Genomic DNA, 57671 nt, shown 5'->3' on the forward strand with positions numbered 1-57671 from the left:
GAAGAATACACTAAAGTGAACTTCGAAAAAATGGCAGCCCTCAAGCCTGCTTTTCAGAAAGACGGTACCATTACCGCCGCCAACGCTTCAAAGATCAACGATGGCGCCGCGGCTGTAGTGCTGGTGAGCGGCGAAAAAATGAAGGAACTGGGCCTGAAGCCCGTTGCACGTATCGTGAGCTTCGCGGATGCTTCCCAGGCGCCGGAATGGTTCACCACCACGCCGGTAAAAGCGGTGGGCAAAGCACTGGCGAAAGCCGGGCTTACCATGGCGGATATGGATTATACGGAGATCAACGAAGCATTCAGCTGCGTAGCGCTGGCCAACGAGCGAGACCTCGGCGTGAAACCCGGCACCCTCAACGTTTGGGGCGGGGCCGTAGCCCTGGGGCACCCCATCGGCTGTAGCGGCGCGCGCATCGTAGTAACGCTTTCTTCCATCCTGCAAAGGCTCGGCGGGCGTTATGGCGTGGCCGGGATCTGCAATGGCGGCGGCGGGGCAAGCGCCATGGTGATAGAGAAAATGTAAATGCTTTGCTTTTTGGCAAACAAACGATAAATTTGCCCTGCCTTTTGAAAAAAGGCAGGTATATATTTCAAATAACTTTTATAGAACCAAATGCGTCAGATAGCCTTCAGACAAGCCTTAAGAGAAGCCATGCAGGAAGAAATGCGCCGTGATGAGCGGGTGTTCCTGATGGGAGAGGAAGTGGCAGAATACAACGGAGCGTACAAAGTTAGCCAGGGTATGCTGGATGAATTCGGTCCCCGTCGTGTAATTGATACCCCTATCGCCGAGCTGGGCTTTACGGCCATCGGTGTGGGTGCCGCCCAGAACGGGTTACGCCCCGTACTGGAGTTCATGACCTGGAACTTTGCCGTACTGGCGCTGGACCAGATACTGAATACCGCTTCCAAAATGCTGGCCATGAGCGGCGGGCAGGTAGGTTGCCCCATCGTTTTCCGCGGCCCCAACGGTTCCGCCGGTCAGCTGGGCGCGCAGCACTCCACTGCCTTTGAAAGCTATTATGCCAACATTCCCGGCCTGAAAGTGATCTCCGTTTCCAACCCATACGACGCAAAAGGCCTCCTGAAAGCTGCCATCCGCGACGAGGACCCGGTTGTTTTCATGGAATCTGAACAGATGTACGGCGATATGGGCGAAGTTCCTGAAGAGGAATACATCATCCCCATCGGTAAAGCTGATATCAAACGCGCCGGTAAAGACGTTACCATCGTGTCTTTCAATAAAATGATGAAAGTAGCCCTGGGCGCCGCTGAAGAGCTGGCCAAGGAAGGCATCGAGGCTGAAGTGATCGACCTCCGTACCATCCGCCCGCTGGACTGGTTCACCATCCTGGAATCCGTTAAGAAAACCAACCGCCTGGTGATCGTGGAAGAACAATGGCCGTTCTCCAGCATCTCCTCCGAGATTTCTTACCGCATCCAGAAAGAAGGTTTCGATTACCTGGACGCTCCCATCCGCCGCATCACCGCTGCTGACGCGCCTATGCACTACGCGCCCAACCTGGTGAAGCTGTACCTGCCTGATATTGAGCGGACAGTGAAGCTGGTGAAAGAAGTGATGTATATGAAGAAATAATCTTCTTCCACAATATTCGAAAAAACCCGTTCCGGCTGGAACGGGTTTTTTTATCTTTTTTCCTACGTCCATCCTCTTATCATCCTCCTGTCATCCTCCTACCAAACACCTTCAAACCCTTGCGGCCATTGAACACCGTAGGAGGACGGCAGGAGGGTGGCAGGAAGATATCAGAAGGATTGCCATGAAACCAGCTATGGCTGGCAGTTATAATGAACTGAAGATCAACCGAAAAGATCGGAACTAAGATAGCGGTCGCCACGGTCGCAGATGATGCAAACGATCACGCCGCTGCTCAGCTCGCGCGCCAGGCGCACGGCCGCAGCTACGGCCCCGCCGCTGCTCATGCCGCAGAAGATCGCTTCTTCGCGGGCCAGGCGGTTCGTCATTCTGCGGGCCTCTTCTTCGGAAATATCCATGATGCGGTCTACCCGCTGGCGCTCGAATATCTTCGGCAGGTAAGCCTCCGGCCATTTGCGGATGCCGGGGATCTTTGAGCCTTCCGTAGGCTGGCAGCCCACGATCTGTATGCCGGGATTCACTTCTTTCAGGAAGCGGCTCACGCCCATAATGGTGCCGGTGGTGCCCATCGCGGACACGAAGTGCGTAATGGCCTGCTGCGAATCCCGCCAGATCTCGGGACCGGTAGTGCGGTAATGCATGCCATAGTTGTCCGGGTTGGCGAACTGGTTCAGCATAAGATAACCGCCTTTCTGCACCTGCGCATGCGCGTAATCGATGGCACCTTCCATGCTTTGCTCTTTAGGGGTAAGTATCACCTTCGCGCCGAAGGCTTCCATGGTGAGCACTCTTTCGCGCGTGGCGTCTTCAGGCATCACGATCTCGATCTCCACGTTAAAAAGATTGGCTATCATGGCCAGCGCTATGCCGGTATTGCCGCTGGTGGCCTCTATGAGCTTCACGCCGGGATGGATCTCCCCACGGTCCAGCGCGCCTTTGATCATACCGTATGCCGCCCTGTCTTTCACGCTGCCGCCGGGATTGGTGCCTTCCAGCTTGGCATAGATGGTTACGTTTGGGTTTTCGGGAATGCGTTGCAGGGCCACCATGGGGGTGTTGCCCACTAAATCCAGAACTGATCTCATGTTTAAATCACTTTTATACTGCCGTCTGCTTTATAATAAATCCGGGAATACGGTTCTACTGTTTTGATGAGCCACACATTACCCCCGATGATGCTGTGGTGGCCGATCACCGTGTCGCCGCCCAGTATGGTGGCGCCCGCGTAGATCACCACATGCTCTTCGATGGTGGGGTGGCGCTTTGCGCGCGCCATCTGCTTGTCGATGCTGAGCGCGCCCAGGGTTACACCCTGGTATATTTTGACATGCGGGCCTATCACGGTGGTTTCGCCGATCACGACGCCCGTGCCGTGGTCTATGCAGAACCAGGGCGCGATCTCCGCGGCAGGATGGATGTCTATCCCTGTGCGCGCATGCGCAAATTCGGTGATCACCCGCGGCAGCAGCGGCACTTTCAGCAGGTGCAGGCCATGCGCCACACGGTATGCCGCGATGGCGTAAAAGCCGGGATAGGCGCGGATCACCTCGTACAGGCAGGTGGCGGCGGGGTCGCCCTGCAAAATGGCCTCCGCATCTTTGGTGAGGTCCGCATAAATGCCGGGCACCTGTTCCATAAAATCCCGCGCGATCGCCTCAGGCTTATCTTTCAACTGCGGCGCCATATTGGCCAGCAGCAGCGTGAGCTGTGTTTCCAGTTTCACGGCATTCTGTTCCAGCGCCGCTTCATCCAGCACCTTGCCGTTATGCTCGGGGAAAAGCCAGTTCACCAGGTCGCTGCAAAACGCCCATACTTCTTCTGAAGAAGGATATGCCGATTCTCCTGCGGCTGCATGCCGCGCCTTTAATTGCTCCAGTAATTTTTTCATCATAACGGATAGTTACCTGCTACGGGCTAAAATTACACAAAAACCGACAAGATCAGTAGACTTTTATATATGTAAAGCCGCCATCCATCAAGATTTATTTTTACCACTGCTATGCCGTGAGAGTATTTTGTGGTAGGTTCCGTCTTTTCCTTTATTTTTGGCACTGTTTAAAATAGTAGACAACCTATATGGCCAATATCCTGATAATTGACGACGAGAAAAGCATCCGGAAAACGCTTTCCGAGATACTGACCTACGAGGGGTACAAGATAGAAGAGGCGGCAGACGGGGCGGAAGGTTACAAGATGTTCCAGGCGAAAGCCTACGACGCTGTGCTGTGCGACATCAAGATGCCGAAAATGGACGGCCTCGAATTCCTGGAAAAAGCAAAAGAGATCAATCCTGACGTGCCCATCATCATGGTGAGCGGCCACGGAAATATAGACACCGCCGTGGATGCGGTAAAAAAAGGCGCTTACGATTACATCTCCAAACCGCCCGATCTCAACCGTTTGCTCATCACCCTCCGTAATGCGCTGGACAAAACCACCCTCGTGGCGGAAGCGAAAGTGTTGCGTAAAAAAGTGAGCAAAACGCCCGAAATGATCGGTGAATCGGGGCCTATCGTGAAGATCAAGGACACGATCCATAAAGTGGCGCCTACGGACGCACGCGTGCTGGTAACCGGTGAGAACGGCGCCGGTAAAGAACTGGTGGCCCGCTGGATACATGCCTACAGCAACCGCGCCAATGGCCCGATGGTGGAAGTGAACTGCGCGGCCATTCCCAGCGAGCTGATCGAAAGCGAACTGTTCGGCCACGAAAAAGGTTCCTTCACCTCCGCGATCAAACAACGCATCGGTAAATTCGAACAGGCCAACGGCGGCACGCTGTTCCTGGACGAGATCGGCGATATGAGCCTCAGCGCGCAGGCAAAAGTGCTGCGCGCCCTGCAGGAAGGAAAGATCACCCGGGTGGGCGGCGATAAGGAGATCAGCGTAGACGTGCGCGTGGTGGCGGCTACGAACAAAGACCTGCTCAAGGAAGTGGAAGACAAGAATTTCCGCCTCGACCTTTACCACCGCCTCAGCGTGATCCTCATCCATGTGCCTTCGCTGAACGACAGGCGGGAAGATGTGCCCCTGCTGGTAGATCATTTCCTGGACGCCGTTTGCGCCGAATATGGCACTGCCCGTAAAACGGCGGACAAAGACGCGATGAAAGCCCTGCAGAACCATCACTGGACGGGCAACATCCGTGAGCTGCGCAACGTGGTGGAGAGGCTGGTGATATTGAGCGGCAAAACCATCACGGCAGACGATGTGGAGAACTACGTGGTTCCCAATCACGAGAAAAAAAAAGCCACTACCTGAATGACGAACTGCTGGTGCTGACGCGCCTGCACGATTTCCGGGACGAGGTGGAGAAGATATTTATCGAGTTCATGCTGAACAAGAACGGCCGCAATGTATCCCGCACGGCCCAGGAGCTTGATATCCAGCGAAGCCATCTCTATAACAAAATGGAACGGTACGGCATCCGTAAATCCGCCGAAGATGAGTAAAAAGCACATATACCTGATCAGCGGGCTGGGCGCGGACGAGCGCGTTTTCCACCGGCTCAGTTTCCCGGACAACTGCGAGGTTCATTACCTGCCCTGGATCAATCCGCTGGGGCCGGATGAACCTATCCAGGAATATGCTGCAAGGCTCGCGCGCCGCATTCTTCATCCAAACCCTGTGCTGCTGGGCCTTTCATTCGGCGGTATGATGAGCATCGAGATTGCGAAACAGCTGCCGGTGGAAAAAGTGATCATTGTTTCCAGCGTAAAACATAAACATGAACTGCCGCCGTATTACAACGGCATGGCCCGCATGCTGCTGCGCAACCTGCCAGACAGCGTGCTGTTCGGCAACCGGCAGTACATCGTGAAAATGTTCATGCAAAGCAGGAGCGAGGAAGAAAAAAAGCTGCTGAAAGATTACATGCAGAAAAAAGATTTCCGCTACATGCGCTGGGCGCTGGGAGCCGTGCTAAGCTGGGAGAACGAATGGGTACCGCCCGCCATGGTGCATATCCATGGCAGTGCAGACAGGCCTTTCCCGCGCCGCTACGTAAAACCGACGCATACCATCATAAAAGGCGGGCATTTTATGGTCATGAACCGTGCTTTAGAGATCAGCCGTATTATTGAAAGGGAACTGGCTTAAGGTTTTTCCGGGTTTTTCCGCCGGGCATATTGCAGCACTTCTTCCATACTCACCAGGTACGTGATATTTTCAGGCGCCGTTACGGTGATGCGCGCCACCTGCGGGCCCGAAATAGCCACGGGGATGTTGGGGAACAGCCTGCCGAGATCTTTGACGAATTTATCCAGCGACCTTTGCGGGAAGTTGGTGATCACATGAGTGTAGATGTGGTCCACCGGCTTGCGCTCGGTGTAAAAGTGGAGGTCTTCCAGGGGGACGTTGGCGCCGAAGTTGACCACCATGCAACCGTGTTTTTTAAGCATGTAGTGGATGAAAAGAAGGGGGATCTCATGGAACTCGCCTTCCGGGAGGAAGATCATAAAACGTTCATGGTCCTGGGCAGGCGTATCCAGCCCGTCTATGGCTACCATGAGCTTTTTGCGGATGATGTTGGACGCGAAATGTTCCTGGGCCGGTATCACGCAATCTACCAGCCACAGCAGCCCGATGCGCTCCAGGTAAGGGTAGATCACTTTCAGCATGCACTGCTCAAAGCCCATGCGGAGCAAAATATTGTGGAAGATCTTCTCAAACTTCACCTGGTCGAAGTCGATCATCGCCTCCACCAGCTGGTTGATATACACCTGGTAAAGATGCGCGCCTTTATGGCCGGTTTCCTCCAGCGACAGCTGTTTGATCTCCTCCTCGCTCATATTCGCGATCCTGGAGATCTTGTAACCATGACGGTAGAGGTAGGCGATACGCATGATGTGCTTCAGGTCCCCATTATCGTACACGCGGTGGTTGGTGTCTTTCCGCTTGGGCCGCAGTACATTATAACGTTGCTCCCATATCCTGATGGTATGCGCCTTAATACCTGTAAGGCTTTCGATATCTTTTATGGTAAAACTGTTCAATGTTCCGGATATAGAGTTAAACAAAAATAGAAATAAACTGGCATCCCGCCCCGTCTATTTCCTGAACTTAAGTGGGATTTTTAAGAAAACTTTTGCGGGCTAAAACTGGCATACAATTAACAGAATATTATATTTGTTCTTTACTAACTAAACAACCAAGCATGAATCTGGCATTTTGGAGAAAGAAGGACGGGCAGCCGAAGAAAAAGAAATCCGCGGTCCGCGAGTGGATCGATGCGGCCGTTTTCGCGATCATTGCTGCTACGCTGATCCGCACCTTCATTTTCGAGGCGTATACGATCCCTACTCCTTCTATGGAAAAAACCTTACTGGTGAACGATTTCCTGTTTGTGAGCAAAGTTAGTTACGGCCCCCGCGTACCTATGACACCCCTTGCGGTGCCATTCACCCATCATACCCTTCCCCTTACCAAATACACCAAGGCCTATTCCGAGGCCGTGCAGTGGAAATACCGCCGCATGCCGGGTTTCGGGGATATTCACCGCAACGACGTGGTGGTGTTCAACTTCCCGGAAGGCGATACTGTGGCCCTGGAACGGTCTGACGAAAGTTATTACGACCTGGTGCGCCGCATGGGCAGGGACGAGGTTTGGAGCCAGTACCGCGTTATTTCCCGCCCGGTAGATAAAAGGGAGAATTACATCAAACGTTGTGTGGGTATTGCCGGGGATTCCCTGGAAGTGCGCAACGGCGTCGTGGTGGTGAACGGCGTGCCTGAAACGCCGCCCCCGCACGGCCAGCGCCAGTATAATGTGAACACCAATACCGGCGAACCGCTCAGCCCCATGCGTTTGGAGGAACTGGACATTACCAGTCCCTACGAAGTGCTGGAAGTAGGCAAGCTGTTCTATAACCTCACCCCCTCCGAGGAAAAAGCCGTAAAGGCCATGGATTTCGTGGGCGGCAAGGTATACCCTTATGTCAGCCCGATCGTAGACGGCGTATGGCCGCAGGATACCGCGCACCACAAATGGACGGTGGATAATCTCGGTCCCATATACATCCCAAAAAAGGGCGCCACCGTGCAGCTGGACAGCTCCAACATCGAACTGTACCGCCGCATTATTGCCGTGTACGAGAAAAATACCCTGGAAACCCGGGGCAGCCAGTTCGTGATCAACGGGCAGGTTACCAACAGCTATACTTTCAAAATGAACTACTACTGGATGATGGGCGATAACCGTCACAAATCGCTGGACAGCCGCTACTGGGGCTTTGTTCCGGAAGATCACGTGGTCGGCAAGGCATGGCTCATCTGGATGAGCTACGGCAGCAACGGCATCCGCTGGAGCCGCCTGTTCAGCACCATCAAATAAACCAGCTCACAGCATAACGGGGAGCCGTTCAGCTTGCAAATCCGAAAAGAAGTAACTTCGGAACCGCAACAGGAACGGCTCCTTTTTTTACCCAAAACCTCGCCGAGCAATATGGAAAAGAAGATTCAACAGATTGAATACGAAGAATATAAAGACGCATCCGAACTGACCCCGGAAGACCGGGCGCTGCTGGAAGTGGCCCGCAAAGCGACTGATGATGCTTATGCTCCATATTCCCGCTTCAGGGTGGGGGCGGCACTGCAACTGGCCAACGGGCAGCGTGTGCTGGGCACCAACCAGGAAAACGCATCTTATCCCGTAGGCATCTGCGCGGAAAGAACAGCCCTTTCCACGGCCTCTTCCCTTTATCCCGGCATAGCAGTCCAAACGCTGGCCGTCAGCTACCGCAACGAGCTGGGAAGCAGTGTTAAACCCATTTCTCCCTGCGGCATCTGCCGGCAGACCATCTGCGAATACGAGCAGCGGTTTGGCGCGCCTATCCGCATCATCATGGCAGGCCTTACCGGGCCGGTCTTTATCATCAAAAGCGGTGGCAGCCTGATGCCTTTATCATTTTCTTCGAGCGATATGTTATAAATTAAAAAATTTATGTATATTTGACTCAGGCGCGCATGCGCTTTGAATTATGTTCCTATACCGTATCCTACTGTACCTATGCATCCTGCTGCCGCTATGCCTTGCGCTGCCGGCACATGCGGATAATCCCGGCGCCGGTCACCGTGCGCGGCAGCTGTACGGGCAGGGGCTCCGCCTGAAGCTCAGCGGCCGCCTCCAGGAGGCGGAAGAACGTTTCACCGCCGCCATCAAAGCCAGCCGCAGCTATGCCGCTCCTTACATCGAGCTGGCCAATCTTTACCGCCTTCAGCAACAACCCGAAAATGCCAAGCAGCAGCTGCTTCTTTTACTGGAACAGCATGCCGGCCACAGCGAAGCCCTGGCGGCCCTCGCGGAGATCTTCTTCGAACAGAAGAGTTATGAAGATGCCCTGGCCTATGCCTTCAGGGCGCGTGAGCAGGGTGCGCCGCATATGAACAGCGTCATCGGCCTTAGCTATTCCTTCCTGGACCACCCGGAAGAAGCCGTGAAAGCGCTGGAATTGGCGCTGCTGGAGGAACCGGACCAGCCCGTGCTGCTTTGCCGCATTGCGCGGCTGCATGCGCAGGCGGAGCATTATGAAGTCGCGCTTATTTATTACGAAAAAGCACTGCATGCAGACAGTACTGCCGCAAGTGTATATTACGAATCAGGAATGATGCATTTTAACATGAAAAACTACAAAAACGCTGCCGGAGCTTTTGAACAGGCTGCCAGGATGGGGCACCCCGGCAATGCAGATCTTTATGTAAACCTCGGGCTGGCTCAACTGAAGCAGTCCTCCTATGACGACGCCATCCGCAACCTGCATGCTGCCCTCAGCTTAAGACCGAAAGACATCCAGATCATGCAGAACCTGGCTAACGCCTACTACAAAAAACAAGATTATGCAAAGGCCGTTGTGCAATGGAACAACATCCTGATGCAGCAGCCTATGAACGCTTTTGCGATGTTCATGCTCGGCAAATCGTATATCTGTTCGGGTGAGGTGGCCAAAGGCCAGGGCATCTGCGACCAGGCGCTGCTGCTACAATAGGCGCGCGCATACTTTGTGATCAAACGCTGTAACATAAAAGCCGCCCAGGTCACACACCTGGGCGGCTTTTTATGTTAGCAAAGCTCGTCATTGCGAGGAGCAGCGGGGCCTAAGCGGGTGGGGTGACGAAGCAATCTCTTTCATTGAATTTGATATACTCCAATACATTGAGGAGATTGCTTCGTCGCGTTTTCTGCTGCACAGAATTCCTTGCTGCTCCTCGCAATGACGCTCTTTTTTACATCCTTTCAGGCACCTGTATGCCCAGCAATTTCATGCTTTGTTTGATAGTGTTGGCGGTAAGTANTTTCTGCTGCACAGAATTCCTTGCTGCTCCTCGCAATGACGCTCTTTTTTACATCCTTTCAGGCACCTGTATGCCCAGCAATTTCATGCTTTGTTTGATAGTGTTGGCGGTAAGTATGGCGATTTGCAGGCGCAGCTTGCGTTTGTCGTCATTCTCCGCGTCTCTCACAGAATAGATGTATTTGCCATTTTCTTTTTTAGCGTAAAAGGAGTTGAAGGTTTGGGCCAGCAGGAACGCGTAATTCGCGATCACGGAGGGGCTCCATTCCTTTTGCGCGTCTTCCAGCACGCTGCCGAACTGTTCGTTGATCATGATCAGTTCTTTTTCCATGGGCAGCAGGGGCGCGCTGTGGCGGTAATCTGCCAGGGCGGCCAGGTCTGCCGTAGAGAATTCGCGCAGGATGGACCTGATGCGCGCGTAGCTATACTGGATGAAGGGACCGGTGAAGCCGTGCAGGTCGATGGATTCTTCGGGGTTGAAGATCATCCGCTTTTTCGGGTCTACCTTGAGCAGGAAGAACTTCATGGCGCCCAGGCCGATAGTCTCGTGCAGTTCACGTAGTTCTTCTTCCGAAAAACCTTTCACCTTGCCCAGCTCTTCGGTATGCGTGGCCGCGGTGGCGATCATTTCTTCCACCATGTCGTCTGCATCCACCACAGTGCCTTCACGGCTTTTCATGCGGCCATGCGGCAATTCCACCATGCCGTAGGAAAGATGTTCAATACCATCGGCGGAGGGGTCGCCGAGTTTTTGAAGAATGAGTTTTAGTACCTTGAAGTGATAGTTCTGCTCATCGGCCACCACGTAGAGGCTTTGATCCATATGGAAGTCCGCGTACTTGAGGCGCGCCGTGCCAAGGTCCTGCGTGATGTACACGGAGGTGCCGTCGCCGCGCAGTACCAGCTTTTCATCGAGGCCGTCTGCCGTGAGGTCTATCCACACTGAGTTGTCCGCCTTGCGGAAAAACACGCCTTTCTGCAAACCCGCTTCCACCACGTCTTTCCCCAGCAGGTAGGTATCGCTTTCATAATATACTTTGTCGAAGTCTATGCCCAGGCGTTTGTAGGTCTGCTCAAACCCTTCATACACCCAGCTGTTCATGGTCTGCCACAGCGCCCGCACCTCGGGGTTGCCGGCTTCCCATTGCTGGAGCATGATCTTGGCCTGCTGCATGATCTCGGTCCTGTTGCGGCTCAGCTCTTTGATCTCGTCTTTTATTTTCCCCGCTTTCTCTTCATCGGCCTGTACTTCAGGCTTATGCAGCGCGGTGTGCAGCTTGATGATCCTTTCTTTTTCCGCTCCTTCAAAATCCTTGAAATTACCTTCCAGCACATCGGAGATAATGGGCTCGGACTGTTCGCGGAGGATGGTCTCAAATTTCACGTAATAATCGCCGACGAGGTGATCGCCTTTGATGCCGGTGGTTTGCGGGGTATCGCCATGGGCAAACAGCTGCCAGGCCAGCATGGACTTGCAGATGTGGATGCCGCGGTCGTTCACCAGGTTGGCTTTGATCACTTCAAACCCGTTGGCCTTGAGGATCTCCGAAACGGAAAAGCCCAGGAAATTATTCCTGAGGTGGCCCAGGTGCAGCGGTTTATTGGTATTGGGGGATGAATATTCCACCATTACTTTTTTGCCGTTGGAAGGCTTCCTGCCGGGCTCCGCATGCTGGTGGGCCTGCTGGATGTAGCCGAGCCAGTAGTGCTGGTGCACGCTGAGGTTAAGGAAACCTTTCACCACGTTGAATCCCGCCACCAGGTCAGGATAATGGGCCACGAGATACGTTCCCAGCGCCTGCCCGGTTTCTTCGGGCTTCTGCCGGCTGAATTTGGTGAAGGGGAAAACGACGATGGTATATTCTCCTTCAAATTCGGGTTTGGTGGTATTTACGGCCACGTCCGCCACGGTGAAGGGCTGTTGGTATAATGCCTGTACGGCCTCGGCTGCTGCCTGTTTTATGGAAGAAACTACGCTCATTCAGTTGAAACTTATAGAGGGCAAAGGTAACAGATGTTGGGGGATTGCCCAACATCCCCCGGTTTTGCATGCGCTGGTTGCAGTATAACGGGCCGCAAAATTGCCTTTTTTTTGCCTGTGAATAGCTGGCTATTAACCCCATAGGGTGGTTTTAACACAACGTTCATGCGCGGCGCCGGGTGTAATTCCGTAACTTTACATCACGTTATCCTGTTATCCCGCCCGATTGTTTCACTGAACGCAATGTTATGCATACCACCGCTAACCCGGCTTCTTTCGTAAAAATGGCCATTTTTGACATGGATAATACCCTGCTCCACCGCAGCTTCATCCACACCGCCGCCGCGCAATTCGGCTTCACGCGGGAATTACAGCAGATCATCGGCGAATGCCATCCTGACGTGGTGCGCACGCAGCTGATCGCGCAGCTGCTGAAAGGCAGGACCCAGGAGGAACTGGTCGCCGTCGTACAGTCGATACCGGTAGTGGAAGACGCGGCCGCCGTGGTGGCTACTTTGATTGGAAAAGGGTATGTCTGCGGCATTATCAGCGACAGCTACACCTGTATTACCAATTACGTAAAAGACAAGCTGGGTATGCATTTCTCCTGCGCCAACGTGCTCAGCTTTGAAAACGGCAAAGCCACCGGCGTTGTCAGCATCCCTTCCCACTTCCTGCGGGTAGATGATAGCGGCTGCATGCACGATTACTGCAAATGCAACATGATGCACCACATGCGCTCACATTATGCCATCAGCCTGGAAAACACGCTGGCCATCGGGGATGGGGTGAACGACATCTGCATGATCCGCCAGGCAGGCACAGGCATCGCCTTCAACGCCACGCACGAACGGGTAAATGAAGCGGCGGATCATATCGTGGACGAACGCAGTTTTATGCCTGTACTGGGACTGGCATAAAAAAGGGCAGTGCACCTTCAGATGCACTGCCATGGGTTTTACAGGTAGAGTTATTTAGAATTTCTTTTTGCCGAAAACATAAAATACGCCGATCTGCGCAACACTGTTGGCGCCGGAATCGCGGTTGCCGTCCCAGATATTGGTAAGGCCGAAGTTATATCTTGCACCTACTCCAAGCCCCATATCAAACGTATATCCCAGGCCGAAACCCAGGCCAAAATCGATCCCTTTCGTTTCATCTTTTATGTCCAGCGCATCGCCGTCGTTCTTGGCTTTGGCCGCTACGCGGAAACCGATCTGCGGGCCTGCCTCCAGGTGGAATTCAGGAATAATGTGGTATTGTACCATAACGGGCAGGTTGATATAATTCACGGCGAAGTTCACATCGTCCAGCACGGGCGGATCCCATTTGTAACCCTGGCCTGAATATACCAGCTCAGGCTGCACGCTCCATTCTTCGGTGAGCCCGATGCGCGCAAAAGCGCCGAGGTGGATGGAAGCCCGCGTTTTACCGTTGTCCGTACCGGTTACCTTCGCAATGTTCAGGCCGCCCTTGGCGCCGAAACTTACTTCCTGCGCGCCGGCTGCGAGTGCGGAACACACGAAAAGCAGCAAAAAAGTTAGATTTTTCATAATATGTTAAAGTTATAGCATCCCCCTTTTGCAAATAGTATGCCGGGAAAAAGCCCCGGCATGCGCCGGGGCTTTTGTCATGTTGTCATATGATCGCAGTGATCTAGAATATCGTGAATTCCACACGGCGGTTCTTCTGCCTGCCTGCGGCTGTTTTATTGGTCGCGATAGGCTGTGTTTCGCCATAGCCGGTGGCTTCAATGCGGCTCGGGTTCACGCCTTTGGAAGCGAGGTATGCTTTCACGGATTCGGCCCTGTCTTTAGACAGCCGCATGTTATTGGCTTCTGTGCCTACGTTATCCGTATGGCCGGCCAGTTTGAGGCTCAGGTTCTTGCGGATCATGAGATCGGCCACCCTGTCCAGCGACGGGAAGGATTTGGGTTTGATGTCTGATTTCCCGGTCTGGAATTCAAGGTTGGCGATGGCGTCGCGCACCAGGCGGCGGTCGTCTTCGGTAATAATAACCTTAACAGGAGCGGGTTTGGTGGTGTCGGGCTTGGGCAGCGGGCATCCGGAACCATCCACTTTGTCTGCAGCCGGGGTGTTCGGGCATTTGTCGAAGAGGTCAGACACGCCGTCCCCATCGCTGTCTGCCTGGAGCTTAGCCACGGTGGCGGCCAGTTTGGCGTTGTTTTCTTTCTCGGCATCCAGCTCCAGTTTCAGCTGGTCTTTCTGCGCTACCAGGTCGTCGTACATCACGGCAGGGGCGTTGTGCCATGCCAGTTGCGGTTTGGTGCGGTCGCCCAGCGCAAACTCAAGGCCTGCGTAGCCGTAGGCGTATTTGTCTTTGGAAGTCGCGTAATTGAACCCGTCCAGGTTATCGCCATCGAGGTAATGCATGGTGTAGCCGAGGTCCAGGTTGATGACGTCTGACAGTTTGAACTTCACGCCGGCTCCCACGGGCACAAAGAACTCGTTGATGCTGCCGGAAGTTTTATAATCGCGGGTAACGCCGCCGGCCGTGGTGATCGTGGGTTTATAGCCTGCCAGGCCGCCGCCCACAGATACGTACAGCTGTGCGGCATTTTGACGGTGCAGCCAGTTGATGGTGGCGAGGTTGAATACGGCGTTAAGGCTGCCCGACCAGTTGAGGGAAGTTTCGAAGCTTTGAACGGCCCTGTTCGGGTTTTCGCCGTTCCCCAGCGCTTCGCTGTTGTCTCCTTTTAATTTACCGCCCACAAAATCTCCCCGCAGGGCCAGGAAGTGGAGCAGTTGCCATTTTACGTAGGCGCCATAACCATAGTTCAGCTGCCATTTGGTGAAATCGTTGCTGCCCCCGGTGGCCACGGCTGGTATCAGTACCCCGCCGTTTACCCCGATGGAAACGGTCCTGAATTGCCGGCTGCCGCCAAAAAGGCCGCCTTTAGGGGTGGGTTCGGTAGTTGCTGGTTCCGGGGTTTGGGCAACAAGTGTGAGGGGCGATGCGGCCATAAGAAGAAAGGCCCATCTGAGCATGGAATTTTTCATATGATTACGGTTAGTGTACTTATTGTGAAACAAAATTTGCGCCACTGTGTTCTATATGTTCAGACTTCTTTTTAAAGGACATACACGGCTGTTACCTGAAACTGACATATTTTCATACCAGCCTGCCTTGGCATAATCATTGACAAACTTACCACAGGTCCGGGAAGCCTTCCCGGGACACACTGTTTCACAAAGGAGAACATTAATTATTATGGGAAAAATCATAGGTATTGACTTAGGGACTACCAACTCTTGCGTTGCCGTAATGGAAGGTAACGAACCGGTAGTGATCGCAAACGATGAAGGCCGCCGTACCACGCCTTCCGTAGTTGCGTTTTTAAAGAACGGCGAAAGGAAAGTAGGTGACCCGGCCAAGCGCCAGGCCATCACGAACCCCGTTAACACCATTATGTCGGTAAAGCGTTTCATGGGCCGTCATTTCGATGAAGTGTCCAATGAGCTCAGCCACGTAAGTTATAAAGTAGTAAAAGGCGACAATAATACAACGCGTATCGATATAGACGGCAGGCCTTACACACCGCAGGAAATTTCTGCGATGATCCTGCAGAAGATGAAAAAAACAGCGGAAGACTACCTGGGCCAGGAAGTGACCGAAGCGGTGATCACCGTTCCGGCTTACTTTAACGACGCCCAGCGCCAGGCTACCAAAGAAGCCGGTGAAATTGCAGGCCTCACCGTTCGCCGTATCATCAACGAGCCTACCGCCGCGGCGCTGGCTTATGGTATGGATAAAAAACATGCAGACAGCATGATTGCCGTGTTCGACCTCGGCGGTGGTACGTTCGACGTATCCATCCTGGAACTGGGCGACGGCGTATTCGAAGTGAAATCCACCAATGGCGACACGCACCTCGGTGGCGACGACTTCGATAAAGTGATCATGGACTGGCTGGCAGATGAGTTTAAAAAAGACGAAGCCGTAGACCTGCATAAGGACCCGATGGCATGGCAGCGTTTGAAAGAAGCTGCTGAAAAGGCGAAGATCGAGCTGTCTTCCTCACAGGAAACCGAGATCAACCTGCCTTATATCACGGCGGTAGACGGCGTGCCCAAGCACCTGGTGAAAAAGCTCACCCGCGCCAAATTCGAGCAGCTGAGCGACAGCCTGGTGGAAAGAACTCTGGAACCTTGCCGCAGGGCAATCGCTGACGCAGGTGTTGATATCAACAAGATCGATGAAGTGATCCTGGTGGGTGGCTCTACCCGTATCCCCCGCATCCAGGAAGTAGTGGAGAAATTCTTCGGCAAGAAACCGAACAAGGGCGTGAATCCCGACGAAGTGGTAGCCGTAGGCGCTGCGATCCAGGGTGGCGTGCTCACCGGTGAAGTGAAGGATGTGCTGCTGCTGGACGTAACCCCGCTTTCCCTCGGTATCGAAACCATGGGCGGCGTGTTTACCAAGCTGATCGAATCCAACACCACCATTCCGACCAAGAAGAGCGAAGTATTCTCTACCGCGGCAGACAACCAGCCGAGCGTGGAGATCCACGTGCTGCAAGGCGAAAGGCCCATGGCCAGCCAGAACAGGACGCTGGGCCGCTTCATCCTGAACGACATCCCGCCTGCACAGCGCGGCGTGCCTAAGATCGAAGTAGTGTTCGACATCGATGCCAACGGTATCCTCCACGTAACCGCGAAGGACCAGGGCACCGGTAAATCCCAGAACATCCGCATCGAAGCCGGCAGCGGCCTGAATAAGGACGAGATCGAAAAAATGAAGGCCGAGGCGAAAGCTAACGAAGCGGAAGACAAAGCCGCCCGTGAAAAGGTGGAAAAGATCAACCAGGCAGACAGCCTCGTGTTCCAGACAGAAAAACAACTCAAAGAATACGGTGAAAAGATCCCTGCCGATAAAAAAGCGCCGATAGAAGCGGCCCTGGAAAAACTGCGTAATGCGCAGAAAACACAGGACATTGCGCAGATCGACGTGGCGGTAGCGGAACTGAATGCTGCGTGGACCGCGGCTTCAGAAGAACTGTACAAAGCATCCCAGGCACAGGGCCAGCCCGGTGCAGACGGTGGCGCGCAAGCCGGAGGCCAGCAGCAAGGCGGCCAGCAGGGCAATGCAGGCGACGCCGTTACAGATGCCGAGTTTGAAGAAGTGAAATAATTCTGCGAAACAATAAGTTAAAGAGCCCGGAGCGTGTAAACGATCCGGGCTCTTTTTTGATAGAGCTTCTTACCATCGGGAATATCTACCATTGCAATGACGTGCTTTTACCTCGCGGCAGCCTTCGCATAGTCAAATACAAGATTGCAAAAGGCTTTCACGCCAACATGCAGCTCACTGTCGTCTATATAAAAATCCGGCGTATGATGGCCCGGCGCTTTCAGCGGGTCGTTGCCCTTCGGCATGCCGCCGAGGTAGAAGAAAAACGCGGGTGCTTTGGTGCCGTAATAAGAAAAATCCTCTGCGCCAGTCACCCAGTTCATAGTGCTGACATTCCCTGTGCCGGCGGCCTTTTGCAACGAGGGCAACATCTTTGCCACCAGCGCTGAATCGTTGAACGTAACGAGGGTTTTGGTATCTATCGTTACAGTGGCAACGGCGCCGGCCGACTCGGCAATCTTCACCGCCGTTTTTCGGATGCGCTCGTGGACGTCTTTCTGCATCTTCGTGTCCAGCGTGCGGATGGTGCCTTCCAGCAAAGCCTCTTCGGGAATGATGTTGTTTCGCACGCCACTGTGGAATTTGCCGACAGTGATCACTACCGGCGCTTCCACGATATTCGACTGCCGGCTCACGATGGTCTGCAACCCTTCGATGATCTGCGTGCCGGTCACGATCGGGTCTATACTGTTCCAGGGCGCGGAACCATGTGCCTGCTTGCCTTTGATGGCGATGGTAAACCAGTCGGATGAAGCCATCATAGCGCCCGGCTTATACCGGATCTTCCCGGCTTCGATGCCGGAGCCGATGTGCAGGCCGAAGATGGCGTCCACTTTGGGATTGTCCATTACGCCTTCTTTCACCATCAGCGGCGCGCCGCCTTCTTCATCACCCGGCGGACCTTCTTCAGCGGGCTGGAAAATGAATTTCACGGTGCCGGGTATATCTTTTTTCATGGAAGCCAGTACTTCCGCGGTGGCCATCAGGATAGCCACATGGCTGTCGTGCCCGCAGGCGTGCATCACGGGCACTGTTTGCCCGAGGTAATCCGCCGTTACCTGCGATTTGAACGGCAGATCCGCTCTTTCTTTCACGGGCAAAGCGTCCATATCTGCGCGAAGCGCCACTACAGGACCGGGTTTGCCGCCTTTCAACAGTCCTACCACGCCGGTCTTTGCAACGCCGGTCTGTACTTCTATGCCGAGTTTTTTAAGATGCGCGGCCACATAGGCTGCGGTGTTCACTTCCCGGTTGGAAAGCTCCGGGTGTTCATGCAGGTATCGTCTCCATTCAATGAGTTTGGCCGAAATAGCGTTGGCCTTTGCAGCGATCTGTGCCTGCTGGTCCTGCGCCTGGATGGATGTAGCCAGGCAGGCCAGCCATAGGGTGAGTAGTTTCTTCATTACGGCAATGATTGGTATTACCATAAAGTAAGAAAGTAAAACGGATTATCCTGCTTTTTCAGCAGGAAATTATTTTCCCAGCCCGATCTGCTGCATAAATGCCTGGTTGTCCCAGAAAAGATATTCCTCGGTCATCCTGCCGCCTTGCCAGTGGCCGATGGTGGCCATGGTAAGACTGAATTTTTTACCGGTAGGAGGAATGGATCTTCCATTGCCCAGGGGCATGGGTTGTGAGAAGGTGCCTTCCATGATGCCGGTTACGCAGGTCCAGTTGCCCGTGCCGAAGCGGATGGGGTGGCGGGTGATCTTTGTATCGGGCGCGAATACGAAGAGAGGTTTCAGCCTGTCGATATGCTGGGGGCTGAGGCCCTCGGTGCTGCTTCCATCCGGGTAATGCACTTTAATATCGTTTGCATGGCTGATGGAGAGAGAATCCCATAGCTGGCCGCTGTAAAACTGGAAATCCAGTGAATCGAAGCGCAGCAGCCTTTCTGCGGTGAGCTTTTCAGCTGCTTCCAGGGAATCCACTTTCTTTTGCAGGGCCAGTACACGGGCTTCGAGATTGTTGCGGTTGCCGTTGCAGGCGGCCAACATAACGGCGGCAGCAAAGATTGCTGCGAATGCGTTTCTCATAACGGAAAGTGCTGGTGCACTTTAAATTTAATGTATTGCAGGCGCTTGCGGTGTTGCGGGGATGTTAACGGGGTGAAGGAAGCGGGTAAAAAGAGTTGGCCTGTTTTTTCGTAATTTCCGGTTTATGACGCTGCGCTTTTTCGTCCGGTATTCTACTTCCTGGGGCCAACAACTTTCTCTCGCCCTCGACAATGGCAGCGTGCTGCCCATGGCCTGGCACGATCATGATCACTGGACGGCGGAGCTGGAATGGGATCTCCCGGAGCTGCGCTACCGCTACATTCTCACGCATGGCTGGCAAGTGGTGGAACAATCCATGCGCTGCATTACTTTTCATATAGATGAACAGGAACTGACCATCCGCGATGAGTGGCGGCAACCGGGGCGCGTGGCGGACTGCCTCATGAAAGCGCCTTTCCGCGATGTGTATTTTCATCACCCGGCTTCGCCGGTTCCGCGCGGGGCATCGCATTATTTCCAGGTGAGCGCGCCGCAGCTGGAAGCGGGACGGGAGCTGTTGCTGACGGGGAATATTGATGTGTTGGGCAACTGGAATGTCGCCTCAGCGGTGAAGATGCAGGCGCGGGAAGACGGCCGCTTTGCCGCGAATGTGAACATCCCGCCGGGTGTTTCCCTGGAATACAAATACCTGCTGGACGGTGTTGAATATGAAGCAGGGGAGAACCGCTCTTTCCTTTCATCAGGGCCTTGCGTGGTGGATGATGGTTATGCGCGGTTCAGTCACCCGCTCTGGAAAGGCGCAGGCGTTGCGGTTCCTGTATTTTCGCTTCGTTCGGAAAAAGGATTAGGTTGCGGTGAATTTGCAGACCTGCGGCTGCTGGCGGATTGGGCGGCTTCTACAGGACAAAGCATGATCCAGCTGCTGCCGGTGAACGATACCATGGCGCAGCACAGCTGGAAAGATTCCTATCCCTACGCCGCCATCTCAGCATTTGCGCTTCACCCCATGTACATACACCTGCCGTCGCTCGGCATCGCAGAAGGTTACACAGCCATGCAGGCAACGCTCAATGCCTTGCCTGATATGGATTACATGGCAACGGTCACGTTCAAGATGCAGGCGTTGCAAACGTTCTATCGTAGTTTCCGGCCAGGCGGTGCATACGAAGATTGGGTGAAGGAAAATCTTTACTGGCTTGAATCTTACGCCAGCTTTTGCTGCAAGCGCGATGGAAGCAGCGATGCGGGATTTTATTATTTCGTGCAATACCATCTGCATCTCCAGCTCAGCGAGGCCGTGGCTTATGCGCACGGCAAAGGCGTCGCGGTCAAAGGTGATCTGCCGGTGGGGATGTATTTGCACAGCGCTGATGTATCCGCCATGCCCAAGCTGTTCGATACCAGCGTACAGGCTGGCGCGCCGCCGGATGAATTTGCGGCGAAAGGCCAGAACTGGGGCTTCCCGGCCTACAACTGGCCCGAAATGGAAGCAACCGGTTATGCCTGGTGGAAACGGCGGCTGCGGCATATGGCGCAATATTTTTCCGCTTTCAGGATCGATCACGTGCTGGGATTTTTCCGGCTCTGGCAGATCCCGTACCATACCAGGGAAGGCATACTCGGCTATTTCCATCCCGCGAAACCCTTTTCCGAACAGGAATTGTTCGACTGGGGCGTTCCTTTCGCGCGCGAACGTTTCTGTGAACCGTATATCACAGACGCTGTGCTGTACCGCATTTTCAGCGATGAGGCCGTTAAAATAAAATCCATTTACCTGGAACCCGCCTGCCACGGCTATTACCGCCTGACAAACGCATACCGCCACCAGGCAGGCATTGCGGAAGAAGACCCTGTTATCCGCCAGGGCCTGTACGACCTCATTGCCAACGTTATTTTTTTGGAACCCACGCCGGGGGAATTCCATCCGCGCTTCGGCCTGCAGGGAACGGATTCATTTCTCGCGCTGGAACAGCCCGTGCAGGAAGCATTGCAGGAACTGTACACACATTTCTTTTATCACCGCCACGACGAACTGTGGGAAAAAGAAGCGCTGCGCAAACTGCCCGTGCTGCAATCCGCCACAGATATGCTCGTGTGCGGCGAAGACCTGGGCATGGTGCCCCACTGCGTGCCCGGCGTAATGCAGCGGCTGGGCATCCTTAGCCTCGAAGTATTGCCTATGCCCAAACAACCCGGCCAAACGCCGGCCCAGGCGCCTTACCTTTCCGTCGTAACACCTTCCACGCACGATATGAGTACGCTGCGCGAATATGCGCCGGGCAGGGAAGAAGAGATCGTGCGCCTGCACCTCCAGGCGCCCGCCATGTGGTGCATCCTGCAATTGCAGGACTGGCTGTCGCTGGATGGCTCGCTGCCACATCGTTCTCCCGCCGAAGAGCGCATCAATGTACCTGCTATTACGCCCTGGTACTGGCGTTACCGCATGCCCGTTACCCTTGAAGCGCTTTGCGGCGCGCGGCTTCTGAACGGCAAGATACTGGCCATGGTGAAAGAAAGCGGCCGGTAAAGAAACAGGCGTAGCGCATAGCGTTCATTGTATTCCACACCTGTACATATGCAAAGATATTCCCGCATTTGCTCCTGCCTTTGCGCCGGTAGGAAATGCCATAAACCCGCAGTATATTTATTCTATGGAGCTAACACTGTATCCCTTCGAGCTGAGATTCAGGCATACTTTTACGATATCGAGAAAAAGCAAGGACGTGCAACCGCTGCTGGTAGCAGAGTTGAAGCAGGACGGGCTCAGCGGCCTGGGCGAAACGGCGGATAATGCATATTACAACATCACCGTTCCCGGCCTGGTGGCCGCCATCAACGAACACCGGCCTTTTATTGAAGCATATCATCTGGACACGCCTGAAGCTTTCTGGGAGGCGATGAACCCGCGCCTCGCCGGCAACATGTTCGCGCTTTGCGCGCTGGACCTCGCCGCACACGACCTGTATGCCAAACAACAGGGTAAAAAATTATACGAGGTCTGGAACCTTGATCCGTCGCATAACCCGATGACGGACTACACCATCGGCATAGACACGGTGGAGAACATGGTGAAGAAATTACAGGAATTTCCCTGGCCGATCTACAAGATCAAACTGGGAACGAAAGAAGATATTACCATCATCACGGAGCTGCGGAAGCATACCAGCGCGGTGTTTCGCGTGGATGCCAACTGCGCATGGGGCGTCGACGAAACGTTGCATAACGCCAAAGCCTTCCGTGAGCTGGGCGTTGAATTCATTGAGCAGCCAATGCCCGCGGCAGACTGGGAAGGCATGCGCAAAGTATACGCTGATGCAGCACTGCCAATTATTGCAGATGAAAGCTGCATCGTGGAAAGCGATGTACAGCAATGCTATGGCCATTTCCACGGCATCAACATCAAGCTCACCAAATGCGGCGGCATCACGCCTGCGCGCCGGATGATCATGGAGGCGAAAAAACTGGGCATGAAAGTGATGACGGGCAGCATGAACGAAAGCACCGTTGGCACTTCCGCAGTAGCGCATCTTCTTCCTTACCTCGATTATACGGACATGGATGGTCCGCTGCTGCTGGCTGAAGACGTTGCAGACGGCGTTAAGATCCGTAATGGCGAGATCATTTATGCGGATAGGAATGGTACCGGCGCAGAACTGCACCGGGCTTTTTAGAACTTTTTCACAGAGAATGAAAGTATGGGTTCAGCCGCCAGGCCGGACCCATACTTTTTTCATACAGATCATAGTTTCCCCGCTTCCCGTTGCCGGGAATACATCTGGAAAAGCAGACCTGCTTTACTTCAGTTTCGGGATACCCGCATCAGCGCTGGCCGTCAGGTTCTCAGGTTCCTGTTTCATGCCTGAAAAACTGAATGGCGGCGCATTGAAGTCGTTGGTCACCACCATGTAACCGCTGATGATATTCTCTTCCCTGAACCTGAAATACACTTTGTTGTTGAGCACCCATTCATGCGGGCGGCATACGATGTTGTACGGCATGTTGCTGCGCAGGTCGGGCTTCATGATGAAGTCGTGATTTTTACCCGGCGCCAGCATGCCTTTGATGTGGCAAAAGTCCTTCCATTTGGGATGATAACGCTGGTCGTTCTCCAGCCTCCCGTAAAAGAACATGCCGCGCGTGCTGTCTATATGCAGGATATAGCGTAGCACGGCATTTTCTTGCTTGAAGGAAACGTAATAAGTTCCGAGGAGGGCAGCGGTTTTCTGCTGCATGATTTTGTTCACGTGCTGGCTGCTGGATTGCAGGGGAATACATAGCAGTAATACTGCTAAAGCAACAACAGCCTGCCGGATGATAGAATGGCGGATCATAGCGCGACAGATTAGTTGTCTTAAAGTTACGACGCTTCCAAGCCGCAGTGGTGGCCAATGTTACGGGTGGAAATAACAGGATTAGTTGGGTGTTAACAATCAGTTCCCGGGCTCGGGAACCTCATGCCAGCTGCGCGCGAAGAACACATAATCGCTCTTGCGGCCCGTGGCTTCTATGTATTTTCCGGCCAGTTTCGCCAAAGGGTTATCTGCAAAGGGATTGCCGCCGGCAGGGCGGATCAGGAAACTTCCGTCTTCTGTTTCAATATACACGCCCAGGCTCTCGCTTTTGGTGGTTCTTGCAAAGGTTTTCAGGACCAGCCGGCCCTTTATGGTGAGTGTTTTATTTTTCCTATCGCCTGACATATTCGCGGTGTCCGAGTATTTCGCCGTTCCTTTCCTTTACCACGAGCACTTTGGTGCTTTTGAACTTCCCGTGAACGGTGCTGGCCGAATATACATGAAATTTCACCGGCGCGGTAAACGATTTCATGCCGCGGGTGAGCGGCGAAGGTTTTGCTTCGTTGACGAACACCTGCTTATGGAGCCTGGGCGGCATTTTCCGGCTTTTCAGGAAGGCCGCTACAGCTGTATCCTCCTTCTTTTCTTTCACCGGTTTGGGCACAGAGATAAAAGCGGAAAGCGCTACGCCTTTGGCTATCATACCATCCCGGCGGTTCCGGCGGAGGTCGCGCGGGGGCATCGAAACAGCCACCAGCGACGGATCGCCGAGCAGGTAAAACTGCGCCAGGGTTTTCAGCTCAAACGGGTCCAGCGAGGGCCCCATCTCGTCCAGGAAACGCTGGCGGGCCTCCAGGAAAGCGCGGCCGGTGGATGCGCCTTTGATGGTGTTGATCAGGAAATACTGTGTTAAAAGGTCCGCCAGGCCCTGGCCTTTAGCCGGACCATAGGCAATGGTGGAGCTGCCGGCAAAAGCAATGGCATGGTTCAGCAGGTAATTATTCGCAATGCTCAGGTGCCCGGCCTCCGTCAGCGACGGATTGTAGAGCTGGGCGCCGTAACAGCACTCGGCGGCCACAATAGCCCCTTTGCTGATCTTTTTGGCGATAAGGGAGGAACGCAGGGCTTCGGGGAATTTTTTGCCCTTCTGGCCGTAATAACTCGGGTCTTCCAGTGCGCCATGGCAGTTGATGAAATGCGTTTTGGCTTTCAGCTGGGCATTGGTCCATTCGGGGCCGAGAACGGGTGAGAGCTGCAGCGCGGCATTGTCGCCAAAGATATTGTGCAGGCTTTCGCCGGTAGACAGCCGCCAGTCGAACACACTGATGCTGAAATATTTCCGGTAGTCCCGCTGCCGGCCGGGTTTGTTGCCGGTGACGTCTTGCACGAGGGAATGAAAATAAGCTGGGTCTTTGCCGCCGGGCACATCCGGCAGGCGGCCCACCACGCGGGTGGGCGAAATGAACTTGCCGGGATTGGCGCTGTAAGCGGTTTCGCAGGCATAAGGCAGGTCGCTGGGGATCAGCTTATCCTCATCATCTTCCCCGAAAAGGAGGTTCTGTAGCGGCAGGAAAGGCACTACGTCCTGTGCCCCCGCTATCATTAAATAATCCGGCTGGAAATGCCTGAACAGCCCGTCTATCGCGGCTTTGTTCTGCTTTGCGTTGCCGGGGCTTTTCACTGCGGGAGCTTTGTATTTTTTCATGGCAGCGTCGTCGTCGAGGAAGATCACTTCGCTGTGCAGCCCGCGTTTTTTATCCGCCGCTTTGATGGCTGCCAGGTCTTTTAAGATGGAAGTGTGTTTGCTGCCGTATTTTTCTTCCAATGCGGCGCGGTTGGAAACGATCAGTTTGTCCGTTTTCATGTCTGGGGTGTTTTTGGGGTGGCGTAACTGTTACGAATTTAAGCTATTTCCGCGCTTATTGCATAAATGCCGGGGAATGACTATTTTAATCCTTCATTACAATCAATCCATATGCAATACCCACGTTGTGCCTGTCTTATCATGCTTATATTTTTCGCGATGACCGCCAATGCCCAGCTGCTGGCCCGTTACACGGTGAAAGCCGGCAAATACACCCGACATAATACCATTATTTCGATTACTGCCGAAGCTGAAAAGGGCGCTGTTTACCAGTTGTACCAGGTAGAAGGAAAAACGAAAACTCCGGTGGCCCTGCAGGTCAGCAACGGCCGGTTCGTATGGCCGCTGGGCAGTGATCTGCCGGCAGGACAACGACGCGTGTTTGAGCTGTTTAAGAACGGTAAAGACGCCGCCCCGGTGAACGCAGACGACGCAGTGACGGTCGATAATTCGGCGGATGGTTTTACCGTGAAGCGCGGCCGGAAGCCTGTACTGTTCTACCAGGCGGCGGTAAAAGACGTGCTGCCCGGTGTGGACACTGCGTTCAGAAGAGGCGGTTTCATTCATCCCGCATATACACCGGGTGGAAAAGTGCTCACCAATATCCAGCCCAAAGATCATTATCACCACTACGGCATCTGGAACCCCTGGACCGATACGGAGTTTGAAGGCCAGACCGTTGATTTCTGGAACCTGAAAAAACTATCCGGCACCGTGCGGGTCAATTTCGAAAGCAACCGCAACTACAGCGTATCCGGCCCGGTCTGGGGCGGCTTTTTGCAGGTGCAGGATCATGTGGTGCTGGGAAAAGGCGTGCCCGATAAAACAGCTATCAATGAAGACCTGGAGGTGAGCGTATACAGCGGCACACAGGATGTGCAGATATGGGATTACAAATCCACGCTCAGCTGCGGCACCGCATCGCCCATTGTGTTGAAGGAATACCGCTATGGGGGTGGTTTTGCGATAAGAGGCGCGGAGGAATGGAATAATGAGAACAGCGCGGTACTGACCTCTGAAGGAAAGACCCGCAAAGACGGCGACATGACGCATGCCCGCTGGTTCAAGGTAGCCGGTGAATTGAAGGGCGGTAAAGGCGGCATCCTCGTGTTATCATCCCCGGAAAATTTCAACGCGCCGCAGCCGCTGCGCATCTGGCCGGAGAAGGACCAGCAGGGTCAGGTATTTGCCGAGTTCAGCCCTACCAAAGACAAGTCCTGGAAACTGGAGCCCGGCAATCAATACCATCAGCAATACCGCGTGATCACTTTCGACGGCGACCTCACGGCTGAACAGGCCGAAGCATATTGGAGCGATTATGCGCATCCGCCGGAAATTAAAATTGAAAAGCGTTAATATGGCGAAAGCCCCGTCATTGCGAGGAGCAGCAAGAGATTCAGCGCTGCAGAAAACGCGACGAAGCAATCTCCTCAATGTATTGGAATATATTAAATTCAATGAAAGAGATTGCTTCGTCGTCCCTCCCGCACAAATCCCTTGCTGCTCCTCGCAATGACGGGATTCCTCGCAATGAACTTTCTCCTTAACGGGCTTCCGGAGTTTGAGCAGCCAAATAATCCGAATGGGAAACAAACGTTCCGCGTTCCTTCAGCCAGCTGAGGAAGGCGCGCATCTTGCCATATAAACGTTTGCCGCGAACGCCTTTCACATACAGCGGCAGCTTGTATTGGCCGATGTCTTCAAGCTCCCAGGGGTGGAAGTAGAACGAAAAATAATCCTCTTTTTTCAGTATGCGCGCGGTGCAATGCTGCGTGAACCACAGCGGCATGTTCTTCAGGCTCAGCCAGAATATGGGAATACGCCAGCCGGGTGTAACAGAGGTCGGCATGATCCACATCTTCTCCTGCAAATGTACATGGCGCGGGCGGTGGCGGTTGTTGTAACGCCCGGGCAGCCAGGTGGGGTTCAGAGATGCGTCGTAAGTGTAACCGGCCTGCGCCAGCGCATCCATAGACACGGGTTGCAGCCTGGGCATGCGGAAGCCTTTCACCGGCATGCGGCTGATGCGCTCCAGCTCTGTGCGGGAATGCAAGAGGTCGTGTTCTGAGAAACGGTCGTGATAAAAAGCATGTGAAGCGATCTCATGTTTTTCAGCGATGCGCTGAACGAGTTCAGGATAATATCTTGCCCACAGCGCGGTGATGAAGAACGTTGCCCTTACCTGCAGCTCATCGAACAGCGCGAGGGTTTTCAGCACGCCCTGGCGGCTCACTTCCAGCTTTTCCTCGAAAGGCACGGCCTGCCCGTATTCCTGCGGGATGTCGAACTCTTCCACATCCACGCTGATCAGTATCTTTTTGTTGCTCATCGTTTGATCAGGATGCCCATGAAATTAAAAAATTCGCGCAACAACGTGGCGGACCTGAATTCGGAAAAACAGATACCGGGCCGGCAAACGATGGGAATGGTGCGCACGTTCAGCGCTTTGTTGCGGCAGGCGCGGCGCACGAATTCGCTGTCGTATAAAAAGCCGTTGATATGCGTGGCGAGGAACTCGCAGCGGCCGCGGCTGTTGAAAGCTTTCAGGCCTGCCTGGGTATCGTCTACCGGCAGTTGCAGCAGGTAACGGTTCATGAGCCGGTTCACCCGAGTAATGATCTTGCGCGTAGGCGGCAGCAATTTTACATACTGGTCGCCGCGGATGCCCGCCACCACATCGGAGCCGCAGAGCAGTTGCTCGTATGCGAGCTTCACGGCTTCCACGCCAAAAGGAAAGTCGAAATCGGTGCAGACGAGATAAGGAGCGTCTGCAACGGCAACGCCTAAACGTACCGCATATCCTTTCCCGCGGTTCACGGGATGGTCTATGATCCGCACGGCAGGTATGCATGCCTGCAGCTGCTGCAGGTGCTGCGGCGTTACATTGCGCACGGATCCGTCGTTTACAAGGATGAGCCGGATCTCTGTATCCGGCATCAGCTCCTGCAACTCGCGGTAATCTGTTGCCATTTGCATTACCCAGCCTTCAGGCGGGTTGCAGCAAGGGACCACCAGGTCCAGTTTTTTTGTTACCCTTATATCCACGCTTGTTTCAGCGATAGTCAGGTTGTCCATAACGGATAACGTCGTAGGTTCGAACATTTCAGGATCTTTATTTACACAGGCTCTTCTCAGATGCGCTCAGCAAGGGGAACGGTATAGTAATAAAATTCCTCAAGGCGCGGTTATGCTCCTTAAGGTCAACGCAAGCCGGAATATAAGGTGGTGGAAACACAGTTTCTCTGCGCCATGGTCAGCCGTTACTTCAGGATTGCATATAGTCAGGTTCTGTCTTCTTATAAGACGTTCAAAGATAGGCATTACCCCTATTATCACATAGGGGGTGTACGGAAATCAACGGAAATACAACTACGCAGCGCCGTTATGGACAACTATGTTGACCGAAGCTACTGGATATACACTGTTTTGATGTTCATGAATTCGTGCACGCCTTCCACGCTCAGTTCGCGTCCGTAGCCGGATTGTTTGATGCCGCCGAAGGGAAGCCTTGCATCGGAGCGCACCATGGCGTTGATGAACACGTTGCCGCTTTCTATGAGCGAAGCCAGGCGGGCGGCCTTTTCCGTGTCTTTCGTCCAGAGGGCGGCGCCGAGGCCGAAGGGCGTCTGGTTCGCAAGGCGGATGGCGGATGCTTCGTCGTTCGCGGTGATGACGGCAGCCAGTGGCCCGAAGGTCTCTTCATCAAAGGCGGCCATGCCGGGCTTCACGCCGGTGAGCAGCGCGGGTGTGAAATTGCATCCGTCCCGGTCGCCGCCTGCCAGCAGCTGCGCGCCTTGTTCTACGGAGCGGTCCATCTGCCGGGCAAGCTCTTCCGCAAGGTCCGGCCGGGCCATGGGACCGGTATCTGTATCGGGATGGAAAGGGTCGCCCTGCCGGAGGGAGGTGATGATGGACTGTACCTGCTGCGTGAAATCTTCCGCGATGCTTTGCTCCACGATCCAGCGTTTGGCGGCGATGCAGCTTTGACCTGCATTCTGCATGCGGGCTTTTACGGCCACCTTCGCGGCTTCGGCCAGGTTCGCATCTTTCAGCACAATGAACGGGTCGCTGCCGCCCAGTTCCAGCACGGTCTTTTTGACGTATTTGCCTGCCAGTGCGGCTACGCTCATGCCCGCGGGCGTACTGCCGGTGAGGGTTACGCCCTGCACGCGCTGGTCTGCAATGAGCGGTTCCATTTCTTTGGACGATACCAGTACGGTTTGAAAAGCGCCTTCAGGGAAACCTGCCTCCAGGAACAGCTTTTCAATCGCCAGCCCGCAGCCGCTCACATTGCTGGCATGTTTCAGCATGGCGGCGTTGCCGGCCAGCAGGTTTGGGATGGCGAACCGGAATACCTGCCAGTACGGGAAGTTCCAGGGCATAATGGCCAGCACGATGCCTTTGGGCTCAAACGCGGCGTAGCTTTTTTTACCATCGGATTCTATCAGCCTTGGTTGCAGCAGCGGCTCTATATTGGCAGCGTAATATTCTGCGGTGGCGGCGCATTTCAGCACTTCCGCCTTTGCTTCCTTCAGTGTTTTGCCCATTTCTTTCGAAATGATAGTGGCATGTTCCGTCACATTGTTCTTCAGCAACGCTGCGGCCTGCAGCATCCATTCACAGCGGCGCTGCGGGTTTTCCTGCCTGAGCGAGGCGAAAGCTTTCCAGCCGGACTGCATTTTCTTCTCTATCTCCGCCTGTGTGTGCGCCGGGTATTCAGCAATGGTTTCCTGTGTGTAGGGGTATATGCTTTTGAACGTCATGTTATAAAGTTAAGGAATTTTGAGCGTGAGGATGCTTGTCGTAAAACCGTTAACTTTGCAGCCTTAACAGGAGGGGAACATGTCTTTAAGCAAGCTGAACATCGCGGTGATGGCCTTATGCACGGGTCTCATCGTTGCCAATATCTACTACTCGCAGCCTTTGCTGGTGCTCATCAGCCGTGAATTCAACGTATCGGAATCCAACGCGGGCCAGGTTACTTTTTTTACGCAGATCGGTTATGCGCTGGGACTGCTGTTTTGCGTGCCGCTGGGCGATAAGCTGGAGCGGCGCGGACAGATACTGGTGATGACGGGCCTCGCGGTATCGGCGCTGGTAGCGGCGGCTTTGTCTGTAAACATCGGCATGCTGAAGGTGATGGGTTTTATCATCGGGTTCACCTCCATTGTTCCGCAACTGATATTGCCGCTGAGCGCGGCTTTAACGGAACCATCGAAAAGGGGAAAGGTGATAGGTGTGATCATGAGCGGGCTGCTGATCGGCATTTTATTGTCAAGAACGGTGAGCGGCTTTGTGGGAGAGCATCTTGGCTGGCGCGCCATGTTCTGGATCGCGGGCGGATTGTCTTTCCTGATGATGATCATCATGCTGCTTACTTTCCCGAAAAGCAAACCGGCATTCACCGGCAGCTACGGGGCTTTGATGCGTTCGCTGCTCACGCTGGTAAAGGAACAGCCTCTGCTGCGGGAGGCGTCGGCGATCAATGCCTGCGGGTTCGCCGTTTTCGGGCTGTTCTGGACCACTTCTGTGTTCCTGCTGTCCAACCCTCCTTATAACTTCGGAAGCGATATAATCGGCTTAATGGGGCTTGCAGCGGCTGCAGGCGCTTTGGGCGCCCCGCTCGTCGGGCGCATTGCGGATAAAAAGAATCCCCGTATTGCGATTGGTTATGGCCTTGCGTTTATACTGGCGGGTTATATCATATTCTGGATCTTCCGCAATTCGCTCATCGGCATCATCGCTGGCATCGTGCTGCTGGACCTGGGCTTGCAGGGCGTGCACGTGTCCAACCAAACCCGCATCTATGCACTGCTGCCCGAAGCGCGCAACCGGATGAACACCGTATTCATGACCGTTAGTTTCATCGGTACTTCACTTGGTTCCGGCATCGGGCTCTGGGTATGGGATATCGGGAGGTGGACAGGCGTTTGCCTGGCAGGATTGGGGATTACGTTGATCGCGATATTGGTGTATGGGGGGACGTATAAGAAACAATAGATTGAGTAAGGTTAGTTTATAGGTTTTGCCGATGGCGGGATGATGCCTCTTTTGCGCATCAATTCTTTCACTTTCATTTTCCAGCTTATCCGGGCAGATATCCAGCTTTTGCTATGAGGCATTATATCAATATTGTCGTTTTCTGACATCCTTATCTGCGGGAATATCGGTGGAAGAGGGGAATGTGATGCCGGAGTGCCACCATTTCGCACACGATTGCTGATCCTTTCTTTGGTGGATTTGAGGTTTTTTATGATTTCATCACTGCTGTAGATTATCTCTAACCTGGCGATATCATCATCGAAGGATTTCTCGTTAGTCATATATAAGGCGCGCGGAATAATCAGACCCTGATCTTTATCAGCGTCTAACTGCTCCAGTTTAACGCCCCAGAATAGATGCTTTGGGAAGACGGATTGTATATTAATTGCCTTATTCACACTACAAATTTGCGGAATTTAAAAATACAAAAGCCGGCGCCAATGTGGTGCCGGCTTTTGCAAAATATGATCCATTCCTTATTCCGGAACCCTGGTGATCTTCAGCATATTCGTCGGCAGGTGCTCCTTAACAGGCGTGCTGCCGGTATTCACCACCACATCGTTTGCTTTCAGGAAGCCCCTCTCTTTGAGGATGTTGATCTGGTCGGAGATGATATCGTCCAGGCTTTCTTCTTCGCCATAGTAGAAGGCGCGTACGCCCCAACTCAGGCTCAGCTGGTTTACCAGCGTTTTTTCCTTGGTGAAGATGAACAGCGGTGATTTAGGACGGTAGCTGGACAGCATGAAGCCGGTGTAGCCGCTCTGCGTCATCCCGATCAGCGCGTCAGACTCCAGGTCTTCCGCGATCTTGCACGCATTGTAACAAAGCGCGTCGCTCAGGAAGGTGGGGGAGTGGCGGTGAGGGATCAGGTTGCGGTTGTAGATGATGCTTTCTTTTTCCACTTCGCCGATGATCTTGCGCATGGTCTGGATCACCAGTACAGGATGGTTGCCGGTGGCGGTTTCGCCGCTCAGCATCACTGCGTCAGCGCCTTCCAGCACTGCGTTGGCCACGTCAGTGATCTCGCTGCGGTTCGGGCGGGTGCGGTCTATCATGGATTCCATCATCTGCGTAGCCACAATCACAGGCTTCGCGCGGTGGATACATTTGCGGATAATGTCTTTCTGGATCATCGGCACCTGCTCAACCGGCAGCTCCACGCCGAGGTCGCCACGGGCGATCATCACGCCGTCGCTTTCCCAGATGATCTCTTTCAGGTTCTGGATCGCTTCCGGTTTTTCGATCTTGGAAATGATCTTCATTTTGGAATTGCGCTCTTTCAGGCGTTTACGCAGCAGGCCGAGGTCTTTTACGTTGCGCACGAAGGAAAGCGCCACCCAGTCGCACTCCTGGTCAATAATGAATTCCAGGTCCTCTTCGTCCTTCACGGTGAGTGCAGGCAGGGAAACCTTGGTATCAGGCAGGTTGAAACCTTTTTTGGAGGAAAGCACGCCGCCGAGCAGCACTTCTGCTTTGATGAGATGATCGGGCGTCACTTCTTTCACCACGGTCTCGATCTTGCCGTCGTCAAGCAGGATCTTCTGGCCGGGGCGCACGTCTTTATGCAGGTCATGGTAAGACACATAGATCTTTTCCATGTTGCCCACGCATTTTTCGGTGGTAAAGGTGAGGATATCTCCTGCTTTCAGCGGCAGGGCGTTGTTCTCGATCTCGCCTACACGCAGTTTCGGGCCTTGCAGATCGGCCAGGATGGCGATGTTGTAAGGTTCCGTTTTATTGATCTGGCGGATATAGTTGATGATCCGCAGTTTGTCTTCATGGCTGCCATGGGAAAAGTTCAGGCGGAATACGTTCACCCCGGCCCGTACGAGTTCCAATAACTTCTCATAGGTATCAGAAGCAGGACCAACCGTGGCTACGATCTTGGTCTTCTGCTTAGCATGCGCCGCACCGGCATCGTTATCCATTTCCTTGTGAAAGTATTTGGACAGATCTTTTGTACTCATAGACGTTTATTTAACTCGCAAGAATTTTGACAATCTTAAACCATTCCGGATCGATCTTTTGTTTGGCTTTAACGGCCTTGTCGAGCGGAGTATACTGTATTTTGTTATTAACGATACCGATCATTACGTTGGAAGTGCCGCCAATGAGCGCGTCTACTGCGGCGTAGCCCATGCGGCTGGCCAGCAGGCGGTCCATGGTGGTGGGAGAGCCTCCGCGCTGGATGTGGCCGAGGATGCACACGCGCGTGTCCAGCTGGGGCATTCTTTCCTGTACGTGGCGGGCTACTTCGTTGGCGCCGCCGAATTCGTCGCCTTCGGCCACTACAATGAGGTTCACCATTTTCTGGCGGCGCTCGTTGGCCTGGAGGTCGTCTATCACATCATCGATATTGGTTTTGCGCTCGGGGATGAGGATGTGCTCCGCACCGGTGGCAATACCGCTGTGCAGGCCGATATACCCGGCGTCGCGCCCCATTACTTCGATGATGAAAAGGCGGTCGTGTGCATCCGCAGTGTCGCGGATCTTGTCGATCGCTTCCACGGCAGTGTTCACCGCGGTGTCGAACCCGATGGTGAAGTCGGTGCCGGCAATGTCTTTATCGATGGTGCCGGGCAGGCCTATGCAGGGAATATCGAATTCCTGGCTGAACTTCTGCGCCCCTTTGAAGGAGCCGTCGCCGCCGATCACCACCAGCCCGTCTATCCCGAATTTCTTCAGGTTCTCATAAGCTTTTTTCCTGCCGTCCGCTTCGTAAAATTCCTTACAACGCGCTGTTTTCAAAACCGTGCCGCCGCGTTGTATAATGTTGGCAACGGATTTGGATTCCATAGGAAAGATCTCGCCGGTCAACATCCCCTTGTAGCCATACATCACGCCGAACACATTCAGATGATGATAAATTCCCGTTCTTACTACCGCCCTGATGGCTGCGTTCATCCCCGGGGCATCGCCGCCGGAGGTAAGAACTGCGATGTTGTTCACTTTTTTCATGAGTAGTTTAAAAATTTCTCTTAAGGCCTCATGGAATGTTATTTCATGTGTTATCTTAAGAATTCTTCAATAGCGTCTTAATATTTTTCCATCAATGGCCACATGGAATGGTCATTTCATAGTAATATTGCCTAAATAGCCGACTGGTAAAAGGCGCACAAAATTAACATTTTTAAATAGTTTCCTATCATTATTCGATGAATTAACCTAAATTTTTAATTTTAATCAAATAAACCGCCAACTTTTTTTAAAAAATATATGTATGACAAATTTAAACCATAAGCATGTTGTCATGGGAGTATTGATGTCGTTAACCGCAGGAACCCTGGCAGCACAACAGGCCCCGATCACTTATCCCCACACCCGCAAAGTGGATACAGTGGATGATTACCACGGAAAAAAGATTGCCGATCCCTACCGCTGGCTGGAAGATGATAATGCCGCGGATACCAAAAGCTGGGTGGACGCGCAGAACGGCGTTACCGAGAACTATCTCGCTTCCATCCCCTTCCGCCCGCAGGTGAAACAGCGGCTGGAAGAGCTTTGGAACTACCCCCGCTACGGCACCCCCTTCCGCGAAGGAAAATATTATTACTTCTATAAGAACGACGGCCTCCAGAACCAGGCCGTGCTCTACCGCCAGGAAGGGCTGAACGGCACTCCCGAAGTGTTCATAGACCCGAATAAGCTGTCAGACAAAGGAACGGCCGCCCTCGGCTCCCTAAGCTTTTCCAAAGACAGTAAATACTGCGCCTACCTGGTGGCCAAAGCCGGTTCCGACTGGCAGGAAGGCTTCGTGATGGACGTAGCTACCAAACAACTGTTGAGCGATAAGCTGGACTGGATCAAGTTCTCCGGCCTCTCCTGGAAAGGCGACGGCTTCTATTACAGCCGTTACGACGCGCCGGACGAAAAAAGCAAGCTCTCCAAAAAGAATGAATTCCATAAAGTATACTTCCACAAAGTAGGCACCCCGCAGGAGCAGGACCAGCTTATTTATGTAGACAAAGAACATCCCCTCCGCAACGCCGGTGTGGGGCTTACGGAAGACGAGCGTTTCCTCATCCTCAGCACTACCGAAGGCACCAGCGGCAACGAACTGTATTACCGCGACCTGCAGGACCCTTCGCAGACCGACTTCAAGCTGCTCGTAAAAGGTTTTGCCTATGAGCCTTCCGTGGTGGAGAACGTAGGCGACAAGCTGCTGCTGCTCACCAACCACGACGCGCCCAATTACAAGCTGGTGCTGGTAGACCCGAAGAACCCCGCGCAGGAGAACTGGAAAGTGATCATCCCCGAGCAGAAAGAAGTGCTCCAGGGCGTAGGCACCGCGGGCGGCAAGCTGTTTGCCAACTACCTGAAAGACGCTTCTACCCGCATTGTGCAATACAGCGTGGACGGTAAGCTGGAAAAGAATATCACCCTGCCCGGCATCGGCACGGCCGGCGGTTTTGGCGGCAAGAAGGAAGACAAGACCCTGTTCTATACCTTCACGTCTTTTGTAGCGCCTCCCACCATTTATAAATACGATATTGCTTCCGGCAAGTCTGAAGTGTTCCGTAAGACCGAGGTGAAATTCAACCCGGCTGATTACGAAACCAAACAGGTGTTCTTCACCAGCAAAGACGGCACAAAAGTGCCCATCTTCCTGTCTTACAAAAAGGGCATTAAGATGAACGGCCAGAACCCTGTGCTGCTCTACGGTTACGGTGGTTTCAACATCCCGATGACGCCGGGTTTCTCCGTGTCTAACCTCTTCTTCATGGAGCAGGGCGGCATTTACGCGGTGGTGAACCTGCGCGGCGGCAGCGAATACGGCGAAGCCTGGCACAAGGCCGGTATGATGGAAAAGAAACAGAACGTGTTCGACGATTTCATTGGCGCGGCGGAATACCTGGTGAAGGAAAAATATACCAATCCTTCGAAACTCGCCATCCGCGGCGGTTCCAACGGAGGTTTGCTGGTGGGTGCGGCCATGACGCAGCGGCCCGAGCTGTTCAAAGTAGCGCTGCCCGCGGTAGGCGTGATGGATATGCTCCGCTTCCAGAAGTTCACCATCGGCTGGGCCTGGGTAACGGAATACGGCAGCAGCGACAAGCCGGAACAGTTTGATTACCTGGTCAAATACTCCCCGCTGCACAACCTGAAAAAAGGCACCCACTACCCGGCCACGATGGTTACCACGGCAGACCACGACGACCGCGTGGTGCCGGCGCACTCCTTTAAGTTTGCTTCTGCCCTGCAGGAAGCGCATGAAGGACCTAACCCCGTGCTGATCCGCGTTGAAACGCAGGCAGGGCATGGCGCGGGCAAACCCACGTCCAAGCTGATAGACGAGGCGGCAGACATCTGGTCGTTCACCATGTACAACCTGGGCATGAATTTCAACAAGGTAAGCCTGGGCAAAAAAATGTAGTGATAAACTTTACCGATAAACGCCGCGTAATACAGGATGTTACGCGGCGTTTTAGTATATTAACATGATGAAAGTTCTAATCACAGGGAGTAATGGTCTCCTCGGGCAATACCTGGTTCAGAAGCTGGCCGGAAATCCGGATTATGAAGTGATTGCAACCGGCAGGGGGCCCAACCGCCTGCGGATGAAGCAAGGGTATGCCTATGAATCTGTGAACCTGGCTGATGAAGCCGCCGTAAAAGGCCTGGTGGACCGCCATCAGCCAAACGCCATTATCCATGCCGGCGCTATGACACAGGCTGACGACTGCGAACGCAATAAAGACGCCTGCTGGATGGCCAACGTCAGCGCCACCCGCTTCCTGCTGCATGCTGCCGAAAAAGCGGGTTCGTTTTTCCTGTTCCTCAGTACAGACTTCGTGTTCGACGGCCTTGCCGGGCCCTACAGCGAAGAGGACCCGGTAAATCCCATCAATTATTACGGCGCCAGCAAAGCAGCCGCAGAGCGCATCGTGAAGCAGGCAAAGATACCCTGGGCCATTGCGCGCACGGTATTGGTATACGGCGTGGCAGACGATCCGCGGCGCAGCAATATCATCAGCTGGGTGAAAACCAACCTGGAGCAAAAGAAAAAGATCAAAGTGGTGGTAGACCAGTGGCGTACACCCACGCTCGTGCAGGACCTGGCCGAAGGCTGCAGGCTCATCATCGATAAAAAAGCGGAAGGCGTGTTCCATCTTTCCGGCAAAGACATGTTAACTCCGTACGATATGGCCGAAAGGGTGGCGGATTACCTGGAGCTGGATAAGCGGCTCTTCGAAAAGGTAGATGCTTCCAGCTTCCGGCAGCCGGCGCAGCGGCCGGCAAAAACCGGCTTCGTGATAGACAAGGCGGAGCAGGCATTAGGCTATGCGCCCCATAGCTTTGAAGAAGGACTGAAGATCGTGGTGGAACAGCTTACCGGTAACAAATAAGAACATTATCATAAAAAATGAAAGGCCGTCTCTGGGAGACGGCCTTTCATTTTTTTATATCGTCTGACGATCAATAAGCGATATATACGGGCATTTTGAACTTGTCCGCCACGGAATCTTTCGCAGCGGCAGTGTCCGCCGGCAGGCTGCGGAAAGGCACGGCCAGGTGGTAAATGGAGGAATCGCCGGAAGTGAAGAGTACTACTTCCGAGTGGCCCCAGGAAATCCTTTGGGCGAGTTTTTTCTCCGCTTTTTCTTTGGAAGGGAATTTTTCGAATACTACGTAATAACTGATGCTGTCGCTCACCGGCGGGGCCGTTTCGGCTACCGCGGGAATGGAATCCTGTACGGGAGGCGTAACGGTCTGCTCCGGCGCTTTGCCGGCCGGTGCGGGCGGCATGATCTCGTCTTTGAATATCCATGCGGCAAGGCCTGCGCCGATCACCAGCAGCGGCAGCGCTACCCACCACCACCTGAAGCGGCCGCGGGGCTCGTCTTCCAGTACGGCTTCGGTGTGTTCCACCACTTCCTGGTTCACCACTTCGGTGGTGCCCTGCAATACTTTGGGAGCCGCGTCCGCACGCAGAACGGGCGCCAGTTCCAGCGGCTGCCACGCATCGGGCAGCTCCTGGGCGGTAAAGCGCACCTGCCCGAGCGGGTCCAGGCGGAGGGAGCCGATGCCCGGCAGGTCGATAGGCTGGCCGGATTGCAGCTGTTCCCGGAACTCCTGGAGATATTTTTCCAGCTTGAGGCTGGCTACAGATTCAATGAGGTTCTCTTTCTGGGAGATCCAGTGAAGGCAGGAGCCATCGTCTTCCCAGCGGGTTTCGAAGCTCACCTGCTGGCGCGGCGGCGTAAGCACCTGCTCCACCACGGAAAAATGCGCCGGGATGTGCTGGATGGCAAACGTGCCCACCTGCGGCAGAGAGCAGGTCTGCTGTTTGAAGAGCACTTCTGTGATATATTGCTGTAGCATTACGGCCTGGTCAATTTTGAATGCAAGTTTACGCAATTAAAACTTAACCATGATACCCCCCAGGATATTGAACCCATAACTCTGGTATCCGTACCAGCGCTGGTACTTGTAGCTGAGTATGTTATTGGCGTTCAGCCAGAGGTTGAAGTTCTTGCTGATATTGTACACAGCCCCTGCATTCAGGTCCTGCGCCGGTTTCACTTTCCCGAAATCGCCGTTAGGCAGCACGTAATAGCTGCCGCTGAGGGTGTACAGGTTGGCGTTCAGGTGGAATTTTTTGCCGAAGGAATACTGGGCATACAGGCTGGCCTTGAAAGGCAGCATGTGCCAGGGCTTCAGCTCGGTCTGCTGGTCGTTCCAGTTATACCAGTCCACGCTCACGCGGGCCTGGAACTTCTCTTCCTGGATATACCCCACTTCCGCATGCAGCTGGAAAGCTTTCAGCTCCTCTTCGTTCCTGATATCGAACTTCTTGCCGTCTACGGTGTCGTTTACGAACAGCGGCAGGTTGTGCCAGGTAATGGCGCCGAACTTGGTGTTGTAGGTGAAGTGGTTGCCCAGCGTACCTTTGATGCCGGTGTACTTTTCTTCCACCCTTGTGTTCAGGATGCCGTCAGGGTAGGTGTTGATGAAAGGATTTTCATTCGCCAGGTTGCGGAAGTTGTTCTTGTTGATATAAGAGATCCAGCCGCTGCTGAGGATGAGTTTTTTACGGATCAGGTGCGACTCGTTCACGATATCTGGCAGGAGGTAGAACTTGCCGTTGCTCCAGGTGGGATTGGCGCCGGCATGCAGCATGAACCCGGGCTTGGTGATCTCCACCGCGGGGTGGATGGCCGCCACGTTGTTATTGATCTGGTCGTTGTCGTCTTCTTTAAAAGTGCTGAGATCGGCCAGCCCTTCCACTTTCAGCCAGATATCCTCGAATATCTGTTTGCGGACAGGCGCTTTCAGCACAAACGTGTTTTCCATCCTTTTGTAGCTGTCGCCGAAGATGGTGAACTCTGCCTGGGGATTGTACTGGAAGGCCCAGTCGTTCTGCGGCCTGTTCTTCAGGCCCACTTTGGCGGTCACTTCGTTGAAGGCCTGCTTCACATCCGATTTTGAGAATTCGTAGCGGGAATGATCGTACCCGTAATAATGCACCTGGTTGCGGTTGTAACCCAGGCTGCCGTTGATCTCGAACAGCGGGGAGAAGTAGGTGCCGGAGGCCAGTACGTTCACGTTGGCATAGTCCTGGTTTTCAATATCTCCTTTGGATGAGATGTAATTGAAGAACAGGCCGAAATTGTATTTGTCTGCCCGGCCGCTGCCAAACCCTGCCTGGATGAGCGGGGTGGAGTAGTTGCCGTAGCCGAGCTTTACGAAATTATTCTGGAGGTAAAGCGCGGAAGTGTCCCGCCCGAGTGCCAATGGCTTGATGGGCACGGGCTGGTACATGAAGTAAAGGTTCAGCGCGGGCACCTGGTACCCGAGCCGCGGGCGCGCGGTGTCCAGCGCGGGCAGCGAGGCGGTCAGGTTCAGCTTGGCCGCATCGCGCAGCTTGGGCTGGTATTTACTGATGATGTCTATCGTTTCCTGCTTCAGGGAGTCTTTCTGCGCGAAAGCGCCGAGGGGCAGGGCAGCGAGTAAACCAAGGATATATCTGATCTTCATGTTTGTCATCATTTAATTTTAGAACCTGCTTTTTCTTCTGCTTCCACTTTCGCGAGCTTTTCTTTGGCTTCGGCTTTCAGCTCAGGTATCGGGCAGTTTTCCGCGATACTCTGGAAGGTGGCTTTTGCATTGAAGTAATCTTTCTGGCGGTGATACACATCGCCCAGCAGGATGTATGCGCGGGCCGTCCATGCTTCGTATGAGGAGGTGTTCTTGATCACGTCGAAACCGGCTTTCTCCGCGGCGGCGAGGTCGTTTTTGTCCAGGTAGCATTTGGCAACGTTGTAACGCGCTTCTGCGCCGATCTCGGATTTGGTAAGGCCCGTCACGATCTTGTACTCTTCGATCGCTTCATCGTACTGCTGCTTTTCCTGCAGGGCCTTGCCCAGGTAGAAGTGCCCGATGATCTGATCGTCTGTGCTGATATTGGTGGCACTCAGCAGCTGCTCTGCAAACTGGCTCACTTCTTCCCAGTGTTTCAGCTGGTAATGACTGCGCAGCAGGCCACGGTTAGCCGCCAGGGTATTGTCTTTGGTGGTAGACATGCTCTGCAGCTGCTGGTAGTACCCGAGCGCTTTTTCATAATTCTTCACCTGGTAATAATTCAGGTAAGCGGCCTGTAAGGCGCTTCTTTCGGCAAACGGGCTGGCGCCTTTGGTGAGCACGAACTCGTAGGCGGGCAGGGCGTTCTCGTAATCTTTTTTGTTATACAGGCATTCAGCTTTGTAGAAGTTGGCCTGCAAGGCGAACTGCCCGTTGGGGAATTTTTGCAGGTAGGTGTTGAAAGCGGTAACCGCGCCCGTGTAATCCCCGCTGCTGAAGCGCGTTTCGGCGGCCGCATAGCTGAGGGAATCTTCCGCCGTGGCAGATACTGAGCGGCCGGTGGATTTCAGGAGGGCAAGGTAATCGTCCGTTTTGCCCTGGTCCACGTAAATGGTGCGGATGTTCTGCAAAGCGGTGTTGGCTTCGTTGGAAGCAGGGAATTTCTCCACCACCTGCCGGAAATAACCTACCGCGGTATTGTCCTGGTCTGTATTAAAATAAGCCAGTCCCAGCTTCAGGAGCGCTTTCGGCGCATTGGGACCTTCAGGCTGTTTTTGAAGGATGTTCTTGAGATGCGGGATGGCGTCGCTGAAACGTTCGTCGCTGAGGTAAGTGTCTGCGATCTCCATCTCCGCGTCGTTGTTAAAACCGGACGTGGGATATTTCACGGCGAGCTGTTTCAGGAGGTTCAGCTTCTCGCTGTGTTTGCCCTGTATGCCGAGGATAATACTTTTCTGGTAAGTGGCGTAATCTGCGCCGGCGTCGTTGTTGGCAATGATGCGGTCGTACAGCGAAGTGGCGGCGGGGAAGTTGCGTAGCATGTAATGGCAGTCTGCCGCGCGGAGCAATGCATCTGTGTTGATGCGGCCTGCATTGGGGCCGCTGGCGCGCTGGGCGGCTTCGAAGTAAGGCAGCGCGTTGGCGTACTGCTCTTTTTTCAGCAGGCTGTAACCCATGTTGTAGCTGGCCGTTTGCAGGTTGGCTTCGCCGGAAACGGGGGCGGAGCCGGTATTGAAATAAGCCTGGAGGCTGCTGATCGCCTTGTCTGTATTATTCTGGCGGAGCGCTATTTCCGCTTTCCAGAACTGCGCCAGCTGCACGAGGTTCTTGTCGTAAGGATTGGCCAGCGAAATGTCCAGCAGGCGGTCTGCTTCGGCTAACTGCTGGTCGTTCACCAGCTGTGTGGCGCGGCCGTAAGCCACTTTCTGGTAGGCTTTCAGCACGGCAGGACTTTTCTCCGGCAATTGTTCCAGTATGGCAATGGCTTCTTTGTAATTGTTGGTGTTGGCGAACAGCTGCACCAGTATCTCACGCGCTTCGCGGGTGTATTCCGAGCGCGGGTAAGTGTTCATGAAATTGGTGAGTTCTGCGATGGCAGCGTCCTGGTAGCCAAGCTCGAAGGAAAGTTTGCCGTAGTTGAAACGGGAAATTTCCTGTTGCCTGGCATTGGAACTGTTCCTGGCGCTGAAGGCGAAAGCGTTGCGCGCATTGGCTTTCTGGCCGGTGCGCAGGTAGCAGTCGCCCAGCAGGTACATGGAGTTCTGCCCCAGCGAATCCTTTTCACTGCTCAACTGTTTAAAGCCGGCGATCGCTTTATCGAGATTGGCGGTCTGGTAGTAGGCGTAGGAGAGCTGATAAACGTCTTCCCGGCGCACTTCATCCGCGTTGTCGTTATATTCTTCGAGGTAGGGCAGGGCTTTGGGATAATCTTTCTTTTCGAAATAAGCCTGGCCGAGGAGCTGTTTCAGTTCGGCGTCGTAATAAACGTTCCCTTTGCGCACGAGCGGTTCCGCATAGGCGATCAGCTGGTCGCGTTTGCCCTGGAAGTAGTAGATCTCCGCGATGTAGTAAGGTACTACGGTGCTGTATTTCGGCTCGTTCTTCACGCGTTCGAAGCTGCTGAGTGCGGCTGCGTACTGTTTGTTGTAGTAGGAAATAAAGCCATGGTAATAGTTCGCGGGGATGTAGTATTTGTTCTGGATATCTTTAATGGAAGCAAACAGCGGCTGGGCTTTCTGGAAGTCCTTCACGTTGAAGTAGCAGTAGGCCAGCTCGAATTTCATATCGGCGATCTCTTCGTTGGAGAGATTGTCGATACTTGCTTTTTCGTAATAGGGGATGGCTTCCTGGAGCTTATTGGCGTTGAAGTAGAAACGCGCGAGCTGGAAGCTCACCATTTGTTCGCGGGCGCTGTTGTTGAAATATTTGAGGAATTCCAGCGCTTTTTTCTCCGCATCATCGTTGCCCAGCTTGAGGGCGCACATGGCGTAGTAGTAATGAGCGTCGGTATTCACCAGGGAGCGGTTAGTTTCTGAAAAATACCCGATCCCGTCGATGGTTTGTTTGAAGAGTTGCTGGGATATGGCGTATTTGCCTTCTTTGTAGAGTTGCTGCGCTTCTTTGAAGGTCTTGTCGGGCTCCGTATAGATGCGGGATTGCTGCGCCGATGCGGCAGTGGCCCCTGTAATGCCCGCCAGGAACAAGAGTACGTGCAATCGTGGAAGCGCGCGGTTCTTTCTGGTGAATAGCTTCATGCTTTTTATGTTATTTCTCACAATATTTTTTAAAACGGTTCCGGCCCCGAAATATTTCAAATACCGCGCTGCGCGGCGTTTATAATTCCGGTGCCGTATCTAAATTGGCAATAAGAAAGGGGTTGTAAACCGGGCAAATATAACCGTTTCCACCTGTTTTGCCTTTCGCAGGTTATCTACGTAATGTGGATAAACTAATGGATGTGGATAACTATCGCGATGCTCCCTTGGTTTTGGAGAACCGCATCGCTAAATTTGAGTTTTATGCTGATATGCATTAAGAATATTAAAATTTGAGCAGCAAATTCCCTCGGGAGTACTTAACAAGAATCAAACCAATTATCATCTATGAAACTTCTCTCTTCCAAGATCAACAGCGGGGCATTGAATTTCGCGCTGTTGCTCCAGCGTGTGATCTTCGGCGCGCTTATCATGATGCATGGCTGGCCCAAGCTGATGAACTTCGCCGCAAAAGCGCAGAATTTTGCCGACCCTTTCGGCATCGGTAAAACGCCTTCGCTCATCCTCGTGATCTTCGCCGAATTTTTCTGCGGAGCGCTGCTGCTGATGGGCCTGCTCACCAGGCTGGCCACCGTTCCCCTGATCATCTGCTTCTGCGTGATAATTTTCATGATCCATGCAAAAGACCCTGTGATGGAAAAAGAAACGGCCATCATGTTCCTGGGCATGTGGGTGTCCATCCTGCTCACCGGCCCCGGCAAATATTCGCTGGATGCCGCCATCGGGAAATAAGTCATCAAACATAGACTGAGACAGGGTTCCGTACATTATCTGTACGGAACCCTTTTTTTATACCTGTCAAATCCCCTACATTTGACAATCCATTTAAAGACTGACCATGTATACAACGACGATTGACATACGCGTGCGATACGGTGAAACCGACCAGATGGGCTATCTCTATTACGGGAATTATGCGTTGTACTACGAAGTGGGCAGAACAGATGCGATCCGCCAGCTGGGTTTCACCTACCGCGAGCTGGAGGAGCAGGGTGTGATCATGCCGGTGGCGGAATTGCAGGTGAAGTACCTGCGGCCTGCTTACTACGACGATGTTATAACGGTGAAGACTATACTGAAGGAACTGCCTGCCAACCATAAGATCCAGTTCCACTCTGAATTATACAACCAGAAAGGCGAGCTGCTCAATGTGGGCAACGTTACGCTTGCCTTTGTGGACGCCAAAACAAAAACACGTATGAATATGCCCGAAGCCCTGCGGGAAAAACTGGCCCCGTATTTCGAAAGCGGGAAAGCCTGAGCAGCAGCGGCGCGGCAACGACGCAAAAGATTTCCAACGGACAGATCATGGAAAAGATACTAGCGAGCATTATCACCATCGGCGATGAATTGCTGATCGGCCAGACGGTAGACACCAATTCAGCCTGGATGGGCCAGCGCCTCAATGATGCAGGCATCTGGGTGCAACGCCGCGTAGCCGTGGGCGACGACCGGGAGGCTATCATCCGCGCGCTCGATGAAGAAGGGCGCCTTTCGCATATCATACTCATTACCGGAGGCCTCGGCCCTACGGCAGACGATATTACCAAACCCGTGCTGTGTGATTATTTCGGCGGCAAGCTCGTGCAGGACGAGCCTACGCTCACCCGGCTCATGGCCCTCTTCGAAAGCCGCGGCCTGCCTGTGCTGGAGCGGAACGTGGCGCAGGCCCTGGTGCCGGACACCAGTACCGTATTGCCCAACATGCGGGGCACCGCGCCCGGTATGTGGTTCGAGAAGGATGGGAAAATTTATGTGTCCATGCCCGGCGTGCCACACGAAATGAAAGGGCTGATGGAAAACGAAGTGATACCCCGGTTACAAAAACGTTTCACCACGCCTACGCTGCTGCACCATACCCTCATTACCGCCGGCATGGGCGAATCCTTTGTGGCCGAGCGGATCAGGGATTTCGAAGCCGCGCTTCCCGCGCATATCAAGCTGGCTTACCTGCCCAATTACGGGCTGCTGAAGCTCCGCCTCACTTCCGTTTCTCCCGAAAAAGCCACCGCGGCCGCGGAAATAAGGACCGCTTTCAACCAGCTCAAAACGCAGCTGGCAGACATTATCGTGGCGGAAGAAGACCAGCCCATGGGCGTGATACTCGGGAAAATATTACTGGAAAAAGGCCTCACAGCCGGCACTGCCGAAAGTTGCACCGGCGGGAAGATCGCGAGCCAGATCACAGCCGTGGCGGGCAGTTCGCGCTACTTCAAAGGCAGCGTGGTCAGCTATGCGAACGAAACCAAAATGAACCTGCTGGGCGTGCAGGCCGCTACACTGGAGGAACATGGCGCGGTAAGCGAACAAACCGTTCGCGAAATGGCCGAAGGCGCACTGAAAGCGCTCAATGTAGATTGCGTGATGGCCGTATCCGGCATCATGGGGCCTGACGGCGGCAGCGATGAAAAGCCCGTAGGCACCGCGTGGATCGCAGTGGGAGGGAAGAACAGCATCCGCACTACTTTGCACCGTTTCCGGTACGACCGCGCGCGGAATACAGACATGACGGTGGTGGCGGCGATGAACGAACTGCGGAAATGGCTGGAACTTTAATTTATCTTATTTTTGTCATCTATCTAAAAAAAGCACTTATATGGCAACAGTCGAACTGGTGATGCCCAAAATGGGGGAAAGCATTATGGAAGCTACCATCCTGCGCTGGCACAAGAAGCCCGGCGATAAGGTGAAGGTGGACGAAACGGTGCTGGAGATCGCTACGGACAAGGTGGACAGCGAAGTGCCTTCCATTGCGGAAGGAGAGATCACCGAGATCCTTTTTAATGAAAACGACGTGGTGCCTGTAGGTACTGTCATTGCAAGAGTGCAAACTGAAGCCGGCGCCGCCGTGGCAGCGTCTCCCGCTACCGCGCCCGCAGCGCCCGCGAAGCCTGCGCCTGCTGAAACGCAGTTCCAGTCTGTGCCGGCCCCCGCGCCCGCCAAAGCGGAAACGCCCGCCGTTCAGCCTTCCGGCGAACCGCGTTTTTATTCCCCGCTAGTGCTTACTATCGCGCAGCAGGAGGGCATCAGCTTTGCAGAGCTCGAAAAAATCCCAGGCAGCGGCGCCGATGGCCGCGTGTCTAAAAGAGATATCCTCGATTATATCGCCAACCGCGGCCAGCAGGTGCAGGAGCCCGAAGTGATCCGCGAAGAGCCGAAAGCGGCGCCCGCCCGCGAGGAAGCGAGGGTGTCCCGCGAAGTGACCACCGTGGCCGCTTCCAACAGCTATGGCAACAACGTGGAGATCATTGAAATGGACCGCATGCGCAAGCTGATCGCCGAGCATATGGTGCGCAGCAAGGCTACCAGCCCGCACGTGACCAGCTTCGCCGAAGCGGACGTGACCAACATGGTGCGCTGGCGCGACAGTGTGAAGAAGGATTTTGAAAAACGCGAAGGCGAAAAGATCACCTTCATGCCGCTTTTCGTGGAAGCCGTGGTGAAATGCATCAAACGTTTCCCGCTGGTGAACTGTTCGCTGGACGGGGATAAGATCATCCTGAAAAAAGACATCAACATAGGCATGGCCACCGCGTTGCCCAGCGGCAACCTGATCGTGCCCGTGATCCGGAATGCGGACACGCTGAACCTGGTAGGCCTTACCAAGCAGGTGAACAGCCTGGCCAACGCTGCCCGCCAGAACCGCCTGAAACCGGAAGACACGCAGAACGGCACCTTCACCATCACCAACGTGGGCACTTTCGGCAGCCTCACCGGCACGCCGATCATCAACCAGCCGCAGGTGGCCATCCTGGCGGTAGGCGCCATCAAAAAACGCCCGGTAGTGGTGGAAACCGAGCAGGGCGATTCCATTGCCATCCGGCATATGATGTACCTGTCCATGTCTTACGACCACCGCATCGTGGACGGTTCCCTGGGATCCACCTTCCTGAGCGCGGTAGCTACCGAACTGGAGAATTTTGACCCGGCGAAGGAGTACTAGTCTTCCCGGAAATAATATTGGAACGAAGGCTGTCCTTACCGGGCGGCCTTTTGTTTGTCCGGCAAGGCCGGTTTTAAGGCAATAATGACGCCGGTGCGGGCAAATGAGGGAAAGGCCAACCAGTGAAATTACCCGCGGCATTGAGCCTGCAGGGGCATAAAAAAAGGCTTCCGGGTGGAAGCCTTTTATAGTGTCGATAAGATGTTAAGCCAATTAATAACGACGATCGCGGCCACCGCCACCATATCCACCGCCACCGGGCCTGCCACCTCTGTTGCCGCCACCGGGGTTCGGTGCTTTCGGACGTGCTTCGTTGACCATCAGCTGTTTGCCTTCCACTTCACTACCGTTCAGACTCTCCATCGCCTTTGTACCCTCTTCTTGGTTAGGCATTTCAACGAATCCAAAACCACGTGAACGACCGGTTTCGTGATCTTTAATGATTTTTGCGGAGGTAACTTGCCCGAATTCGCTGAAGATTTGGTGAAGGTCCTCATCGTTCAACCTGTAATGCAGGTTGGCTACGTAGATGTTCATGATAAAAAAATTAAAAAATGAAAAATAATATTGAAGTTAAGGAATTAACTGAATAAAAAAAGAACTCCCCGTATTTTTCAAGGATACCGCCTATTTGCCATATATGTTAAATGACGGTTAAATTCAATATCATAGCCGGTTTCCAAGGATTATATGCAGGGTAAAAAAATGTGAAAATCGGGGATGTTAGCGTTATGTATTAAAAAATTTCGTAAATTCAGTAAAGGCCGGATTAAATGGCCCGCCAACTATGAAAGCATTGAGCGACATGTGGTTCGCGGAAGGGTTCATAGATTTTGAACTGAAAAAATACACCCTTCTCGCGTACCTCCAGGAAATCAACCGTTATTTCAATGAGAACAAACTGTACCCGCAGCTGGGCGATGTGATCTTTCACTACAACAACCTGGTGGCTTTCAGGGACAACAAACAATTCCTCCAGCAGCATTTTCCCAAACGCCTTACCGCCGTGAACATGGAGCGTCTCCAGCTGCTTTACGAACAAATGATCGCAGACGATGAGCTGATGGAAGAGCTGGAATCCATCCTCCAGTACGCCCTGCAGAAAATGAACGGCACCATCAAGGAAGGAACGGAGATATACGAATTCGTGGAAGACAAGCTGAACATCACGCCGGTAGGGCTTATCCCGCTGGACAGCCAGGAAGGCTACATGCTGTTGTCTGACGGGCGTTTCAGCGACACGCGCGTATACCGTTACCGCCTCACAATCTTTGAAAGGCATGATGAAAAATACCGTGGCATTCACACAGATTACATCAGCACTTACACGCGCAGTCTTACGCAAACCTACCCCGGCATCAAGCGCGACCTGATCCGCCACCGGAAAGACCTTCCTAACCCCGCCGTGTACACGGTGGAAACGGACCTGGTATTCCCTGTTGAGGAAACCCTGCTGCCGGTGGCGAAACGCTGCCTGGTGAAATACATCACGGTAAGCGGAACGTAAAACAAAACACCCGGCGCATGGCTGCAACCGGGTGGAAAATATCTCAAACTGCCCAGGGTGGCTTATTTCAGCTGGAGGCGCTTCGGCGCTTCGTTGCCAAATTTCACCTGCACTTCATACTGCAAAGGCGAATAATAAGTGGCAATGATCTTCCTTATCTTTTCTTTGCTCTGCTCAATGTACTGGCCGTTGTTCTGCAACTGCGAACGGGAAGTTTCATACAGTTTTTTCTGTACGTCGGTGTAGGTTTCATCGTCCGAAAACATGAGCCAGCCTTTTTTGTTGGCTGTTTCCATCTGGCTGAGGCGCAGCTCGTAACTCAGCAGCGACGGGGCCGGCAGGTTTACCGTGATCACTTTGTCCTGCTGCGAAACGGAGAAGTTCTGATCATTCACATCCACGCCGTATTTGGCGGTGTAAGGCACGGTTACCCAAATAGTGTTTTCGGCAAAAACCTTTTTCAGGTTGTCGGTCCACTCCCCGCTGTTGGCCACATTGCTGCGTTTGATGGAGGCATTGCCCTGCACTTCAAGGCTGGCCAGTTCCGCTATTTCCTTTACGATCAGGCTGTTGGAAAGCACCTGCTGGTTCACGTTCTTTGAGCCGGAACAGCGGCCCAGCATGAATATGCCGATGATAAACAAAATAATGACCGCCCATTGAATGATCTTCTTCATGCGAATATTTTATGAGTGTGCTGCGTTCATTTCAGGATAGGTTTTACCGATCCTTTTGCTCATGCTCCGCTCCGGGAATTCCCAAACGGAGAAGCCAAACTGTTTGTACAATCCCTGCGCATCCTGCGTGATGAGCATCATGCGCCGGAGGTCCTGCAGGCCGGGGTGGGAGAGTATCACTTCCATCAACCACTTGCTCAGCCCGCGTTTGCGCCATTCTGTGAGCACAAACACGTCCGCCAGGTAACCGAAGGTGGCCATGTCCGAGATCACGCGCGCAAACCCGATCTGCTGCCCGTTGGTATACAGCCCGAAACAAAGCGAGCCTTCAATGCTTCTTTCCACGATGGAACGGGGAATGCCTTCCGCCCAGTAGGATTCCTGTGAAAGGTACTGGTGTATTACGTCTACCTGTAACAATGCCTTGTCTGTGGAAATGAGGAATTCGTCTTTCCGGGCTTCAACTGGTCTTTGCATGGTTCATTGATTAAGGCCCTAAAAATAACAAAAACGCCGGATGCACTGAACCGGCGCTTTGAATATTCCGTACGCTTGTTTGAAGAGCTATGCGTATCGCTGCCTGCGCAGGAGGCGGGTATACAGTTGCGGTGTAAGCCCGGTCACTTCCATAAACTGGCGCTCCAGTGTATGGCGGCTGGTTTTGAAACGCAGGGCAAGCTCCAGCATGGCCACCTGCCCTTTTTGTTCAGTTAGGTAATCCACCATTTCATCCACCTGGCGAAGGGCAGGTTGCTGATGCGGTAACAGGCTTTCCAGGGCCAGATCCAGGATATGACGAATTGAATGGATGTCGGTAGTTTGTTGCAGCTCCCCTGCAATGTTCTTCCAGCGGCCGCTCACCTTGGTGAGGTCGCGGAAGTAATTGGTCACGGATTCCATGCTGATGCCCATCAGCCTGTGGCTGGCGTAAGCGTTCAACTGCACGATCACTGCGTTCAAAGGCCCGCTCACACGAGCGTCTACAGCGCAGGTAAAAGGACCGGTCACGGATGCTTCAGGCAGCTCGAAAGCCGCATGATCCATCGGTTTGAATGCCAGCCCACCTTGTTGAATGAAAACCAGGTATTGCCTGCCTGCAGTAAAGAGTTTCTTTTTTGCAATGTCCGCAGCGGATGTGATGTTCTGCAGGACAATATACTGTTGCACAAAAGGATGCAAAGTATCTTTAGGACTAAGGATATAGGTATTCATAGGACTTATTGCGGTTTTATCGGTGAACCTTCCGCTCTAAAACTGATGTAAATATAGTGAAATTACTATATGCAAGATCATTTTAATTAGAAAAATTTCTACGATACATGGAAGCTGTTGAAAATCTTCCAGTTAACGACAGAATAACAAAAGTCCCGGCCATGGCCGGGACTTTTGCATATTAAGTGGTTGAATATCAGTCGTCAAATCCCCAATCCTTGCCCTTCTCTGTAGCGGGCACCCCTTTGCTCAGCCATTTGGGAGCGGGCGCGCCTTTCAGGAAATGGTCGAAGAACTGCTGTTCGCGCACCTGGATGTCTTTCCGGTTCTGCCGCTGCACCAGGTTATGGGCCTCTCCATTATAATTAAGCATCCACACGGGTTTGCCCAGGCGGCGCATGGCGGTGAACATCTCGATACCCTGGTACCAGGGCACGGCCCCGTCCGCATCGTTGTGCATAATGGCCAGCGGCGTGGTCACCTTGGGGATGTGGAACAGCGGGGAGTTCTCGATGTATAACTCCGGTTTTTCCCACAATGTAGCGCCAATGCGGCTTTGGGAATGCTCGTACTGGAACTGCCGGTTCATGCCGCTTTCCCAGCGGATGCCGCCGTAAGCGCTTGTCATATTGGCTACGGGAGCGCCGGCCCATGCTGCTTTGAACAGGGGCGTGGCGGTAATGAGGTAACAAACCTGGTAACCGCCCCAGCTCTGGCCCTGTATGCCCATATTGGCCCTGTCTATCCAGGCGTTTTTCGCCAGCGCTTCGGCGCCGCTCACGATGTAATCGTATGCGCTTTTGCCGGGATGCCCTGTTTCGTACCGGATGTCCGGCGCAAGCACCACGTAGCCGCGGCTTACGAAGAAAGTGATGTTCAGCCTGGAAGGCGTTGGCGCGGGCGCCTGGTAGGTGTATAACCCGTCTGTCAGCTTCTCATAGAAATAGATCAGCACGGGATATTTTTTATTTGGGTCGAAGTCTTCGGGTTTGTAAAGGATGCCTTCGGTGGTTTTGCCATTGTAGGTATTCCATTTGAAAAGCTCCGCCGTGCCCCAGTTGTATTGCTGCTGCTGCGGGTTCAGTGCGCTGATGCGCGTTGCTTTGGCAACGTCCGCGCCGGCAAACACATCGGGCGATTCCTGGAAATTGCTGCGCTGGAAGAGGAACATGTTGGCGTTTTTCGCCTTGTCTACCGCGGAGTACGACCAGGGGCCCATTACGAGCTGCTGCAATCCTTTTTTGTGCTGCAGCCTGAGGCTCCACAGGCCGCCGTATTTGCTGGAATCGTTTTGCGCGGCCAGCAGCAGCTGCTGTTTGGGCAGCATGAAACGTTCTTCCCGGTCCAGTTTCAGGATGCGGAAAGCGGTGCGCAGCCTGCGGCCTTCGCCCCCGGTGAGGTTCACAGGCACTTCTTTGCCCAGCGGGTCTACCTGCCAGATGTCGTACCGGTCGTTGATGTACACGTACCTGTCGTGCTCCTGCCAGCCGTTGGTGCCATAGGGGCGCGGATGATCGGGCATGTCCATTTCTTCGTCGGTGATGCGCGCGGGAATGTTGGCGCTGATCACGCGGCTGCTGCCGGTGGCGGTTTCATAAACATGCCACTGGCCCCCGGGCTGGTCGAACCAAAGGATGAAACGCCCTTCGGGGGAAATGGAAAAATTGCCATCTACGTCAGCTTTAACGGGCTTGCGCTCGCCGGTATTTATGTTGACTGCATACGCGGTTTTGAGCGTGCTGCCCGTCCATTGCAGGGCTACGCGGTTGTTCGCATCCGTATAGCCGAGACCGTAAGGGGCATTGCCTTCGTCGCCGGGGATGAAGTTCTCCATGTTAAGATCACCTAACTGCACCATGCGTTGCTGCGCGGGGAAGTACACAGCGGCATAATTCCTTTTCAGCTCCCTGTCCAGGTTCTTCAGCTGCATGGTTTGCAGGTAATCGTCCTGGTAATGCCAGATATCTACTTTGGCCACTTCAAAATCCACGATGGTCGTGTCTTTCGGCTTGGGTATGGGGGCTGTGCCGAAAAAGAGGCGTTCGCCGTTGCGGGAGAACGTGAGGGTGCCGTCTTCGGAAACGCTCCATTTGGCGGGAATGCCCGGCGTGGATCTCGTCACTGTGATCTCCGCACTGTCTTGCCCGGGTTTGAAGTAATACAGCGAATAGAATTTCTGCAGGGCCTTAGCACTGTCGCGGCTGCCGAGGTAGGCCACCTGTAGGCCCTTTTCGTCGAAAGCGAACTGTGCGAATGTGCCGTGGCCGTTGCTGAGTATGCCGGATTTGCGGGAAGCCACGTCCCAGAGCAGTACCGCCGGTTTGGCCAGGGAATCCTTTTTGGGAGGATTGGTGACGAGCACGATGCGGTTGCCGGGTTTGCTGATGGTGTAGGATGTTACGCTTTTGACAGTATCGGCCTGCTGTTTGCCCAGGTACATGATCACGAGGTCGCCAGCTTCGGCGCCGCCGGGTTTGCCGGGCGTATCGTCATCCGCATCGGCAGCGTCTTTCAGCGGCGTGGGTTTTGCCAGCGCCGCGCGGGCTGAGGTATCTTTCGGTTTATCTTTCAGGTAAGCGAGCAGGCCGCTTCCCTTTTCAGGCGTTTTGAATGATCTCACCGAGGCGATCTTTGTGATGGCGGTTTGCCCCAGCTCCAGTATGCCCAGTGAATCTTTGGGCATGTCGGCGGGCAGTTTCTTTTTGATACGCGCCTGCCGGGTGTCCTGGAAAAGCGGTTTGATGTAAAAGATCACATAGCGGGAATCTTCGGTGATCACCGGCGCGGAACCGCGTGGGATGGTCACTTCCTGGCCGTTGCGCAGGTTGCGCACTACGAGCGTGGCGTCTCCTTCCTGCGGTGTAACAGTATAGGCGGCCCATTGGCCGTTGTTGCTGACGGTCTTTACGCCAATGCTCTGCCAGCCGTCGTACACGCTATGGTCCAGCGGTTTTTTGGATTGGGAGAAAGCGGTGGTCTGGATTAAAATGGTCAGGCACAGGCACCATCTGGCTGTTCGTCTCATAGCCGGTAAAATTTAGATTTGGTTCAGATAACGCGTAAAATAATATTTTCCGACGTACCGGGCGGCGTTAAGGTGATGAACGGTTTCAGGCGGAAGGCACACTGCGGCGGTGTTGCCGCATCACGCGCAGCATTTGCAGGACCACAGACAGCAGGATGAGGCCCAGCCCGGCATAAAAACCGCCCTGCAGCAATTTGTTCTCCTGGAAGAGGATGAATGCGAGGATGATGCTGTACAGGGGTTCCAGGTTGAAGCACAGGTTCACGGTGAAAGCGGAGATCTTTTTGAGTGCGTTCATGGAAAGGTTGTACATCAGCACGGTGCAGAACCAGGCGAGAATGAGCAGGTACACCAGGTCCATGGCGGAGGGAAGGAACGATTCCACGGGGAAGGCGCGCAGGTAGAAGGGCATCAGCAGGCTCAGCCCGACGAAGCCCACACCCAGTTCGTAAAAAGTGATGCTGGCAGTGTCGTATTTCACGACCAGTCTTTTGTTGAACACGGTGAACAGGGCGCAGAACATGGAGGAGAAGATGCCGAGAATGATGCCGGTGCGGTATTGCGTGTCGAAATGGAATATCAGCAATATGCCGGCGAGGGTGAGCATGCTGAGGAGCATCTCTGTTTTGTCGAACCGGCGGCGGTTGATGAGCGGGTCGAAGATGGCGGTGAAGAGGCTGGTGAGGGAAAAGCAGACCACGGCGATGGACACGTTCGCGTATTTAACGCTGCCGTAAAAGAATAACCAATGCAGCATGACCACGCAGCCCGTTCCGCCGATGCGGAGAATCGCGGGCAGGGGCAGCCTTTTCAGCTTACCCTGTATGCGGAACAATACGTACATGGTAACGGCGGTGAACAGCAGCCTGTACCATACGAGCAGTCCTTCGTTCATGGTGATGAGTTTACCGAGAATACCGGTGAACCCTGCGAGAAATACGGAGAGGTGTAGCTGTAAAAATGCTTTTTTCACTGTTAAGGATTATCCGAATAAGCTTTGCCATTGTATCTTCAATACCCCTAAAATGCCTTCCTTCACAATGCCTTTGCTCATTTTGGAATAGCCTTCCTTGCGGTCTATAAAAGTGATGGGAACTTCTTTGATCTTAAAACCGAGCTTCCACGCGGTAAATTTCATTTCGATCTGGAATGCGTAGCCTACGAACTGGATCTTGTCGAGGTTTATTTTTTCCAGTACTTCGCGTTTGTAACAAACAAAACCGGCGGTAGCGTCTTTCACCGGTATCCAGGTTACGCAGCGCACATAAATGGATGCGCCATAGCTGAGCACGGCGCGGTTCCAGGGCCAGTTCTCGGTTTTGCCGCCGCTCACGTAGCGGGAGCCTACCGCCACATCGGCGCCTTCGTGTGCGCATGCCTGGTAGAGGCGTACGAGATCTTTGGGGTTATGGGAAAAGTCCGCATCCATTTCAAAAATGAATTTGTACCCTCTTGCCAGCGCCCATTTAAAACCATGTATATACGCGGTGCCCAGCCCCTGTTTGCCGCTTCTTTCTTCAATGAAGAGCTGGCCGGGATGCTGTGCCTGTAAAGATTTTACGATCGCGCCGGTGCCATCCGGGGAGCCGTCGTCTACGATCAGGATATGGAAATCCTGCTGCAATGAGATCACCGCCGCAATGATCTGGCGGATATTATCTTTCTCATTGTACGTAGGTATGATGACTAATTTTTCCAATTAGCATGGTTTTTATAAGGATGGCAAAAATAGATAATGTCGCGCGCAAATTAGCACGTTTTGGTAAAACATTAATGTTTTTTTAGCACCATACTGGTGTAGATCTCTGTCAGTTTTTGTTTGGTGTTGAGAGGGAAATCGGCTTTCATCATCCAGTCATAATATTGGGGTTCAGCCTTTAGTACGTCTCTCACAGCCCTGCCTTTGTATTTTCCAAAGTTAAACATTTCCACGCCGTTCTGCATCACGATGCGGCGGGCGAAGTCCACGTACTCATCTTCCTTTGTGAAGGCGGCGAGGGCGTCCACATCCGCTTTGAGCTGTGATTCGTAGCGTACCAGCTGGGCTTCGAGTATCTCGAAGGTGGCCAGGGCGTCCGCTTCGGCGCTGTGGGCGTTGGTGAGGTCTTTATCGCAGTAGAATTTATACGCGGCGCTGAGGGTGCGTTTTTCCATGAGGTGGAATATCTTCTGCACGTCAATGAAACGGCGGTGGTCCACGTCGAAGGTGAGGCCGGCGCGCAGGAATTCTTCTACCAGCATGGGAATGTCGAACCGGTTGGAATTATAGCCGGCGATATCGCAATGTTCGAGGAACTGCCTGAATTCGTTGGCTACCTGTTTAAAGGTGGGTGCGTCTTTCACATCATCGTCGGAAATGCCGTGTATGGCAGTGCTTCCGGCGGGGATAGGCATGCCGGGGTTGATCCGCTTTACTTTGTTTTGCACGGACCGGTCCGGCATCACTTTTATAACAGCGATCTCGATGATCCGGTCTGTGGCGACGTTGGTTCCTGTTGTTTCCAGGTCTATCACAGCAAGAGGGCGGGTAAGTTGTAAAGCAGACATTATGGTTTATTGTGGTTTCTGTACCGTTAAATATTTTTTCAGTTCTGTGAGGTTCAGCCCTTCATAGTCGCCGGAGCTCATGAGCAGGAGGTTGGTATTGTCAAAGTCCTGTTTGTCGAGGAAGCGTTCCAGCGCCTGGCGGTCTGTGAGCACGGTGAGGTCTTCGCGTGCAAAGCCGTTGCGCACCACTTCAGGCTCCAGGTAGGGCATGCGTTTGATCTCCAGGGCGTGGCCGCTATAAAAAACAGCCGCAACGTCCGCCGGGTCCAGCGCGCCTTTGTATTCGGTCATGAACGCGGCGTTCAGGCTGCTGTAGGTATGCAGTTCCAGCACGGCTACCAGTTTTCGCTGCGGGTACTGGTTGCGCAGCGCCTGGATAGTGGCTTTCACTTTGGAGGGGGCATGCGCGAAATCGCGGTAAATGGCGGTATTCTCATTTTTCACCACCAGCTCCATCCTTTTGGCCGCGCCTTTGAAGGTGGCTATGGCCGCCAGGAAGTCGATGTCCCCTACGCCCAGGGCGCGGCATACCAGCAGGGCGGCATGGATGTTCAGCAGGTTATGCTCGCCGAACACCAGCAGGTCTGTAGAGGCATTGCCGAAGCGGACGCGGGTATGGCCGTTGATGATGGTATGTTCCGGAACGCCGTAGGGAATGCATTCCAGGTGTCCCGCTTCTTTCTCCACCAGCTGGCGCAGTGTTTCGTCGGTCTGGTTATAGATCAGCCTGCCGCCCGGCTCCATGGTGCGGATGAAGATGGCGAACTGTTCGAGGTAGTTATCGAAAGTGGGGAATACGTTGATATGATCCCATGCGATGCCGCTCAGCACGGCGATATGGGGGTGCAGGAAATGGAATTTGGGCCTTTTTTCCAGCACGGAGGCAGGGTATTCGTCTGCCTCGCATACGATCAGCGGGGCGTCCGTAATGTTCACGGACTGGGCGAAACCTTCCAGCCGGGCGCCCACGAGGTAGTCGAACCGGAGGCTGCATTGCTGCAGCACGTGCATGATCATGGAGGTGATGGTGGTTTTGCCATGGCTTCCCCCTATGGCTACGCGGGTCTTATCCCGGCTTTCCTGGTAAATATATTCCGGGAAGGAGTAGATCTTCAGGTTCAGTTCGCGGGCGCGGAGCAGCTCCGGGTTATCGGCGCGGGCGTGCATGCCCAGGATCACCGCGTCCAGGCCGGGCGTGATGCGGTCCGCATCCCAGCCCAGCGTGGCGGGGAGGATGCCGGCCTGGGCCAGGTTGGTGCGGGAGGGCTCGAATATTTCGTCGTCGCTGCCGGTTACCTGGTAGCCTTTATTCCGCAGGGCGATGGCGAGCTGGTGCATTACGCTGCCTCCTATCGCAATAAAATGTACTTTTGCCATGCTTATCAGGTCCTTCTGTGCTATCTTCGGGTGTGATAACGGGTCGTTAACAGCACATAGGATTGTT

General features: G+C 53.7%; 50 protein-coding genes (1 of these 50 running past the window's edge). 21 read left to right on the forward strand and 29 right to left on the reverse strand.

Going from position 1 to position 57671, the window contains the following annotated elements:
• Window positions 1-528, forward strand: partial view of an acetyl-CoA C-acyltransferase gene (locus R3I13_RS21360; protein WP_346320008.1) — the 3' portion only. 645 nt of this gene lie to the left of the window's left edge; the window shows 528 of its 1173 coding nt (coding positions 646-1173); its start codon lies beyond the left edge, outside the window; it ends in the stop codon at window positions 526-528.
• 90 nt (window positions 529-618) lie between these two features.
• The gene (locus tag R3I13_RS21365; protein ID WP_346320009.1) at window positions 619-1602 is read left to right on the forward strand and encodes a pyruvate dehydrogenase complex E1 component subunit beta; all 984 of its coding nucleotides are present in this window, start codon (window positions 619-621) and stop codon (window positions 1600-1602) included.
• A gap of 224 nt (window positions 1603-1826) precedes the next feature.
• On the opposite strand, the gene cysM is transcribed toward R3I13_RS21365, so the two are convergent.
• Together cysM and R3I13_RS21375 are read right to left on the reverse strand one after the other, a co-directional pair.
• Complete coding sequence (gene cysM / locus R3I13_RS21370; RefSeq protein WP_346320010.1) at window positions 1827-2708, reverse strand: cysteine synthase CysM; 882 nt, start codon at window positions 2706-2708, stop codon at window positions 1827-1829.
• A gap of 2 nt (window positions 2709-2710) precedes the next feature.
• The gene (locus R3I13_RS21375; RefSeq protein ID WP_346320011.1) at window positions 2711-3514 is read right to left on the reverse strand and encodes a serine O-acetyltransferase; all 804 of its coding nucleotides are present in this window, start codon (window positions 3512-3514) and stop codon (window positions 2711-2713) included.
• Window positions 3515-3699: 185 nt separating this feature from the next.
• Here R3I13_RS21375 and R3I13_RS21380 point away from each other — a divergent pair, with 185 nt between their 5' ends.
• From R3I13_RS21380 to R3I13_RS21390, 3 genes are read left to right on the forward strand one after another with little or no spacing between them, the layout of a single operon-like run.
• The gene (locus R3I13_RS21380) at window positions 3700-4884 is read left to right on the forward strand and encodes a sigma-54 dependent transcriptional regulator (RefSeq protein ID WP_346320012.1); all 1185 of its coding nucleotides are present in this window, start codon (window positions 3700-3702) and stop codon (window positions 4882-4884) included.
• A gap of 14 nt (window positions 4885-4898) precedes the next feature.
• Window positions 4899-5075, forward strand: coding sequence for a helix-turn-helix domain-containing protein (locus R3I13_RS21385; RefSeq protein WP_123844555.1), 177 nt, complete (start codon window positions 4899-4901; stop codon window positions 5073-5075).
• Entirely contained in the window at window positions 5068-5721 is a 654-nt protein-coding gene (locus R3I13_RS21390) for an alpha/beta hydrolase (protein WP_346320013.1), read from the forward strand. The genes R3I13_RS21385 and R3I13_RS21390 overlap by 8 nt, the downstream gene beginning before the upstream one ends.
• Here R3I13_RS21390 and R3I13_RS21395 read toward each other — a convergent pair.
• On the reverse strand, window positions 5718-6617 hold the full coding sequence (locus tag R3I13_RS21395) for a MerR family transcriptional regulator (RefSeq protein WP_346320014.1): 900 nt from the start codon (window positions 6615-6617) through the stop codon (window positions 5718-5720). The two genes, R3I13_RS21390 and R3I13_RS21395, sit on opposite strands and share 4 nt — an antisense overlap.
• Window positions 6618-6778: 161 nt before the next feature.
• On the opposite strand from R3I13_RS21395, the gene lepB reads away from it, so the two are divergent.
• From lepB to R3I13_RS21410, 3 genes are all read left to right on the forward strand, one after another.
• The gene (gene lepB, locus R3I13_RS21400) at window positions 6779-7954 is read left to right on the forward strand and encodes a signal peptidase I (protein ID WP_346320015.1); all 1176 of its coding nucleotides are present in this window, start codon (window positions 6779-6781) and stop codon (window positions 7952-7954) included.
• A gap of 111 nt (window positions 7955-8065) precedes the next feature.
• Window positions 8066-8551, forward strand: a complete 486-nt coding sequence (locus tag R3I13_RS21405) for a cytidine deaminase (protein WP_346320016.1) — start codon at window positions 8066-8068, stop codon at window positions 8549-8551.
• 49 nt (window positions 8552-8600) lie between these two features.
• On the forward strand, window positions 8601-9605 hold the full coding sequence (locus R3I13_RS21410; protein WP_346320017.1) for a tetratricopeptide repeat protein: 1005 nt from the start codon (window positions 8601-8603) through the stop codon (window positions 9603-9605).
• Window positions 9606-9960: 355 nt separating this feature from the next.
• Here the strand turns inward: R3I13_RS21410 and R3I13_RS21415 are convergent, their stop codons facing one another.
• Entirely contained in the window at window positions 9961-11892 is a 1932-nt protein-coding gene (locus R3I13_RS21415; RefSeq protein ID WP_346320018.1) for an arginine--tRNA ligase, read from the reverse strand.
• A gap of 248 nt (window positions 11893-12140) precedes the next feature.
• On the opposite strand from R3I13_RS21415, the gene R3I13_RS21420 reads away from it, so the two are divergent.
• On the forward strand, window positions 12141-12812 hold the full coding sequence (locus tag R3I13_RS21420; protein WP_346320019.1) for an HAD-IB family phosphatase: 672 nt from the start codon (window positions 12141-12143) through the stop codon (window positions 12810-12812).
• Window positions 12813-12866: 54 nt separating this feature from the next.
• Here R3I13_RS21420 and R3I13_RS21425 read toward each other — a convergent pair whose 3' ends face one another.
• Together R3I13_RS21425 and R3I13_RS21430 are read right to left on the reverse strand one after the other, a co-directional pair.
• Entirely contained in the window at window positions 12867-13445 is a 579-nt protein-coding gene (locus R3I13_RS21425; RefSeq protein WP_346320020.1) for a porin family protein, read from the reverse strand.
• A gap of 103 nt (window positions 13446-13548) precedes the next feature.
• Window positions 13549-14913, reverse strand: a complete 1365-nt coding sequence (locus R3I13_RS21430) for an OmpA family protein (protein WP_346320021.1) — start codon at window positions 14911-14913, stop codon at window positions 13549-13551.
• Between the two features lie 211 nt (window positions 14914-15124).
• On the opposite strand from R3I13_RS21430, the gene dnaK reads away from it, so the two are divergent.
• The gene (gene dnaK / locus R3I13_RS21435; RefSeq protein WP_346320022.1) at window positions 15125-17044 is read left to right on the forward strand and encodes a molecular chaperone DnaK; all 1920 of its coding nucleotides are present in this window, start codon (window positions 15125-15127) and stop codon (window positions 17042-17044) included.
• A gap of 107 nt (window positions 17045-17151) precedes the next feature.
• On the opposite strand, the gene R3I13_RS21440 is transcribed toward dnaK, so the two are convergent.
• Together R3I13_RS21440 and R3I13_RS21445 are read right to left on the reverse strand one after the other, a co-directional pair.
• Window positions 17152-18447: an amidohydrolase gene (locus R3I13_RS21440; RefSeq protein ID WP_346320023.1), complete on the reverse strand. Its 1296-nt coding sequence runs from the start codon at window positions 18445-18447 to the stop codon at window positions 17152-17154.
• A 69-nt stretch (window positions 18448-18516) separates the two neighbouring features.
• On the reverse strand, window positions 18517-19080 hold the full coding sequence (locus tag R3I13_RS21445) for an ester cyclase (protein WP_346320024.1): 564 nt from the start codon (window positions 19078-19080) through the stop codon (window positions 18517-18519).
• 124 nt (window positions 19081-19204) lie between these two features.
• Here R3I13_RS21445 and R3I13_RS21450 point away from each other — a divergent pair, with 124 nt between their 5' ends.
• Together R3I13_RS21450 and R3I13_RS21455 are read left to right on the forward strand one after the other, a co-directional pair.
• Window positions 19205-21568 carry a 4-alpha-glucanotransferase gene (locus tag R3I13_RS21450; protein ID WP_346320025.1) on the forward strand — a complete coding sequence of 788 codons (2364 nt, stop codon included), beginning with the start codon at window positions 19205-19207 and terminating at the stop codon, window positions 21566-21568.
• A gap of 124 nt (window positions 21569-21692) precedes the next feature.
• Complete coding sequence (locus tag R3I13_RS21455; RefSeq protein ID WP_346320026.1) at window positions 21693-22712, forward strand: dipeptide epimerase; 1020 nt, start codon at window positions 21693-21695, stop codon at window positions 22710-22712.
• Between the two features lie 123 nt (window positions 22713-22835).
• Here the strand turns inward: R3I13_RS21455 and R3I13_RS21460 are convergent, their stop codons facing one another.
• The 3 genes from R3I13_RS21460 to R3I13_RS21470 form a co-directional block, all read right to left on the reverse strand.
• Window positions 22836-23372, reverse strand: a complete 537-nt coding sequence (locus R3I13_RS21460; RefSeq protein ID WP_346320027.1) for a hypothetical protein — start codon at window positions 23370-23372, stop codon at window positions 22836-22838.
• A gap of 99 nt (window positions 23373-23471) precedes the next feature.
• Complete coding sequence (locus tag R3I13_RS21465) at window positions 23472-23738, reverse strand: hypothetical protein (protein WP_346320028.1); 267 nt, start codon at window positions 23736-23738, stop codon at window positions 23472-23474.
• Window positions 23725-25197 carry a hypothetical protein gene (locus tag R3I13_RS21470; RefSeq protein ID WP_346320029.1) on the reverse strand — a complete coding sequence of 491 codons (1473 nt, stop codon included), beginning with the start codon at window positions 25195-25197 and terminating at the stop codon, window positions 23725-23727. Before R3I13_RS21470 ends, R3I13_RS21465 begins: the two co-directional genes overlap by 14 nt.
• A gap of 141 nt (window positions 25198-25338) precedes the next feature.
• Here R3I13_RS21470 and R3I13_RS21475 point away from each other — a divergent pair, with 141 nt between their 5' ends.
• Entirely contained in the window at window positions 25339-26553 is a 1215-nt protein-coding gene (locus tag R3I13_RS21475) for a PmoA family protein (protein WP_346320030.1), read from the forward strand.
• 187 nt (window positions 26554-26740) lie between these two features.
• Here R3I13_RS21475 and R3I13_RS21480 read toward each other — a convergent pair whose 3' ends face one another.
• The 3 genes from R3I13_RS21480 to R3I13_RS21490 form a co-directional block, all read right to left on the reverse strand.
• Window positions 26741-27526: a polysaccharide deacetylase family protein gene (locus tag R3I13_RS21480; RefSeq protein WP_346320031.1), complete on the reverse strand. Its 786-nt coding sequence runs from the start codon at window positions 27524-27526 to the stop codon at window positions 26741-26743.
• Window positions 27523-28299 carry a glycosyltransferase gene (locus R3I13_RS21485; protein WP_346320032.1) on the reverse strand — a complete coding sequence of 259 codons (777 nt, stop codon included), beginning with the start codon at window positions 28297-28299 and terminating at the stop codon, window positions 27523-27525. Before R3I13_RS21485 ends, R3I13_RS21480 begins: the two co-directional genes overlap by 4 nt.
• Before the next feature lie 305 nt (window positions 28300-28604).
• Window positions 28605-29960, reverse strand: coding sequence for an NAD-dependent succinate-semialdehyde dehydrogenase (locus tag R3I13_RS21490; RefSeq protein ID WP_346320033.1), 1356 nt, complete (start codon window positions 29958-29960; stop codon window positions 28605-28607).
• 79 nt (window positions 29961-30039) lie between these two features.
• Here R3I13_RS21490 and R3I13_RS21495 point away from each other — a divergent pair, with 79 nt between their 5' ends.
• The gene (locus R3I13_RS21495; RefSeq protein ID WP_346320034.1) at window positions 30040-31197 is read left to right on the forward strand and encodes an MFS transporter; all 1158 of its coding nucleotides are present in this window, start codon (window positions 30040-30042) and stop codon (window positions 31195-31197) included.
• Between the two features lie 11 nt (window positions 31198-31208).
• Here R3I13_RS21495 and R3I13_RS21500 read toward each other — a convergent pair whose 3' ends face one another.
• The 3 genes from R3I13_RS21500 to pfkA form a co-directional block, all read right to left on the reverse strand.
• Window positions 31209-31637 carry a hypothetical protein gene (locus R3I13_RS21500; protein ID WP_346320035.1) on the reverse strand — a complete coding sequence of 143 codons (429 nt, stop codon included), beginning with the start codon at window positions 31635-31637 and terminating at the stop codon, window positions 31209-31211.
• Between the two features lie 78 nt (window positions 31638-31715).
• Entirely contained in the window at window positions 31716-33206 is a 1491-nt protein-coding gene (gene pyk, locus R3I13_RS21505; protein ID WP_346320036.1) for a pyruvate kinase, read from the reverse strand.
• A gap of 10 nt (window positions 33207-33216) precedes the next feature.
• A complete protein-coding gene (gene pfkA / locus R3I13_RS21510; protein WP_120515645.1) occupies window positions 33217-34197 on the reverse strand; it encodes a 6-phosphofructokinase in 981 nt (326 codons plus the stop codon).
• Window positions 34198-34489: 292 nt separating this feature from the next.
• Between pfkA and R3I13_RS21515 the strand changes: the two genes are divergently transcribed.
• Entirely contained in the window at window positions 34490-36613 is a 2124-nt protein-coding gene (locus tag R3I13_RS21515; RefSeq protein WP_346320037.1) for a prolyl oligopeptidase family serine peptidase, read from the forward strand.
• A 64-nt stretch (window positions 36614-36677) separates the two neighbouring features.
• Window positions 36678-37586, forward strand: coding sequence for an SDR family oxidoreductase (locus R3I13_RS21520; protein ID WP_346320038.1), 909 nt, complete (start codon window positions 36678-36680; stop codon window positions 37584-37586).
• 70 nt (window positions 37587-37656) lie between these two features.
• Here R3I13_RS21520 and R3I13_RS21525 read toward each other — a convergent pair whose 3' ends face one another.
• The 3 genes from R3I13_RS21525 to R3I13_RS21535 are packed head-to-tail and all read right to left on the reverse strand — an operon-like array spanning window position 37657 to window position 43295.
• A complete protein-coding gene (locus R3I13_RS21525; RefSeq protein ID WP_346320039.1) occupies window positions 37657-38562 on the reverse strand; it encodes a hypothetical protein in 906 nt (301 codons plus the stop codon).
• A 36-nt stretch (window positions 38563-38598) separates the two neighbouring features.
• Complete coding sequence (locus tag R3I13_RS21530) at window positions 38599-40218, reverse strand: hypothetical protein (protein WP_346320040.1); 1620 nt, start codon at window positions 40216-40218, stop codon at window positions 38599-38601.
• Between the two features lie 8 nt (window positions 40219-40226).
• The gene (locus R3I13_RS21535) at window positions 40227-43295 is read right to left on the reverse strand and encodes a tetratricopeptide repeat protein (protein WP_346320041.1); all 3069 of its coding nucleotides are present in this window, start codon (window positions 43293-43295) and stop codon (window positions 40227-40229) included.
• A 348-nt stretch (window positions 43296-43643) separates the two neighbouring features.
• On the opposite strand from R3I13_RS21535, the gene R3I13_RS21540 reads away from it, so the two are divergent.
• The 4 genes from R3I13_RS21540 (at window position 43644) to R3I13_RS21555 (ending at window position 47259) form a co-directional block, all read left to right on the forward strand.
• Window positions 43644-44048: a DoxX family protein gene (locus R3I13_RS21540; protein ID WP_346320042.1), complete on the forward strand. Its 405-nt coding sequence runs from the start codon at window positions 43644-43646 to the stop codon at window positions 44046-44048.
• 106 nt (window positions 44049-44154) lie between these two features.
• Window positions 44155-44577 carry a thioesterase family protein gene (locus R3I13_RS21545; protein WP_346320043.1) on the forward strand — a complete coding sequence of 141 codons (423 nt, stop codon included), beginning with the start codon at window positions 44155-44157 and terminating at the stop codon, window positions 44575-44577.
• Between the two features lie 47 nt (window positions 44578-44624).
• On the forward strand, window positions 44625-45872 hold the full coding sequence (locus tag R3I13_RS21550) for a CinA family nicotinamide mononucleotide deamidase-related protein (protein WP_346320044.1): 1248 nt from the start codon (window positions 44625-44627) through the stop codon (window positions 45870-45872).
• A gap of 40 nt (window positions 45873-45912) precedes the next feature.
• Complete coding sequence (locus R3I13_RS21555; protein WP_346320045.1) at window positions 45913-47259, forward strand: dihydrolipoamide acetyltransferase family protein; 1347 nt, start codon at window positions 45913-45915, stop codon at window positions 47257-47259.
• 213 nt (window positions 47260-47472) lie between these two features.
• On the opposite strand, the gene R3I13_RS21560 is transcribed toward R3I13_RS21555, so the two are convergent.
• Window positions 47473-47796 (reverse strand): RNA-binding protein, encoded by a 324-nt coding sequence (locus R3I13_RS21560; protein ID WP_346320046.1) that lies wholly within the window; start codon window positions 47794-47796, stop codon window positions 47473-47475.
• Window positions 47797-48046: 250 nt separating this feature from the next.
• Between R3I13_RS21560 and R3I13_RS21565 the strand changes: the two genes are divergently transcribed.
• Window positions 48047-48766, forward strand: coding sequence for a hypothetical protein (locus R3I13_RS21565; RefSeq protein ID WP_346320047.1), 720 nt, complete (start codon window positions 48047-48049; stop codon window positions 48764-48766).
• A 62-nt stretch (window positions 48767-48828) separates the two neighbouring features.
• On the opposite strand, the gene R3I13_RS21570 is transcribed toward R3I13_RS21565, so the two are convergent.
• From R3I13_RS21570 to R3I13_RS21605, 8 genes are all read right to left on the reverse strand, one after another.
• The gene (locus tag R3I13_RS21570; RefSeq protein ID WP_346320048.1) at window positions 48829-49443 is read right to left on the reverse strand and encodes a DUF4230 domain-containing protein; all 615 of its coding nucleotides are present in this window, start codon (window positions 49441-49443) and stop codon (window positions 48829-48831) included.
• A gap of 9 nt (window positions 49444-49452) precedes the next feature.
• Complete coding sequence (locus R3I13_RS21575) at window positions 49453-49920, reverse strand: GNAT family N-acetyltransferase (RefSeq protein ID WP_346320049.1); 468 nt, start codon at window positions 49918-49920, stop codon at window positions 49453-49455.
• An 87-nt stretch (window positions 49921-50007) separates the two neighbouring features.
• On the reverse strand, window positions 50008-50655 hold the full coding sequence (locus R3I13_RS21580) for a DUF6597 domain-containing transcriptional factor (RefSeq protein WP_346320050.1): 648 nt from the start codon (window positions 50653-50655) through the stop codon (window positions 50008-50010).
• A 196-nt stretch (window positions 50656-50851) separates the two neighbouring features.
• The gene (locus R3I13_RS21585) at window positions 50852-53680 is read right to left on the reverse strand and encodes a prolyl oligopeptidase family serine peptidase (protein ID WP_346320051.1); all 2829 of its coding nucleotides are present in this window, start codon (window positions 53678-53680) and stop codon (window positions 50852-50854) included.
• A gap of 85 nt (window positions 53681-53765) precedes the next feature.
• Window positions 53766-54653 (reverse strand): DMT family transporter, encoded by an 888-nt coding sequence (locus R3I13_RS21590; protein WP_346320052.1) that lies wholly within the window; start codon window positions 54651-54653, stop codon window positions 53766-53768.
• Between the two features lie 9 nt (window positions 54654-54662).
• Complete coding sequence (locus R3I13_RS21595; RefSeq protein WP_346320053.1) at window positions 54663-55379, reverse strand: polyprenol monophosphomannose synthase; 717 nt, start codon at window positions 55377-55379, stop codon at window positions 54663-54665.
• Window positions 55380-55450: 71 nt separating this feature from the next.
• On the reverse strand, window positions 55451-56227 hold the full coding sequence (locus R3I13_RS21600) for a 3'-5' exonuclease (RefSeq protein ID WP_346320054.1): 777 nt from the start codon (window positions 56225-56227) through the stop codon (window positions 55451-55453).
• Window positions 56228-56233: 6 nt separating this feature from the next.
• Window positions 56234-57604 carry a Mur ligase family protein gene (locus R3I13_RS21605; protein WP_346320055.1) on the reverse strand — a complete coding sequence of 457 codons (1371 nt, stop codon included), beginning with the start codon at window positions 57602-57604 and terminating at the stop codon, window positions 56234-56236.
• Window positions 57605-57671: the final 67 nt, after the last annotated feature.

It is taken from the genome of Chitinophaga sp. YIM B06452 (assembly GCF_039655965.1).
Lineage (GTDB): Bacteria > Bacteroidota > Bacteroidia > Chitinophagales > Chitinophagaceae > Chitinophaga.

Excerpts from the sequence above, each read along its gene's own strand:
- R3I13_RS21365 (WP_346320009.1), top strand. The coding sequence starts at position 619 with ATGCGTCAGATAGCCTTCAGACAAGCCTTAAGAGAAGCCATGCAGGAA.
- cysM (WP_346320010.1), bottom strand. The coding sequence starts at position 2,708 with ATGAGATCAGTTCTGGATTTAGTGGGCAACACCCCCATGGTGGCCCTG.
- R3I13_RS21375 (WP_346320011.1), bottom strand. The coding sequence starts at position 3,514 with ATGATGAAAAAATTACTGGAGCAATTAAAGGCGCGGCATGCAGCCGCA.
- R3I13_RS21380 (WP_346320012.1), top strand. The coding sequence starts at position 3,700 with ATGGCCAATATCCTGATAATTGACGACGAGAAAAGCATCCGGAAAACG.
- R3I13_RS21390 (WP_346320013.1), top strand. The coding sequence starts at position 5,068 with ATGAGTAAAAAGCACATATACCTGATCAGCGGGCTGGGCGCGGACGAG.
- lepB (WP_346320015.1), top strand. The coding sequence starts at position 6,779 with ATGAATCTGGCATTTTGGAGAAAGAAGGACGGGCAGCCGAAGAAAAAG.
- R3I13_RS21405 (WP_346320016.1), top strand. The coding sequence starts at position 8,066 with ATGGAAAAGAAGATTCAACAGATTGAATACGAAGAATATAAAGACGCA.
- R3I13_RS21410 (WP_346320017.1), top strand. The coding sequence starts at position 8,601 with ATGTTCCTATACCGTATCCTACTGTACCTATGCATCCTGCTGCCGCTA.
- R3I13_RS21415 (WP_346320018.1), bottom strand. The coding sequence starts at position 11,892 with ATGAGCGTAGTTTCTTCCATAAAACAGGCAGCAGCCGAGGCCGTACAG.
- R3I13_RS21420 (WP_346320019.1), top strand. The coding sequence starts at position 12,141 with ATGCATACCACCGCTAACCCGGCTTCTTTCGTAAAAATGGCCATTTTT.
- R3I13_RS21425 (WP_346320020.1), bottom strand. The coding sequence starts at position 13,445 with ATGAAAAATCTAACTTTTTTGCTGCTTTTCGTGTGTTCCGCACTCGCA.
- R3I13_RS21430 (WP_346320021.1), bottom strand. The coding sequence starts at position 14,913 with ATGAAAAATTCCATGCTCAGATGGGCCTTTCTTCTTATGGCCGCATCG.
- dnaK (WP_346320022.1), top strand. The coding sequence starts at position 15,125 with ATGGGAAAAATCATAGGTATTGACTTAGGGACTACCAACTCTTGCGTT.
- R3I13_RS21440 (WP_346320023.1), bottom strand. The coding sequence starts at position 18,447 with ATGAAGAAACTACTCACCCTATGGCTGGCCTGCCTGGCTACATCCATC.
- R3I13_RS21445 (WP_346320024.1), bottom strand. The coding sequence starts at position 19,080 with ATGAGAAACGCATTCGCAGCAATCTTTGCTGCCGCCGTTATGTTGGCC.
- R3I13_RS21450 (WP_346320025.1), top strand. The coding sequence starts at position 19,205 with ATGACGCTGCGCTTTTTCGTCCGGTATTCTACTTCCTGGGGCCAACAA.
- R3I13_RS21455 (WP_346320026.1), top strand. The coding sequence starts at position 21,693 with ATGGAGCTAACACTGTATCCCTTCGAGCTGAGATTCAGGCATACTTTT.
- R3I13_RS21460 (WP_346320027.1), bottom strand. The coding sequence starts at position 23,372 with ATGATCCGCCATTCTATCATCCGGCAGGCTGTTGTTGCTTTAGCAGTA.
- R3I13_RS21465 (WP_346320028.1), bottom strand. The coding sequence starts at position 23,738 with ATGTCAGGCGATAGGAAAAATAAAACACTCACCATAAAGGGCCGGCTG.
- R3I13_RS21470 (WP_346320029.1), bottom strand. The coding sequence starts at position 25,197 with ATGAAAACGGACAAACTGATCGTTTCCAACCGCGCCGCATTGGAAGAA.
- R3I13_RS21475 (WP_346320030.1), top strand. The coding sequence starts at position 25,339 with ATGCTTATATTTTTCGCGATGACCGCCAATGCCCAGCTGCTGGCCCGT.
- R3I13_RS21480 (WP_346320031.1), bottom strand. The coding sequence starts at position 27,526 with ATGAGCAACAAAAAGATACTGATCAGCGTGGATGTGGAAGAGTTCGAC.
- R3I13_RS21485 (WP_346320032.1), bottom strand. The coding sequence starts at position 28,299 with ATGTTCGAACCTACGACGTTATCCGTTATGGACAACCTGACTATCGCT.
- R3I13_RS21490 (WP_346320033.1), bottom strand. The coding sequence starts at position 29,960 with ATGACGTTCAAAAGCATATACCCCTACACACAGGAAACCATTGCTGAA.
- R3I13_RS21495 (WP_346320034.1), top strand. The coding sequence starts at position 30,040 with ATGTCTTTAAGCAAGCTGAACATCGCGGTGATGGCCTTATGCACGGGT.
- pyk (WP_346320036.1), bottom strand. The coding sequence starts at position 33,206 with ATGAGTACAAAAGATCTGTCCAAATACTTTCACAAGGAAATGGATAAC.
- pfkA (WP_120515645.1), bottom strand. The coding sequence starts at position 34,197 with ATGAAAAAAGTGAACAACATCGCAGTTCTTACCTCCGGCGGCGATGCC.
- R3I13_RS21515 (WP_346320037.1), top strand. The coding sequence starts at position 34,490 with ATGGGAGTATTGATGTCGTTAACCGCAGGAACCCTGGCAGCACAACAG.
- R3I13_RS21520 (WP_346320038.1), top strand. The coding sequence starts at position 36,678 with ATGATGAAAGTTCTAATCACAGGGAGTAATGGTCTCCTCGGGCAATAC.
- R3I13_RS21525 (WP_346320039.1), bottom strand. The coding sequence starts at position 38,562 with ATGCTACAGCAATATATCACAGAAGTGCTCTTCAAACAGCAGACCTGC.
- R3I13_RS21530 (WP_346320040.1), bottom strand. The coding sequence starts at position 40,218 with ATGAAGATCAGATATATCCTTGGTTTACTCGCTGCCCTGCCCCTCGGC.
- R3I13_RS21535 (WP_346320041.1), bottom strand. The coding sequence starts at position 43,295 with ATGAAGCTATTCACCAGAAAGAACCGCGCGCTTCCACGATTGCACGTA.
- R3I13_RS21540 (WP_346320042.1), top strand. The coding sequence starts at position 43,644 with ATGAAACTTCTCTCTTCCAAGATCAACAGCGGGGCATTGAATTTCGCG.
- R3I13_RS21545 (WP_346320043.1), top strand. The coding sequence starts at position 44,155 with ATGTATACAACGACGATTGACATACGCGTGCGATACGGTGAAACCGAC.
- R3I13_RS21550 (WP_346320044.1), top strand. The coding sequence starts at position 44,625 with ATGGAAAAGATACTAGCGAGCATTATCACCATCGGCGATGAATTGCTG.
- R3I13_RS21555 (WP_346320045.1), top strand. The coding sequence starts at position 45,913 with ATGGCAACAGTCGAACTGGTGATGCCCAAAATGGGGGAAAGCATTATG.
- R3I13_RS21560 (WP_346320046.1), bottom strand. The coding sequence starts at position 47,796 with ATGAACATCTACGTAGCCAACCTGCATTACAGGTTGAACGATGAGGAC.
- R3I13_RS21565 (WP_346320047.1), top strand. The coding sequence starts at position 48,047 with ATGAAAGCATTGAGCGACATGTGGTTCGCGGAAGGGTTCATAGATTTT.
- R3I13_RS21570 (WP_346320048.1), bottom strand. The coding sequence starts at position 49,443 with ATGAAGAAGATCATTCAATGGGCGGTCATTATTTTGTTTATCATCGGC.
- R3I13_RS21575 (WP_346320049.1), bottom strand. The coding sequence starts at position 49,920 with ATGCAAAGACCAGTTGAAGCCCGGAAAGACGAATTCCTCATTTCCACA.
- R3I13_RS21580 (WP_346320050.1), bottom strand. The coding sequence starts at position 50,655 with ATGAATACCTATATCCTTAGTCCTAAAGATACTTTGCATCCTTTTGTG.
- R3I13_RS21585 (WP_346320051.1), bottom strand. The coding sequence starts at position 53,680 with ATGAGACGAACAGCCAGATGGTGCCTGTGCCTGACCATTTTAATCCAG.
- R3I13_RS21600 (WP_346320054.1), bottom strand. The coding sequence starts at position 56,227 with ATGTCTGCTTTACAACTTACCCGCCCTCTTGCTGTGATAGACCTGGAA.
- R3I13_RS21605 (WP_346320055.1), bottom strand. The coding sequence starts at position 57,604 with ATGGCAAAAGTACATTTTATTGCGATAGGAGGCAGCGTAATGCACCAG.